A 55994-nucleotide genomic window follows, 5' to 3' on the forward strand; every position below is an offset into this window, starting at 1 on the left:
CATCGCGGAGGTCGCCCGCCGCAATGAGACGGCACTGCGCAGCGAGGAGGAGGTCGCCGCCGGCCTCGATGCGATCTGGGACGCGATGGCGGGCTGCGTGGACGCCGGCCTCCACGCCGAGGGCGTCCTTCCGGGCATGCTGCAGGTGAAGCGCCGCGCCGGCACGATCCGCGCGCAGCTTGAGGCGGTCGAAGCCGACGGGCACCGGGAGCTCCCCGGCGAGTGGCTCGGGGCTTTCGCGCTCGCGGTGAACGAGGAGAACGCGGCGGGTGGCCGCGTCGTGACGGCACCCACCAACGGCGCGGCGGGCATCCTCCCGGCGGTGGCGATGTACTGGTGGCGCTTCCTCGCCGACTCGGGTCTCGGAGCCGGGAACGCGGTGACGCCGTACGGGGAGCTCGTCGGCAGCGCGCTGCTCGGGTTCGACGGAGCTCCGCCGTCGCCTCCCGCGCTCGACGGCGAGGACGCGGAGATCGCGGAGGCCAACCGCCGCCGGGGCATCCGCAGGTTCCTGCTGACGGCCACCGCCCTCGGGTCGTTGTTCAAGGCCAACGCCTCGATCTCCGGCGCCGAAGGCGGGTGTCAGGCCGAGGTCGGCTCCGCGTGCGCGATGGCCGCCGGCGGGCTCACCGCCGTGATGGGCGGCACGAACCGGCAGATCGAGAACGCCGCGGAGATCGCGATGGAGCACCACCTCGGCCTCACGTGCGACCCGATCGGCGGACTCGTGCAGATCCCGTGCATCGAGCGCAACGCCATCGCCGCCTCGACCGCCGTCACCGCCGCCCGCCTCGCGCTCCGCGGCGACGGGAGCCACTACGTCTCGCTGGATGCGGTCGTCGAGACGATGCGCCAGACGGGTCTCGACATGTCGACGAAGTACAAGGAGACCAGCGAGGGTGGTCTGGCGGTGAACGTCATCGAGTGCTGACCTCGCCGAGCCACCCCCTTTCGCGCGCCCCGGCCCGCTGCGTGCGCACGGAGAGGGGTGGCAGGCACACAGGGGGGCGGGTCGACGGAGGAGGGAGAGGCACATGCGGCAGCAGCCGGTCGTCGCGGTGCGGCCGAACGAGGACGCGCCGATCCCGGACGGGACGTGGCCGACGAACATCCCCGCGGTGGCCCAGGTGCTGCGCGAGGGACTGGATCTCGGGCCGGGAGTGACCTTCCTCGTCGGTGAGAACGGCAGCGGGAAGTCCACCCTCGTCGAGGGCATCGCGATCGCGTACGGTCTCTCCCCGGAAGGCGGGTCCCGCCAGGCGCAGCACCGGACGCGGCCGAGCGAGTCGCCGCTGTCGGACTGGCTGCGCCTCCAGCGCGGCGTCGGTGCGCACCACTGGGGGTTCTTCCTCCGGGCGGAGACGATGCACTCGTTCTACACGTATCTCGAGGAGAACCCCTCCCTGCGCGGCGATGTGCCCTTCCATGAGATGAGCCACGGGGAGTCGTTCCTCGCCCTGCTCGACAGCCGCTTCGATGATCCGGGGTTCTACTGCCTGGACGAGCCGGAGGCCGCGCTGTCGTTCCACTCGACTCTCACGCTGATCGCCGTGCTGCAGCGCATCGCCGACGAGGGCGGCCAGGTGCTGTGCGCCACGCACTCGCCGGTCCTCGCGGCGCTTCCGGGTGCGGCCATCCTGGAGGTCGGGGAGTGGGGACTCCGCCCGGCCGCCTGGGAGGACCTCGAGATCGTGAACCACTGGCGCTCGTTCCTCGGGCAGCCGCAGCGGTATCTCCGGCATCTGCTCGGTGAGTGAGGATCCGCGGAGCCGTAGGCTGACGGGCATGACCGAGCAGAAGACGCCGAGACGACGCGGGCGCCCGCGCGGCGGCACCGACTCCCGCGAGCGCATCGTGTCCGCCGCCGTCGACGAGTTCGGTGCGCAGGGGTACGACGGCGCCACGGTGCGATCGATCGCCGCCCGCGCCGGGGTCGACTCCGCGCTCGTCCACCACTACTTCGGCACCAAGGCCGACCTGTTCGCCGAGGCCGCCGGAATACCGCTGCGCCCCGACCTCGACGTCCCCGAGATCCTCGCGGGGCCGAAGGACGAAGCGGGGCCCCGGCTCGTCCGCTATGTGCTCGACGCGTTCGAGAAGCCCGACGTGCGCCGCGGCGGCGTGCTCCTCCTGCGCACGGCGATCGGGAGCAGGCTGACGACGCCCCTGCTCGCCGGCTTCCTCTCCCGCGAACTGCTCTCCCGTGTGGCGCGCCGCCTCGACGTGGAGGACGCCGACCTCCGTGCCGCCCTCGTCGCGTCGCAGATCGCCGGCATGCTCATCGGCCGCTACGTCCTGCAGCTTCCCGCGCTCGCCGGCGCCTCCGTCGACGAGCTCGTGGGCCGCGTCGGCCCCACCGTCCAGCGCTACCTCTTCGACTGACCCGCGCCGCGGCGGACACAGCTTCGGAGATCTCGCCCGCCGCGCCGGACCGCACGGGCCGGCGGCGGCGTGTCGATCCGGCGCTCCGAAGCTGTGCCCACCGAAGCGTTGACGCCCGACGAGGCGAGGCGCATAATTCATCGCATGATGAATAATGCGGCCGTCGAGATCACGCAGCTTCGCGTGCGGCGTGGGGCCGTGTCCGTGTTCGACGGCATCGATCTCGCCGTGCCGCGTGGCCAGATCACGGGTTTGCTGGGCCCCTCGGGGTGCGGCAAGACCACGCTCATGCGGTCGATCGTCGGTGTGCAGCGGATCGCCTCCGGCGACGTCACCGTTCTCGGCGAGCCGGGCGGGTCCCGCCGGCTCCGACTCCGTGTCGCGTACGGCACGCAGGGTGCCTCGGTCTACGGCGATCTCAGCGTGCGGCAGAATCTCGCCTACTTCGCGTCACTCCTGAAGGCGCCGAAGGGGGACGTCGACCGGGTCATCCAGGAGGTCGGTCTCGACGCGCAGGCGACGCAGCTCGTCGATGCGCTGAGCGGCGGCCAGGCGACGCGGGTGTCGCTCGCCGTTGCCCTGATCGGCTCCCCGGAGCTCATCGTGCTGGACGAGCCGACCGTCGGACTCGACCCCGTGCTGCGCGCGGAGCTCTGGACCCTGTTCCGCCGGCTGGCCGACCGGGGCGTCACGCTCATCGTGTCGAGTCACGTGATGGACGAGGCGGTGCGCTGCGACCGGCTGCTGCTGATGCGGGAGGGGAGGATCATCGCCGACACGACGCCGTCCGCACTGCTCGCCGACACCGGCACGACCGACGCCGAGGCCGCGTTCCTGGCGCTGATCGAACGCGACAGGGCCGCCACCGTGACCACCAGGCGCGCACGCCGAGAAGCGCAGGAACGCCAGGAGGAGGACGGGACATGAACAGCCGCCGGCTGTTCGCGACCGCCGGCCGAGTGCTCACGCAGCTCCGACACGACCCGCGGTCCATCGCCCTGATGCTCATCGCCCCGAGCCTGCTCGTCGGTCTCTTCGCCTGGCTGTTCAGCGAGCAGGACGGTGTGTTCGATCAGTTCGGCGGTGCCATCCTGGCGTTGTTCCCGTTCATCGTGATGTTCCTCATCACGTCGATCACCACCCTGCGGGAGCGCCGTTCCGGCACGCTCGAACGTCTGATGACCACGCCGCTCGAGAAGGCCGACTTCATCCTCGGGTACGCGCTCGCGTTCGGGGTGTTGGCTCTGCTGCAGGCGGTGATCACGGTCTCGTTCGCAGTCGGGGTGTGCGGGCTCGACGTGGACGGGCCGCTGTGGCAGCTGGGTCTCGTCGCGGTGGTCGATGCCCTGCTCGGCACGGCGCTGGGGCTCCTGGCGAGTGCGTTCGCCCAGACCGAGTTCCAGGCGGTGCAGTTCATGCCGTTGCTGGTGTTCCCGCAGATCATCCTCGGCGGTCTGTTCATGCCGCGGGACCAGATGCCCGACGTGCTGTACGCCATCTCCGACTGGCTGCCGCTGAGCTACGCGATCGACACCATCAACGCGGTCGCGGCGGGGGACGAGGGTGGGGACGTGTTCGGTCCGCTGCTCATCGTCGTGGCCTTCGCCGTCGGCGCTCTGGTGCTCGCAGCGCTCACACTGCGGCGGCGCACGCGCTGAGCCGAAGTCCTGGCCTGGATCAGCGCGGGGCGCGGTTCTTGGTGTGCTTCGTCGGCACGGCGGCCCACGGGTCCTCGGGCCACGGGTGCCGGGGGTAGCGGCCGCGCATCTCGGCGCGCACCTGGGCATAGGGGCCCGACCAGAACGAGGCGAGGTCGTCGGTGACCGCGAGCGGCCGCCCCGCCGGGGACAGCAGGTGGAAGAGCACGGGGACGCGGCCGTCCACGAGCCGGGGAGTCTCCGCCCAGCCGAAGCACTCCTGCAGCTTCACCGCCACGACGGGCCGTGCGGTCGCGTCGCCGTCGGGCTCCGGGTAGGTGATGCGTACGCGGGAGCCGCTGGGCACCTCGAGCCGCTCCGGGACGAGCGCATCGAGGTGCACGGCCTCGGGCCAGGGCAGCAGACGGCGAAGGGCGGATGACAGATCCAGCCGACTCGCGGGCGTGCCGGAGGCGAGAGCGTCGAGCTCCGGTGCCAGCCACACGTCGAGCGATGCGAGCAGACCCGCGTCCGACACATCGGGCCAGGGGTCTCCGAGCTCACGTCGCAGTAGCGCGAGTCGGCGGCGCAGGGCCTCCGCCCCGTCGGACCACGTGAACATGCCGAGGCCATCGCGTCGGAGTGCTCGGCCCACGGCATCCCGGCCTTCCGAGGCCGACGGGCGCACCGGCACCGATGAGCGCACGATCGCACCGATCCGGCGTTCGCGGCGGGCCTGCACCCGACCTCCGACGAACTCGGCCTCGACGCGGTCGCTCATCAGGGGGCCTGCCGCGCGCTCCACCTGCTCCTCAGTGAGGGCCGCTGCGGAGCGGATGACCGCACCCGAGCCGGCTGCCGCCCGGGACGCGGCTCGGGCGACGTCGGCCACGGCGAGCCATTCCGACGCGGCCAGAGCGCCGCTGACACCGGCCCGCGTGCCGGACGCCAGCAGGAACGTCGCTCCCGATCCCGAGTGCTCGACGCGGTGGGCGACGCGCTCGGGGAAGGCCAGCGCAATCACGAGACCGACGCCGTCGAGACCCGCGCGCGTGTCGGACGTCGTGTCGACGAGGCGTTCCAGACGACGCGTGTCCTCTCGCCAGCGCCGGGCCTCGGCAGTGCCCCCTCCGCGCAACGCGACGAGAGCGTGGGCGACATCGGCGTCCGGGATGCGCTGGTCCCCGCCGAGAAGCGCCACGACCTCGGCGGCGAGCCGGCTCCCCACCGTGGGACTGCCGTCCCGCAGCGCTCTGGCCAACCGTGGATCGGTGGGGATTCGTGCCAGCGCACGGCCCTCTGCCGTGGCGCGCCCGTCGTCGTCGATCGCTCCGAGACCGCGGAGCACCGTGACGGCATCGGCCAGGCTGTCGGCTCGTAGCGGTTCGATCATGCGCAGGCCGGCGCCGCCCGGGGCGCCCCAGCAGGCGAGCAGGAGGGCGGCGTCGGTGAGGTCTGCCGTGGCGACCTCCGGCGACGGCCGCGCAGGAGCGGCAGCATAGGCGCGCTCGTCCACACACCGGATCACCGTGCCGGGGCCCTGTCGGGTGGCGCGTCCGGCTCGCTGCACGCACGAGGAGCGGGAGGCGGCGGTGGTGACCAGACCGGTCATGCCGCGGGCGGCGTCGCGCTGCGGCTGCCGGGCCAGACAGCTGTCCACGACCAGCCGCACACCCGGCACCGTGAGAGACGACTCGGCGAGGGAGGTGGCGACGATGATGCGGGGCCGGGCTTCCGACGCACGACCGCGGATCACGGCGTCCTGCTCGGCTGGGGAGATCTGGCCGTGCAGCTCCCGGACGTCGAAGGCGCTGTTCCGGTCGCGGACTCGTCGCGCGATCTCCGCCACTTCGCGCGCGCCAGGGGCGAACACGAGCACATCCGCTTCGGGGTCATTCCGGACGAGCTCGGCGGCGGCGGTGGCGGTGACACTCGCGACGTGATCGAGGAAGCCCCGAGTGACTCCGCGTTCGTCGAGGCGGGGCGCGGAACCCGGTGCCCAGCGCTCGGTGAGGGGGAAAGCCGGGACGTCGTGGTCGACGATCGGCGCGGGAGACTCCTCGGTGCCGATGACCGCGGCGATCCGGTCGGCGTCGAGGGTCGCGGACATCGCGATGACGACGAGGTCGTCCCGCAGTTCGCGCACCTCGGAGAGCAGGCCGCCGAGGAGGTCGGTCTCGAGGGCACGCTCGTGCACCTCGTCGATGATGACCGCACTCACGCCGTCGAGTCCGGGGTCGTCGAGCATCCGTCGCAGGAGCACGCCAGCGGTGACGAACTCGACCCTCGTGTCCGGCCCGACAGTGCGCTCGCCGCGGACGGTGAAGCCCACCCGGGAGCCGAGGGGTGTGCCGTCGAGCTGTGCGAGTCGGCGAGCGGCCGCGCGCGCGGCGATCCGGCGCGGCTGGGTGACGATCACGCGGCCGGTGCCGCGTGAGGCGAGGAGCGGCGGGACGAGCGTGGTCTTGCCCGTGCCCGGCGGCGCGGTCACGACCACGGATCCGCTCGTGTCGAGGGCGGTGGAGAGTTCGTCGAGGGCGCCCGCGAAAGACAGACCGGCGCCGATGGCGGTGAGGTCGAAGGCGGCGCGGGTCACCCGTCCAGTCTGCCCGGTCATGAGACAGCGGATGCCGCGACCCGATCGGCCGCGGCATCCGCTGTCGTACGCTGCTTACTCCGCAGCGGGAGCGGGCGGCGCGGGCGGCGGTGGAGTGGTCGGTGCGGGCGTACGCGGCGCCGGGGCGGGCGCGGACGCTTCGGCGACTCCCGCCCCGAAGCCGCGGCCGACGGCCTGTCCCTGGATGATGCCGGCGAGGTCGAGGCCGGTCGCGGAGTGCACGCTGTCGAAGACCGAACGCAGGGCTTTCGCGCTGTCGGCACCGACGACGTTGGACGCGCCGTCCTCGCCGGACCCGCCGACGATCGAGACGCTGCCGATCGCGGCGTAGCCCTTCGCGAACTCGGACATGATCGAGGGCAGCACCTCCAGCACGCGCTGCGAGAGGAACGCGTCCTGGTTGGAGGCGATGGCCTTGGCCTCAGCCTCGACGGCGGCGGCACGGGCCTCACCCTCGGCGCGGATCGCCTCGGCTTCGGCGTTGGCGCGCAGGCGACGGGCTTCGGCTTCCGCCTCCGCCTGGGCGCGCAGCGCGTCGGCGTCACCGGTGGCCTTCGCGATCGCGGCCGCCGCCTCACCGTCGGCGCGCGCCTTGTCGGCCTGCGCCTGCTGCTCGGCGATGCGGGTGCGCGCCTCGGCCTGCTTGACCTGCTCGATCGCCGCCGCCTCGGCCGCGCGCTCACGCGTGTACAGCTCGGCCTGCGCGCGGGTCTCCGCCTCGTACCGCTGCGCGTCCGCGACGCGCTTGACGTCGGCGTCGAGCTGCGCCTGCTTGTTCTCGGCCTGCTGCTGCAGCACGGCCTGCTCCGCCTGGGCGCGGGCGAGCTGCTCGGCCTGCTCCGCCTCGGCGCGTGCGCGGCCGATGCCGGCGTTGGCGTTGGCGGTGTTCGTGTCGAGTGCGGTCTGCTCGACGAGGTTCGCCTCCTGGTTCGCAATGTTCTTCTGGTTGATAGCGCGGTCGGCGTTGGTCTGCGAGATCTCCGCGGCCTGGCGCTTCGCCTGGATCTCCGGGGCACCGAGGGACTGGATGTAGCCGACCTTGTCGGTGATGCCCTTGATCTGGAAGGAGTCGAGGATGAGGCCCTGCTCGGCGAGCTCCTGGGAGACGTCGGCGGCGATCTGGTCGGAGAACTTCTTGCGCTCCCGCATGAGCTCCACGACCGAGAGCGTCGCGACGATGCCGCGCAGGGCGCCCTCGAGCTGCTCGGTGGTGAACTGCTCGATGGCCTTGTCCTGGGAGGCGAAGCGCTCGGCGGCCCGGCGCACCAGCAGCGGGTCGGAGCCGATCTTCACGATCGCGACGCCGTCGACGTTGAGCGTCACGTTGTCGAGCGACTGCGCCTCGGCGTTGAGCGACACCTGCCGCGACCGGAGGGAGATGATCTCGTGGCGCTGGGTGATCGGGTTGACGAGCGACTTGCCGTTCACGATGACCGTGACGGGCGATTCCGACATCTCGGAACTGCTGGTGCCGTCGGCGCCGATCACGGCACGCTGCACCTTCTGCTTGCGTCCGGAGATGACGAGCGCTTCGTCGGCGCGAGCCACCTTGATCCAGCTGCGTGCGAACAGCAGCAGGATCAGCAGAACGACGATCGCGGCGACGACCGCGATCCCGATGACGATGAGGATGCCGACGATTCCGGCGATCTCCATGGATGACCTCCCTGGTTCCCCCCGAGGGGGCGGTCCGATATGCCCACGGTCGATGTGGGCGTGCGCAACCCACCCTGCCAGAAAAGCGCCGCCCGCCCCCGTCGCGGGCGCCATGATCCCGTCGTCGGTGGAGAGGTAACCGACCACGACGAGTGTGGAGGAGCGCGCGGGTCAGCGGGTGCGGAGCTTCTCCGCGAGGTCGCGGAGCAGGCGCAGCTCCTCGTCATCGAGCCGCGACATCCGGTCGGCGATGGACCGGCCGTGCACGGTCGCGAGCGCACGGAACGCCCGGGCGCCTTCGTCCGTCGCGCGGATCAGGGCGCCGCGGCCGTCGTCCGGGTCGGCGCATTTCGCGACCAGTCGCCGCGTCACCATCCGGTCGACGAGGCGGGAGACGCTCGGCTGGCTGATGAGCATGTTGGCGGTGATGTCGCGCAGGCGGGCGGTCATCTCCGGCGAGCGCGTGACGGTGAGCAGCACGTCGTACTCGGCCTGCGTGATGTCGCCGGTGTCGAAGTCGGCCGCCATCTCGGTGAACAGTTCGTGCTGCGCGCGGAAGAGGCTTTCCCAGGCCTCCAGCGCGAGCTTCCGATCGGTCATCCTCACAGAGTACCGGGCGCAGTAAAGGGCCGGTCGGAGAGGCTCCCGACCGGCCCTTGTCCCTTGCACCAAGAGTGTCCTGCAATCACATGCGGTGGATGCCACAGCAAACATTCACCGTGCGATCACTGTATAACGGCAAGGTAACGAATGCAACGGTTTGGTCACGGATGTTCCCGCTGGCCCCCGCCGCTGTCCGATCTCACGAAAAGTGTCGGAGTCTCACGAAGGCTGTCGGAGAGTCTCACGAAAGTGTCGGAGTCTCACTAGACGTGTCGGAAGAGCGGCGTGTCGACCAGCCTCGTTGGGTGCCGGACATAGTCTGCCCGTGAGCAGATCCCCAGTCGGGGCATCTTTGTCAGGGCTCAGGACATAGGCCAGTACCGCTCCCCAGGAGAGAGGCTGACTGCCGAATAGGAAGTATCCGTCGATGTCGATTGGATCCCTATGGACCTGACTCAGCAGTGGCCTGTTCCTCCCACCACTAAAGCCAACCGGACGCGAGCTCGCGTTGAGTACCGTCTCGATGGCGTGCAACTAGAGCTCGACGCCGTCGACTGCGACAGCGTGCCCTTCGAACGAGGCGATCCCGTTCGGAACTTTCCCAGTTGGCGGCTCAAGCGTCATTACGACGGCTACCACTGGATGGGTGCGCTTGGCGCGTCTGTCGGATTCGAGTCGCTGACGGAGCGGGGCTGCCTCATCGAATTGGACCGCACCCCGGGCGTGGTTGCGATCGCCAGCCAGCCCATGTGGATCCGATGGACCACACCCGACGGCCCGCGCGAGCACTGCCCGGACTACTTCGTGCGTCTGGACGACGGGCACGCCGTGCTGATGGACGTCAAGCCGGCGACTCAGATCAAGGACGACGTCAGAAGACAGTTCGACATGACAGCGGTGTTCGCCGCTGAGCGCGGCTGGCGGTATGTCGTCTATGACGCGGAATCGGTAGTCCGCGAGGCCAACCTCCGATTCCTGGGCCCGTTTCGAGACTGGGCGAGCAGCGAAGAACTGCCAATGCTCCCAGAAGATGGGCTGCCCCTGGCTGAGGTAGCTGCGCTGCTCGGCGTCGGATCCGAGGGCTTCGCACACTGCTACGCGCACCTCTGGTCAGGGGCGCTCGAGGCAGATCTCGATCAAGCCCTCAACATCAGAACGATCGTGTGGCAAAGGAGCGTGTAGTGCGGGTTGTAGTTGGCGGGTCGCTCACGTGGCGTCAACGCAAGTTCTCGGTCTTGTTCATCGAGAAGGATTTGGCGATGCTCCGAGATGAGGACGGAAGTGAGGTCGAAGTCGCTCTCGACGAGCTTCGACATGATGCAACACCGGTGCCTAGCGACACTTCAGGTCTGCTGAACCTTCCTCTGCAGGTGCAGGACATCACGCCGGACATGGATGCGTGGCTGCAATCCTGCATACGTATCGAGGCGACCCGAGAAGAGATCGGGGTCGGGAAGGCTGTTGAAGCAGAGCGCGAGTGGCTGGAGGTGCGCCTAAGTAGAACTGTCTCCACGCGCGCCGTGGAGCGTCGGCTTAAAGCGTTCCGAGAGCAGGGGACGACCACTGCAGGCAAAGGCTCCCCACGCAAGAGCACATGGGATCCACGCCTCGTCGAGGCCATCAACCACGTACTCGGAGGAAAGAGCCGCGCCTCGACTGTGAGTCGAACTACAGCGATCGAACAAATCATGAGGCGCGTCGAACGTCTCCACGGCGATGCGGTGAAGCTGCCGAGCCGAGCGACGTTCTTCCGACTTCTCGAAGCAGACGAGCACGGGCAATTCACCTTCGGTTCGGCCAAGACTCGCGAGTCGCTTGCGCTTCAACCCGACGGCACATTCGGCACTCGCACCGCACTGCGTCCCGGCGAACTGGTCGAGATGGACTCCACGCGGATTGATGTCATGTTGCGGATCGATGACGAAACCGTCGGCCGGCCCGAACTGACGATTCTCCTTGACGTCGCAACGCGCTCGATTCTTGCCGCGATGCTCCGCCCCGAAGGGACGAAGAGCGTCGACCTGGTGGCTGTCCTTGCACGGGCCCTGGTGCCCTATGGCCGGCGTATGGAAGGGGTTCGCGAGACCCGACAGCTGATTTCGACGGCATGGGCTGACGATCAACTGATCGATCAGGAGCGATTTGAGCGATTGCGTATCGCGCAGCCGTATGTGTTTCCGGACACGATCACCACCGACCGCGGACGAAACTATTTGTCGCGGCATTTCCGCGCTGCGTGTGAAACCTTGAATATCTCGCTGATCACCTCGGCGCCGCACACACCAACGGACAAACCGCACGTAGAGCGAGCGTTCGGGGCAATCAACTCAATGCTGCTGCAGCATGTGAAGGGATATGTCGGCCGCAGCGTCGAACATCGCGGGCGCGACACAGACACGGAATCCGACGAACTACTGACGATCGCACAGGCCCAGGAGCTCCTAGAGGACTGGATCGCGGTCGAGTGGCAGAATCGTCCGCATGACGGACTGCGGGACCCGTTGCATCCGCGCATCAAGTTGTCGCCGAACGAGATGTGTCGCGCGTTCCGCGCTTACGTGCCCGAACTCCACGTACCGCTGACGCGAGACGACTACATCGCGCTGCTACCTGTGGACTACCGAGTTCTGAACCGCTACGGCGTGCGCATCGATAACCGCGTCTACAACTCCGAGCGGCTCAAAGGCCTGTGGAGGCGCAAGTCTCCTGACAAAGCGCGGAACGGCCGATGGCCGATCCGCGTAGACCCCTACAATCTGCACGTCGTCTGGCTCGAGCGGGACGGCGAGTTCATCCCTCTGAGATGGTCCAATCAGGTCCATGAACTCCCGATGCTGGGTGATGTCTGGCGGTACGCTCGCACGTCGCGCTCCGGTGGTGTCGCGGATCTCGATGCTGAACGTCGCGAGCTTGCGATGGCGATCAAGGCGTTCGCCGGTCAAGGGAATCCGGCCCCTCGAAGCAACGGTCAGAAGCGAAGCGGGCGAGAGCGCGCTCGATTGGCAGCGATCGCTGAAGATCCGATGAACTTCACCAGTGTGAAGGGCATCGAGGACGAGAAACGACCTGCTGACGATGACAATTCGTCCATCGAGACCACCTCTACTGAGGAATGGCCTAACACCGGTGGCTTCCCTCTCATCGGAGACAGGCTCGACGAGGTGCGGCGGAGGATCGACGAATGATCGAGATCGCGACCAAGGAAGGCTGGCGCGAGCACGTCGACACCGCGTATGAGCGCCCGGCGCCGGTCACATCCGAGGAGCTTCGGGCCATGAGCTTCGGGGACCGCGCGTTATACAACCAGGGACGAGCTCAATACTCGCAGGCAGGCGCCTTCGTGCGGACACCGCAGTTCGAAGCCTTCCAGCGAGCCGTGCGGGATCGCGTCATGCTCAACGCCTACCGACGAGTCGGGAAGCTAGGCCTGATCCTCTCGGGGGAGCCAGGCCAGGGCAAGACTACTTCGCTAGTCGAGATCGGTAGAGCACACGAACGCAGGCGGCGAGACACCGGCCACCCGGCTGCGGGGCCGGGCATGCTCCCAGTCGTGTATGTCGCGGTACCCGCCCAGTGCTCAGCCAAAGCTCTGATGCATGAGTTCGCCCGATTCCTTGGTCTCCCGGTTCTCAGCAGGATGACCTACGGGGACCTGCTGGAAGCGGTCTCGAACGCCCTGCGCAGATGCTCCACCGAACTTGTCTTGGTCGATGACGTGCATCACCTCGATCTGAAGTACCGGCAGAACGTCGAGGCATCAGACATGCTCAAGCAGCTTTCCGAGCGATGTGGAGGCACGTTCGTCTACGCCGGAATCGCAGTTGAGGGGACCGGACTTCTCGACGGCTCACGTGGTGGGCAGATCGGGAAGCGATTCGAAGTGCACGTGGCCTTACCATTTCCTTTGATCTCGACCGCGGAGAAGGCTCGCTGGGGTGATCTGCTTCTCGCCATGGAGAGCTCACTGTGTCTAGCAGAGCAACGGCCAGGATCGATTCTGTCCGCGGCGCCGACACTGCACGCGCTGACGGGCGGGGAGATCGGACTGCTCAAGGACCTCTTGCAGTTCGCTGCCCTGAGCGCGATGGACGACGGAACCGAGAAGCTCGATTCGGCCGCATTTGAACGCGATCTTGCCCGCCGTCAGACGGCCGCAACGCTCCACACAAGCAAGCCGCGACGATCGCGAACGCCTGTAAGTGCGGCATGACCTCGCGTCCCGGGCTTCCGACTTCCGTTCGCCTGTATCCGGGAGAAACGGCGGCGAGCTACTGGGCGCGGCTTTGCGCCGCAAATGCAATCGGCGAAAAGGACCTCTGGTTGGCGTTGCGACGCGAGGATCGAACCCTCCCAATTCGGGTGACACCGAGAAGCGCCCTCCGGAAGATCGAGGCGTTGGGTGGGCTTCCGGATGGTGCATTGCTCCGCGAAGCCGGCGGTCGCGCCTGTGGACATGGTGGCGCCACGCGTCAAGTCGAATGCCCGAGTTGTCGCATGATTCCGGCAGCTGTGGCTCTCTGCAGACGGTGCGCCCGAGGCGATCAGGTCACAGTCGCGCGTATGCACGGTCCGGTCTGCGTGCGACACCGGAGGTGGCACGGAAGCGGCCGAGATATTCCCCTGCCGGGGAGGCACAAGCACCTGCTCGCGCAACGCCTGCTGAATGGAACTCTCACTCTTCGAGGTGTGCCGTATCGGTCACCCGAAGTTGATGCGGCCGCGGAGTTGCTGCGACTGCGAAATCTCGAAGGTGGGTGCGCAGCTGAACTTCTGGATGACGAGATTCTTCAATTTCCGCGGCGAATCGCGCTCACTGCGCGGCTCACTGACGCTCGTCTCGCGAACGTTCTGATGTCGCAGGGTCTCGGTGGGTACGCACTGGCAATGCTGTTCGATCGCGTAGTCGCCGCGCACTCTCTAGGGCATCGCGCCGTGGACGGCATCTTCGACAGCCTGAGAATTCAGGGACGGGAACTCTGGATCGGCAGGTCCGCGGTCGCGACGCAAGGCGGCTGCGTGCTTACGCCCGCTGCCAGGCGCATGCTTCCGAGGGTCAAGGCGATCAGGGCGCATGTGCTGAACCATCGTGTGGAACTGAGGTCGAGGTAGGCATGCGAACTCTTCCCTGTCGTGTGATTCCGCTGCCCGGGGAGACGCCTGCCGGTTTCCTGGCTAGGTTGGCCGTCGCCAACTCGCTCGATCTCAGCGCGCTCACCCACTATTTGGAGCGGACGGTTGGTGCCAACAGGTCGAGCTCGACCAACGCTCGATTCACATCTGCGACTGAGGCAATCGGTGCGCTGCCTCCCGGGTACTTCGCCAAGGAGCGCGCACGCTTCCGTCTGTATCGGCGCTGCCACCACGTTCGGTGGATGCTTCGACGCTGCGCCACGTGCGAAGTTGTTGATCGCGCTCGCTCCGCGTGCTTGGTATGCAGCGACGGAAACCCGACTGAGGTGTTCAGTAGGGGAGGTGGGTTTTGCATTCGCCACCGTCGATGGCACTTCCTCGGTGAAGATGAACTCCTGTCCACCCCGTCGGCGTGCCATCGCGCCGAACAGTCGATTTCAGGAGTTCTTTGGAGACGTGGAGTGACGATGCACACGGGCGAATACGACCTTGCCCTGCGCTTGATCATCGACAGCTGGCAAGAGCGACCTGACGCGCGCTGGCTCCGAGCCTCGTGCTCGTATGCGCCGGCAGTTGACCTGCTCGTGACGCTAACGCACCCTGACGTCACGCTCAGCTTGTTTGCACTCGCCGAGAGCGACTCCCAGCAGGTCGAAGGGCTTATCGGGCTCGTCGTAGGCATTGGAGGTGGAAGCCGGACGGCGGAACTGGAATCGACCGCAGCCACGGTCGTAGCGGTTCACCGCGCCGCGATGTACACCGCGATCCGAATGCCGAAGTCGAGCGGGGCGACGGTATCGAAAACGCCATTTGAGAAGGGGGTCGCGGAAGCGTCCTACCGTGAGAAAGCGGTTCTCCTGCGCCACATCACGCGCTCCGGCAGAAGAGCGGACATCCTGGAGCGTTCTGTGCGTGCGGCACCTGCATCTCGGGTCGTATCCCGGCGCATCGTTCCCGGCTGGGCCGACGATGCACCGTGGGTCACGCAGGGGCCTGAACAGCGCTCAGCGACTTCGAAGATCGGGAGCGTTCCCCGGGACCAGATCGGTCAAGGTGATGCCGAGCACCTGGGTGAGAGCCAGGAGAGTTCGCAACGTCGGGTTAGCCGGGTGGCCGGGGCGTGATTCGCCCTTCTCGTACTTCTGATACGTGTACCGGGTCAGCCCGGCGCGGTAGGCCACGTCTTCCTGGCTCAGATTGGCTTTGTGGCGAGCAGTGCGAAGGGAAGTGGCGAAGCGCTGCGCGAACGCATCCCAATCTGCTTCCAAGTCGTCGTTCCGCTGGCGCACCTTCCAAGCGTCTAGATCCGGGCTCTCATGCTTGGCCTAATCGGTATGGCATAATTTGGGAGGCCATACGAAACAATCATCATCTTCGTCGGATTGCTCCGCTACTCCCTGCACGTGTGCTGCCCATCCCGGTGACTGGCGGTCGCGCCGCGGGATCGGCCCGTGCATGCGACCGCGAAATGTGATGGTGTGCGTCATGTGTGAGGCGTTCCCGATCTGGTGGCAGGACATCACGAGTCCGCCGCCTACAGAATGGGTGTACATGTTCGAAGAGTTCACCGGCGATGACACCGCGGAGGAATGGGCGCTGGCTGCCGCCATCTTCATCGCGCAGACTCGACGCCGCACGGGCCTCGGTCCGACGTTCGCCGAACTCTTCACCCACCTGCTGCCCGACACCGGTGGATTGCCGGGTCCTTTCCCAGAACTCGAGTTCATGGAGCGCCGACGGGCGGTCACGGGATTTCGAGGTCACGCCGCTATCGAGTGGCGTCGTCGAGGAATGATTAGCTTCGACAGGGCCGTGATGCGCAGTCTGCGCGTAGGGCGCGCGTTCCGTGAGCATTCTCGACGGCGGCAACAGTCCCGAGCGTCCCTAGTTGCCCGTAACGGTTCGAAGCATTCCACACTGGTCCTGCTTGCGGAACCGCTGGAGGTGGCTGACGAAACGAACGAAGGTACGTAGGCTCCCATCGAGCCGATGTACCCGTGAGCCACCACTAGCCCGTTCGAGTCGTCTAGAGCGGAGAACGTCGATCAGGAGGGGACGATATGACTGAGAACGCTCCGCCGGGGCTTCGGCGGATCATTGCTCGCATCGAACCTGGCTGGCCTGAGCTCATCGATGTGAGCTCCGGCTGGTACCCGCTTCTCGACCGGCTTGACAGAAAGCTCGCGGCGATCGCTCCGGGCTACGTCGTTCAGCAGATCAAATCAAAGTTTGGCTCTCTCAGCTTTTACGCTCGTGCATCCGACGACGTCTACGACTACAACGAAGTGTTCAGCGACGCCATCCTTGCTGCTGAGTGGGAGAGCACGAGGACCTGCGAAGAATGCGGGGCACCGGCGAGGACCTACACGATCCGAATGTGGGTGTGGGCACTCTGCGCGTCTCACGCTCGTGCCAAGGCCGGGGAAGCATCCGAATGAGGGCCGCCCTGCCTGGCGGACGTTCAGACTACGAGCTGCTCGTCTAGGAACTGATCAATTTGCCCAACATCGGCAAGGGTGAGGCCCACGAACTTGTCGGGGCGGACGACCAGCGATGGGACCTCCGTCATCGCGGTTAGCCGTTGCTCAGCGTCCTCGGGAGCTCGATCGTCTGCCCACACGACCGCATCTGGGCCCGTCTGCCGGATGTGCGAGATGAGGCTCATCGTCCGCCATCCACTCTTTGGCCAGTTTTGCCAGGGCACGTAAGGGCCATTGAGCTTGCCGCGTAACGGCTCGCGGATCAACCAGCCGACCTGATCGCGCGGCCAAGTCGTCAACCACGCGAACTGCACGTCGGCTCGCAGTGCGAGATCGTCAAGCGCGTCCACGAGGTCATCGTCGACCGTCATCCAGGAGCGCCAGCCTTGTGCGTTCTGGTGCAGCGTGCGCTCTTCCTCGCGGTGGATCCTGGAGATCGTGCCATCGACGTCGAGCACAAGCAGTGCGGAGCGCTGATGCGAGCGTCTATCCATGATCAGGCATCTCCCCGTAAGTGCTCGGGGGTTTGGACGTGCAGCCGCCTTGACGTGTCCGACGAAGGCTCCGAGATCGTCATAGCGCGAGCTTACGACCCCCTTGAGTTTGAGGTGGAAGTGGCTAAGCGTGAGTGGTCAGCGACGCCGGGTGCCGAGTGATGCGCCGGAGTGTCTCCTTCGGGTGGGAGAAGCCGCGTGCGTTGAGAGCCTCGTGCGCTTGGTCGGTGGGGTACATGCCGGATGTAGGGGTGGCTCGTCAATTTATGAAGTGCTCGAGCGTAGCTCGGCTGCCGAGGTACGTGCTGAAGATTGGACGGAACTCGGCTAGTTCGTGACGTACTGCAACCACGCGCGGTACTTTGAGCGTACAGCGATCCATCCCAGCGCTCTGGCACGAGCCACAGGTTGGACACGACGAGGCTTGCAAGGGGGCGGCGATGAGAACAGTCGATGATCAGATCCGTAGCGCCGATCGTGCCATCTGTGACAGCATCGCTGCGCTGAAAGGCGATCGTGCACTTATGTCGCTCGTGGTTTTGTCACACCTTCGAAATCTCGTAGAGGGAGCAGCGGTTCGCCTTCACACGGGCCGTGCTGATGCTGACTACGACTACGACGCGATTCAGGCGGCGCTGGTCGCCATCGGGTCAGCGCCGAAGCGCGTTCAGTTCCTGCACCGTTTCCACAAATTGCTACAGGAGAGCGTGTCGCACTACACGATGGATGGTGACACCTCCGAGCGGCTGATGCTCAAGTACTACGAGTACCTCATCAGGCTACGCCTGCTGCTGCGGGCAGCTTGCAAGATTGAGACGCTCAATAATCTGGAGGATTTTCCGGTCAACCTCGATCCTTCACTTCGCGAGTACCACCGCAAGATCGCCGCCCGGATCGATGCCGTCCGCGCCAATCCGACACCAGGAGGTGTTCGGAACCGGTACTACGTCCATCGAATCCGGCCGATCTTCACGAAGGGGCGGATTCTCTACGAGGTAGTCTTCCGCGCGACGACTGATCACTTGCAGAAGGTCGACCGAATCATTGCCTTCACGGACATCGAGATGACGGACAAGTACGCGGCGAACCTTACCGTGGTTTCCGAAGCCATCGACGTGCTCGGCCAGACGATGCCGATCACCATCATCACGGACTGGGAGGTCTCGATTCGTCCGTGCGAGTTCGACAACTTCGCTCGGTTGTTCGGAGTGGCGTCGAAGGTATCGTCAGGGTCCAGTGAGTACCGCGTGCTTATGGAGTATTTGACTCGAACGGAGACTGGACTCCTCGATGTCGTCGCGCTTCCTGACACTAGGTTTGCGGGGCTACGAGAGGATGCCACGCGGCGCGTCCAGAAGGCGGCGATCTTTCCCGTGCTTGAGAGGGCCCGCGATCTGATTTCCCGCCATCGCCCCGGGCACAACATGATCCGCTACCTCATGCTCAGGATGAATAACCTGATCCTCAAGCAGCAGTACAGCTCTCAAACCTCTAGCCTGCTTTCGAATCTCAACCTGGATCGCGGATGCAAGCCATTCGATTCAATGCCCTTCTGCACCTCGCCGAAAAAGCACAACGTCACGTTCTCCGACCTGGTCGAAAGTCTGGACACTCGTGACCGCGTCCACGAGCTGCTTGCTCGTCGTGTAAAGAACAACGTCGAGCAGCACGGCATGCTCTACACACCCGATGAGGAGCTTGAGCGCTTCGGCGACATTGACGCTTTGATCGCGACCTTCAACAGCAAGCTCTGGCACGGGCACCGCCCGGCGCGGGACCTCGTCCACGACAAGAAGCACGTCTTCGTCCAGGAGTACGAAGACGACTCGGTCGAGATCATCGAAGAACTTCAGGCCCACGCCAAATCTGGGATCGGCGGATATACCGAGGCGGTCGAGCGATGGCTTGAGGAGACGCCGACGGTGAACGTGGATGATCCGGTGAAAGAGGCAGCGCTCAAAGCACTGTTCGCGAGTTCCCAGGTCGCCTTGATCTACGGTGCAGCCGGCACGGGAAAGTCGACGATGATCGACCACATCGCTCACTTTTTCAACGACAAGAGGAAGTTGTTCCTGGCGCACACCAATCCGGCGAAGAACAACCTTGAGCGGCGCGTCAGTGCCCAGAACTCCACGTTTCGAACGATCGCGAGCCACCTCTGGAACGACACCGGCACCGAATTTGACGTGCTGTTCATTGACGAGTGCAGCATCGTCAGCAACGACGATCTCCTCCAGGTGCTACGGCGGACGTCGTTCGAACTACTTGTTCTTGTCGGGGACAGTTACCAGATCGAATCAATAAAATTCGGCAACTGGTTCACGTTGGCTCCGGCGTTCCTGCCGGACTCCTCGGTGTTCGAGCTCACCAGCCCCTACCGCACGAAGAGCGCCCAGCTACTGAAGTTCTGGGATGCCGTGCGCGGCATCGAGCCGAACATCGAAGAGTTGCTGGCTCACTACGGCTACTCAGCCGTGCTCGACGAGACCCTCTTCGCACCGCGCAATGACCAAGAGATCATCCTGTGCCTCAACTACGACGGCCTATACGGCATCAACAACATCAACCGGTTCCTCCAGAGCGGCAATCCTGGCGAAGCGACCGTTTGGGGCGTCTCAACGTACAAGATCGGCGACCCCGTCTTATTCGGGGACACCTCGCGATTCAGAGGAGTCATCTACAACAACCTCAAAGGAACGATTGTTGGAATCGAAACCTTCCCCGGTCAGATCCAGTTTGACATCGAGTTAGATCGGATACTCACGGCATTTGATGTCGCGCGAGTCTCCGGATTGCAGTGGCTCGGCGGCTCGACGGTCCGTTTCTCCGTTTCGGAGCAGGGGAGTACCGACGAGGAGGACGAGTCCAATAGCAAGACGGTTCCGTTCCAAGTCGCCTACGCGGTTTCCATCCACAAGGCGCAAGGTCTCGAGTACGATTCCGTGAAGGTTGTGATCACCGACGCCAACGAGGACCGCTTCTCACACAGCATCTTCTACACGGCGGTTACCCGAGCTCGAGAGCGCCTCACGATCTTTTGGACGCCAGAGACCCAACACGCTGTGTTGAGCCGGCTCGAACGACCGCACCAAGGACGGGACCTCGGTCTACTCCGTGGACGCCGCGGGCTCAAGTCGATTGGGTCGAAGAAGCGTCCCTAGTCTCCGGTCGGTGTCGCCACCGGCTGCTGAGCGGGGTCTGGTCAGGCCCAGCGGCAAGATCGGCACCACGACCCGCGTCGCCGAAGTGGGGAACAGTCCGAAATGGCCGACTTCATCTCCACTCGTCTCCGTGCATGTGTGCGGCGCGCGCGGCGGTTGGGGTTCGCGTGCAGTTTCGTGACGGTCAGTCGAGTTGGTCGGAGACGGGGCGGCGGCCGGCGCCGCGTTCGTAGATGACAGACACCCCGTGCGGGACGCGCCAGCTCTCGAGGGGGAGAGAGGCGATGAGGACTTCGAGGAGTGCGGCGGTGTGTGGGTCGTCGATCAGTTGCGCGGTCGAATTGTCGGTGACGGTGTCGTTGTGCACGAGGGTCACGCCGACCTCGCCGCTGCCGAACGGTGGTGCGTGGTAGAAGTTCAAAGCATCGAGGAGGGGTCTGAGGGCCACGACCGCGTCGCCGGGTTCTGGCAGCGACGAGATGTGGTCTTCGAGGACGGTGCCGAGGCAGTCGAAGGTCTCGGAGGTTCTCGACAAGATCGGTTCTGTGGCGTCCCGGAGCGCTGCCTGACTGATCCCTGCGTCGAGCTTGGTCATCGCGAGGAGGAACCGGGCGGTGTGACTTGCTCGTGGAGTCCCGGATAGGGCCTGGATGAGTGTGTTGCGAATGAGGCTTCGTGTGGTGGAATCGGCGCTGGCTGCTGCGGTGAGGCCGTCCGCGAACGCCTGCATGTTGCGTGGTGCCGGGCCGGTCAATGCTCGGAGGGCGACTTGGACGAGTCGGCGCAGCCATTTAGGTGTCTGGGTGGCGAGGCCATCGTCGAGGAGGGCAGCGGCGAGTTCGGGGCCGATCGGGCTCAACCAGCCGGGCCACGTCTCGCCGATGTCGACGTTCTCCACGATGTGGACGATCATTTCTCGTTGTTCGTCGGTGCCGTTGGAGAATACGTATCCGGCCATGAACACCCAGGTTGCGCGCCAGTGCGGGCTGGGGGCGAGGGCGATGAGCCGCGTGCGAAGGTTGGCGTCGTTGGTTTTCACGAGTGACCGAGCAGCCATGAGTTCTTGAAGGCTGCGGACTTCGAAGGCGAACCCGTCGTCTTCGGCGGGCACGAGGAGGACGAGCCGTTCGGTTGCGGCTTGCATGATCCGGTCCCCGATCTGGGTTCGGAGGCGGTCTGTGTCGTGTTCGAGTTCGGTGAGTCGGGCGTCGAGAAGCTCGCGCATCTGCCCGCGGGGCATCACCGATTTTTCGCCTCCGGAAGTTTCCGCCTTGATGTGGAGGACCCGGCCGACCGTTTCGTGCAGATAGATGATGGCGTGATTCTGTGACGCGAGGAGGGGTGCCAGGGTGGTGGGTTTTCCTGCTTCGCGCGTGTACATCGTGTCGAAGTACTGGGAGTAGAGCTGGTAGCGGTCCGAGGGCAGTGTTCCGACTCGCTCCAGGATGATCGTCATGATCAGTACCTGGAGCGGAGTCTTCATGAGGCGTTGCATCGTGCTCAGTGAGAACTGACGTTCCAGGGACGCGAGGAGTGGGTCTCGGCGGTCCGGATCGTCGGCGAGGCGCCGTTGAGTGACCATGCGCCCGTAGCGTTCTGCTGTTTCCCGATCGAGGGAGGTGAGGTTAAGTTGACGGAATCGTTCGGGCATGAATCGTTCCGCGTCGCTGGAGGGGCGGGTGGTGACGATGCAGAGGAGGTCGGCGTTGCTGTTCTCGAGGTCTTCCACAAAGTAGGTGATCGCGTCGAGCACTCGTGGGCGGACCTCGAGCGCGGTCACTTCATCGAGCCCGTCGAGGATGATGATCGACGGCCAGGAGGTGAGCCACCGTTTGAGGACGTTCGGTTTGATGTCGATGTCGGCCCGGCGCGAGATCGTGTCGGCGAGGAATCGGAGCAGCATGAGGTCGCCGCTCGGCCCGATGGCCGCAGCGAAATCCGTGAGCCTGATGAGCACGGGCCATCGCCGCCCGGTAGGACCATCCGTCCCGAGGCCGCGGAATGCTGCCTCGGTTGCTTCGCGGACGTGCCGAGCGGTGGGTGGCAGAGACTCTTCTGCCGCAAATTGTGAGCGAAATGCCTGCGTGACGAATTTCGTGATGGTGCTCTTGCCGCTTCCTGCTCGTCCGGTTATGACGACGTGGGGGCGCTCCACCCGATCGGCCATCATGGGTTTCAGCACAGCGCTTGACCGGGTGAAGATCTCGGAGAGGACCGTAGACTCCGTTGCGTCTTCGTCGGTAGTTTTCAGGTCGATGACGATCTGCTCGACGGACTCGCGGTCGCTGCCGCCAGCTTCTTGAAAATGGACCCAGCGTTCGGCGGACAGCGCCGCTCCCGCGTGGGTGTGTAAGAAGGGATGCAGCTCGTCGGGCCTCAAGGTGTCGGAAATCTGAGTGAGGCGTTCGAGCAGGTCACCCACGGTGAGGAGAGCCCTGAACCCGTTGCGCACGGATCCGTGCGCGGTGAGAAGAGAGTTGACTTTGTCTCGGTGCCACACCCGGATCTGTCGAAGGCCGCGCTTTCGCAGGGTGACTCTCGGGTCGCCGGACGCGGGGTTGTCCAACCATTTGGCAAGGTGCGCGGTGAGGCGGTCGATGCCGGCGCCCGGCGCACTCGAGATGCGGGCGTTCGTGACGAAAAGGAGGTGGTCCGGGACTGAAGCCCGGGTGCTGGACATGTCCAGCCATTTCTCGAGTTCCGCGTCGATCTGCTTGAGAAGCCAAGAGAGGTTGTTAGCGGGATCGACGGAGTGATGCTCGCGCTGTTTCGCTTGGATCACCGTGTACCCATCCCACACGTTCGGATCGTCAGGCTCGGTGCCCCACCGAATGAGCCCACGGAAGGTGGCCTCGCGCCCCCCGTCCGGCCCCGCCCCGAAGGCTTCAAGCCCTGGACCGAACACCTCCTCACACACGGCGATCGTCATCTGTTCGAAAGCGCGCGGACTGAGTTCCTCGAGCGGGTAGTCCTGGGCCATGGGGGCTCCATTCGTGGTCTTTCGAGGCGAGATGATTCAATACGTGACAGATCCAGTCGGTCGCATCAATGTACCGAACAGGGCCACTGTTTCACGGCAGGGTGCTCGCCGAGGCTGCTCGAGCAGGAGCGTTGAAGATTGTGCGAAGCGCCCTCCCTTACGAGTGACCCGTGCCGAACATGTCCGGAGAAGCGCAGAGCGTCGGCCTCGGTAAGATCACGTGACCGCCAGGAGGCCACGTGATCTGTCTAGCCGCCCTCGCCTGCGTCGCGCCGGCCCCTAATCCTCTTGCCGACCTGGTGCAGGTGGGGATCCTGGTCGTCGCGGCTGTGGCACTCTTCTGGGCTGTCCGGGAGTGGGTATGGGGCGGCAGCATCCTGAAGGTGCAGCTCGAGCTCGGCCAAACCGATGGCCTCCGGATGGTACGTGCCTCTCCGGCAGATATGGAGAACCCCGATGCCATCGACTGGCGGATGCCATACAGACTGGACGGTCCCGCACTCGATGTCGCTGTCATCACAGTGATCAACAAGGGCCGAACCCCGGTGACGGTACTCAGCCCGGCGCTGCTCTTCAGCTCGAAGGGTGCGGAGGACTTGCGAGTGTCGGGTCAGCTGGTAGGCGGCAGCTGGGGAGAGGACGAAAGCCGGATCCGGCTCGAGGTCCATGACTCCTGCGTCTTTACCCTGATGCTGCAGCCGATGGCCGTCATCGCGCGCAGCGACATGACCTTCCAGAAGCCTCAAGGAGCGGGGGGAAATATCTGGGCTCGCGCAGCCGTGACGTCGGGGAAAGGTGGCGTCAAACTATCGCCGAGCTCCGTCCGGTCGAGAGCGAAGTGGTACTCGCTGAACCGCCTGGATGCTCGATGGAAGGTGAGCACTCCGTTGCGCGGGAAACCCCTCACTCCCACCGAAGAGCTGATGGCGCAGTTCCTAGCCCCCGGCGGAGATGTCTACGATCAATCGGTGCTGCTCGGCAGCGTGCTCGGTGCCGCGGAAGCAGGAGAATCCGTGAACGAGCTCGCCGCGCGGGTCGAAGACCGATACGGGATCATGAATGCCGGCAAGATCGCGATGCGCGCGATGGTCCTCGCTGGGAAGCTCTAGGGGCTTCGCGGCCTTCGAGAGTGCAGGCTGACCGCTACGCCAATGGCTGCGCACGGGCACCTCGCCCCGGGCGCTTCTGATTGGGGAGGGTAGTGCGGGGTGCAGCTGTGTACGTGAGCGTGAGGATCTCGCCAGCTGCAGGGGTCTTCACGGCGAGTGGTCGATAGGTGCGTTCCCACTCGGCGGGCACCGCGAACTCCGCAGGCGGCTCCAGGTGAGACAGGCGCGTTTCGCGTCGATCGCCATCTGCAGCCCGCCACTATGGCGTAGTTGGTGAAGCCCGCGTGCAGGAAAGTTCTGGTGAGGATCGCGCCTGCCTTGCTGGCCGAGACGGAACTGATGGGCTGCCGGTGCTCTGTCCGTGCTCGGCGCGTCGACTGCGTTGTGCCGAACTCGTCGGTGCTACGGGAACGACTTTTCATCGATTCCGGTGAGATCCCACGGCGACGCGAGCACTGGCTCGGTTTCAGAGCGGACTAACCGTGAGGGGGCCCACGCTACAAGGTGCTCGCCTTGCGGCGGACTCATGATGTAGTCGCGCGGGTGCCCGGGGCTGTCGGTCGCCGTGGTGGGATGCACCTCGAGCTGCTGATGCCAGAGGTGCGTCGCGGGCGTTGGGATCTGTTGCCCGGCGAACGCGATCGATCCCTCCTTGATGGTGATGACCTGCGGTGGATTTCCCGATGGTGAGGTGACGGTCGCGCTCTTTAGGCGGGCATGGACGACTTTGCCTTCCCAGATCAGACGTGTCTGCCGCAGTCTGACGCGTTCCAGGTTAGTGAAGCGTCCGTTGCAGACTCCGATCTCATTTCCCGTGATCCTCTCGATCTCGATCACATCACTGAGCGCCTCCTCGATAACGCGCATCTGGAGTTCCTCTTCGGCGCTGAGGTCCTCCATCGAGATGGTGATGTTTCCGCCGGGGACGTCGAACACCGCGCGATCTGCTGAGTGCAGGCGCCGTGCGAGCTGTGTGGAGCGAAGCTTTTGCGCGTTTGTGAGTTCGAGGTACTTTTCCTCAGCGAGGGTGCATGCGACTGCCCGATCGTTCTCGAATGTGAACGCGAAGGTGAGGATGAGGCACCCATCGACGAAAATGTCCCATTCGACGCCGCCTTCTTCAGGGCGACGGTGCATGACTGCGGCTTCGAGGTTCGTATGCTCGTCGCCAGTCTGAAGGGTGAGGGACACCTGATTGGCGGGGTCCTGCAGGAACACATCAGAGACGGTGAAGCGCGACCATTCGGTCGGCAGGTCGCTGCCTTCCGCTAGATCAGGGACCGCGGTGCCGGTGTCGGCGTAAAACACGCGCACATCGATCGGTGACTCCGACTCGTGAACGCTTACCGCGGACGTCCATGCATCATCAGGCAACATGATCAGCGATCGTTCTTGCAGGTCGCGAACAAGGTCCAATGTGTCGAGTGTGAGCATTGCGATGCGCGAGAACACGCGAACCGCCGCGGTGTAGCGCTCCTTGAGATCATGCTCGAGCGCCGCCACCTTCGCTCCGCGGGGGTCCGCGTGGACGAGATCTGCGTAGAGCCAGCCTGCCGCAAGTTGCGTATCCGAGACGATGCTGGTCGGTGCATGATCGGGTCCGACCGCCTGAACGGTGTATCCCTGGACTTGTGTTCCCTGGATTTCCGTAGACCCCCAGGCTGCTCGTAGGGCCGTGATTCGCTGCCTATCGGAAGCTGATGCCGCCCCGGCAGTCAATGCGGTGATCGCGTCGAGGACCCGGTTGTAAAAGATCGGCTCCGACTCGACCGTGAGCGGGCGCAGGCGAGCGACGAGAGACTCGAAGGTCTCCTCATCGGGCAGGTCCTCTACGACGGTAAAGCGGCCCGCGAGATCGATGTTGCCGCGGATCATGGTGTTGGCGAACGCCTGGAGGCGGTCCCTCGACTGCGAGAGTGAGTGCGCGGCAACCCGTCGCGCACGCAGAACAAAGCGTTCCACGATCTTTGCGGGCTCGATCGTCGGTGCCACCTTCTTCTGGCCGCGACGATCGTTCTGAGCCGCCATCAGTCCACACGCCTTGTGAATCCCGTGATCGGGTCGAACGGCCAATCGACGGCGAAGACGCGATTGAAGCTGATCACCATTGCCGATTCCGTTAGTTCATCCGAGGCTGCCATCAAGATGATCTCGCCAGGGCTCGGTTCGTGTGCGGAACGCGCGACCTTGATGGACCTCGCTACGTCGCCGAGCTCAGCCTTCTGGTCACGGGGCACGTCTCGGGCAACGAGGAGCTCAGCTCTCAACGCATCAGCGCGTGGCGTCCGCGGGATCGCGTGCAGCGCAACGCATCCGGCCAAATATGCAGTCTTGACCGCTGCGATGTGCGAACGGGTTGCGTCGACAATCTCGTAGCTCATCTCGAACTCCTGTTCTCCCAAGATCTGAGAGACCGCCGGGTCGTGTTTGCCGTGTTGGAAGAGAACAAACCCGCCGGATGCGTTCTCGCGTAGTAGGTACTCGCCAACGCTGCGGCGGCCGGGAACGGTCTTGCCCGAGAGTCGTACCTTCCCGATCGCGTTCTCATACCAATTGCGCAGGTGCGGCTCGTACTTGCTGCCGAACTCGTTGTTGCAATTTTCACAGGTCATCGTGATCACGCTCCCGCCAACTGAGTGGGGCGGCACATGCTCTCGGCTTCGCGGCTCCGGCGCGAAGCAGATCGGGCAAACACCAAAGTCGACAAAATCGAACGCGACAGGGAGCGCCTGAAAATACCGCTCTGTTCCCAATGGCCGCGGCATACGCACCTCGAGCGTCGACCCATCCTCCAGACGAAGAACGGCCTGGCTGAGCTCAGGGATGCCGCGACCATTCGCACGCCCATTGACGCTTTCAATCACACCGCGTACACGAGGCTGGCCAGACGAATCGCTCACGGGTCAGACTGTACTCGTCGTCCTCGACGTTGCGGGAATGTCCGCTAGCTCTCTAAATCGAGGAAGTAGCGCGACTGCGTCGCCTCTATCGGTGAATTCGCTCAGGCTTCATGACGGATCGCGCTTGTGAGCCGGATGTAAATTCCGGGGCATGCAGAGTCGTTTCTCTCTGGGGTGAACGGAAAGAGTCGTAGCCTGCGCGGGACTTCGTCCCCAACGTTCCGGCCGAGCTACGCCCATTGGTTCGCCTTCGAAACGGGCCGTGTCGGTGTCCGCCGCTAGCATGCACTTGCGGCGGACTGTCGCCGTGGGCTGGGGGAAAGATGCATCGACGAGAGACAGAACCGTCAGAGGCGGGTCGTGACTTGCTTCTCAACCAGGTGAGAGAGCTATATGGGCGCATCGCGTACACGCAGAAGACCCATGAGAAGCAAGCTGACATCTGCGCGATGTCCTCGCGGAGGCAAAGAGTCTGGAAGTTCGTTCTCACGGCGGTCGGATCGGGGACGTTCCTAGCGTCACTCTTCGGGCTGCTGCTGGACCCGCAGTGGGCATCGCTAGCTACCTCCTTCATCGCCGTGCTAGTCACGGCGGCAAGCCTGGGTGACCGGACATTCCGATACGGCGAGGAGATGCAGCAGCACCGCGACACCGCGGCTTTGCTATGGAACTTGCGGGAGTCGTATCTGTCGCTGATTGTGGACCTGAAGTCCGAGTCTCTGCCGCTCGACCAGGCGCGGCAGAAACGAGACGAGCTGCAGAAGGCGGCTCAGGCCGTGCTGAAGGACGCCCCGCGAACGACACCGCAGGCGTATGCCATGGCTCAATCCGGCCTGAAGGACAAGGAAGATCTCACTCTCAGCACGCAGGAGATCGATTTGATGCTGCCGGAGGCGCTTCGAGAGGATTGGGAGCACTGATGTCGCAAACCGGTGACATCTTCGATGGTCTCCTCACCAATCTCAGGGTCAACACTGCTGAGAGCATCGCCGACCGGCGGGACGAAGTAACGAAAGCTCTGAACAGCGAGTTCCGCAGCTTGACCGGCTCCACGGCGAACAAGCTGATGGTCGGTTCCTACGGTCGTTGGACAGCGATCAAAGGTATATCGGACCTTGACCTCCTGTACATATTGCCGTCCAGTCTGCGCGCCTCATACGAGGAGGAAGGCGGGCCGCTCAAAGCGCTGCGGCGCGCCCGTGCTGCGATCCAGAAGCGGTATCCGACGACGACTGTCGGGGTCGACAGGCTGGTCGTCGTAGTGGAGTTCTCGAACTTCACTTTCGAGGTGCAGCCCGTGTTCGAAAACGAGGACGGGTCCTTCGACTACCCGGACACTTACAGCGACTCGTGGAAGATGACGAAGCCTCGCGATGAGATCTCCGCAATCAGCGAGGAAGACTCAGCTACTAGTGGCAATCTGCGACGCTTGTGCAAGCTCGCTCGAGCATGGCGCAACAAGCAAGGAGTCGTGATGGGCGGGCTGCTCGTAGACACCCTTGCGTACAATTTCCTAACGTCTACGACGGAACATCGCTCTGGCACGTCCGAATCCTACGGCGAGATGATGCGCGACTTCCTTCTGTACCTCGCGGACCAGGTGGACCACGATTTCTATCTGGCGCTTGGAAGCCGTCAGCGCGTTCGAGTCAAGAAGCGCTTCCAGAAGAAGGCTGCGTCCGGCGCTGAGCTTTGCACCGAGGCGGTCGACGCTGCTGGTCAGAAGAACGAGTACAAGAAGTGGAGAGCAGTATTCGGAAAGTCCGTCCCAGCAGTAGTGGCTGGAGGGGAGAATGCGCTTGCAGCCAGATCGTTCAACGACACGGAGGAGTTCATCGAGGACACCCATCCCGTGGACATCCGTTTTTCGGTCGAGATCAGCTGTACCGTGACCCAGGACGGATTCCGTCCTACCTCGCTGAACTCATTTCTCAACCTGTTCTCGCTACTGCCCGCAAAGAAACAACTTACGTTCGCGATCGACAACATCGACGTGCCGGGATCATATGAGGTGCGTTGGAAGGTACTGAACCGAGGAGCCGAAGCTGAGCGGCGGGATCACGTACGCGGTGAGATCATCCGTCCGACCCACGGCACCGAGCGCCGCGAAGTGACCTCCTTCCGAGGGAATCATTACGTGGAGTGCTACGTCATCCAGCGCAACGTCGTCGTGGCTCGCGGGCATATCGACATCCCGATCGCAGCAGAGTCTTCCTAGACCGCGCCCCTGGTGCAGTGGGTGCCCATGCCCGCGGCCCTGCGGCGATCCACCCTGCCACAGGTGACTGGCTCCAACGCCTCTCGAGCAAGTCAGCTTGGTCGATCATTCTCGTCGTCGGAATTTTGATAAGCGTCATGAGGCAAGTCGCTCCATGTGCCGGCTACAGCTGTCCCGGAAACTCGCGGGATCGCGATCCGATCTCACGACAACTCTCGTGAGATCGGACATCAAGCAGATTTCGACAGGCCTGTCGTTTCTCACGAAAGTCGTCACTTTCTCACGAATGTTGTCGCAGTTCTCATGGAAGGTGGCGGATTCTCATGAAACCTGTCGCAGCACCGATCGGCGGCGAAGCTACCGACCCCGCCGAGAATGATCGTGTACGGCGGGATGACTCGTACAGCCGCTGAATGGGGTCCAGAAACGTGAGCCGTCAGAGGGTTTTGGCAGGCGTATTCGCTGACCTCTGGCGCTCCGCTCCAGTCAGCTCAACGGTTGAGAAGTGAGCTCTGGATCTTCTCGGATACGGCTTGGCGCAGCGGGCGCACTGCTTCGGCGTCCCAGGACGCCGGGTTGGGGAACGACCATTCCAGGAGTTCCCCGCGAGGCGTCGCCGGCAGGGTGAGTCCGGGCTTCATCAGGACCACGATGTCGGCGGCGTCCAGGTCGTCGACGGTGACGGCGCGCGGCACACGATCGGTGATGTTCATTCCGAGTTCTGCGACGGTGGCGGCCACGGCCGGGTTTACTTCGTCGGCGGGAGAGAGGCCCGCCGACGTCGCGGTGAACCGGTCGCCGGCCAGGTGCTCTAGGAGCGCTGCGCCGAGCTGTGAGCGGCCGGCGTTGTGCTGGCAGATGAAAAGGACGGTTGGGGGAGCGTCAGTCACGGGGTCTCTTCCGGGTTGGGTTCAGCTGGCGGCGAGACGGGGAGCGAGTTCCGCGATGCGGCGCTCCAGCTCGTCAAAGGCGGTATCGAAAGCGTCATCGGTCCCGATCCGCACCGGGTCGGGAATCGACCAGTGCAGGTGCCCGGAGACGCCGAGTTCTTCGTGAGCGTTATCGCACACCGTCACCACGAAATCCGAATCGGTCAGGACCGAAGTCAGGGCGCGCGGTGATTCCGTTGGCAGCGCGAGGGCGTGGCGCTCGGCTGTGGCAACCGCTCCCGGATCTATCCGCTCGGCCGGGTGCGTTCCTCCCGATGACGCCGGGATGCTGCTGCGGGTAGACCACAATGCCGCAGCAAGCTGCGACCGGGCGGAGTTCGCCGTACAGACGAACACGACGCGATCCGCGCGCTCCACTCGGCCGGGAGTGAGCCCGCGAAGTGCGGTTTCGGTTAGGTGAACGTAGCTGCGCCGTTTGTCGGCCTCCGAGCGGGAACGCGAGACCATCCCCACGGACTCCAGCACATTCAGATGATGTGTGACGAGGTTGGAGGGAAGGCCCAACGCCACCCCGATTTCGGTGGGGGAGAGGTCGCCCAGCGTGAGACGGTCGACGATCCGTAGGCGAGATGGGTCACCCAGCGCGGCGTGCTTTGCCGCGCGCGCCTCCACCTGATCAGTTCGTTCAGTGTTCATTGTTTCAATCTTGACTGAACTACCCCTCTCGGGTCAAGATAAGCCGACATGAACATTGCTACCCGCTCCCAGTCCGAGCCCGCGCGACCTCACATGCTGCGCCGAACTGCTGCCGAGTTCCTTGGAACGGGCCTGCTCGTCACGATCGTTGTGGGTTCCGGCATCGCTGCGCAGCGCCTCTCGCCGGATGACGTCGGCCTCCAACTGCTGGAGAACAGCCTGACCACCGCGCTCGGCCTGACGGTCCTGATCCTCATGCTGGGCCCCGTGTCTGGCGCGCACTTCAACCCCGTGGTGTCGATCGCAGATTGGCTGCTCGGACGCCGCGCCGGGACGGGACTCCCGCTGCGCGACCTCACCCCGTACCTGCTCGCGCAAGTTCTCGGCGGGATCGCCGGAACGTTCTTGGCGGGAGTGATGTTCGACGCCGCCCCCGCGCTCTCATCGAACGACCGCGCGACCGATGGCCACCTGGTCGGGGAGGTGGTCGCCACCGCGGGACTTGTGCTGTTGATCTTCGCGCTCGCGCGCACGGGCAAGGGATCGACCACGGCGGCCGCGGTCGGCGCGTACATCGGCGCGGCGTACTGGTTCACAAGCTCTACGTCGTTCGCGAATCCCGCGGTGACGATCGCCCGCATGTTCACCGACACCTTTGCCGGCATTGCGCCCGCCTCTGTCGCGCCGTTCATCGCTGCACAGCTCGTCGGGGCTGCGATCGGCCTCGGCCTGCTGCTCGCCCTCTACCCGACCGCCGCCCGCACGGCCGGCGACGTCGTGCTCCCTCAACAACTCGAAACCCAGCCCTGAAAGGCACCCTCATGCATCTTGTAGCGATCGGCGGAAGCGACGCCGGAATCTCCACCGCCCTACGGGCCCGCGAACTCGACCCGTCCGTCGATGTCACCGTTGTCGTGGCCGACGCGTACCCGAACTTCTCGATCTGCGGCATCCCGTACTACTTCTCCCGCGAGGTGCAGCCCTGGCAGTCGCTCGCCCACCGCACCCACGCGGATCTCGAAGCCACCGGCATGAACCTCCGTCTGGACACCCTCGCCACCGGCATCGACGTCAACAGCCGCCGACTCACGGTCCGCGACGCGAACGGCAGCGAATCAACGATCGCGTACGACGAACTCATGGTCGGCACCGGAGCATCCCCGTCAACCGCCGGCATCGCAGGCCTCGACCAGCTCGGCCCCGACGACGGCGTGCACCTGCTGCACTCGATGGGCGACACCTTCGCGCTAGAGAAGTACCTCGACGACCATCAGCCCGAGACGGCAATCATCGTCGGAGCCGGCTACGTCGGCCTCGAAATGGCCGAAGCCCTGACCGTGCGGGGCCTCCAAGTCACCCAGCTCCAGCGCGGCCCCGAAGTCCTCTCCACCCTCGATCCCGAACTCGGCTCCCTCGTCCACGACGAACTCACCAGACACGGCGTCGACGTCCTCACCGGCACGCGCGTCGAAGCCGTCACCCGTGAAGCCGCATGGATCACCGTCACAGGAACCCACGACGGAGAAGCACTCTCTCGCACCGCTGACGTGGTGCTCGTCGTCGTCGGCGTGCGACCTAACACCAGCCTTCTCACCGCAGCCGGCGCAACCACGGGCGCGGGCGGCGCTGTCGTCGTCGACGAACAGATGCGTACCGGCCTGCCGAACGTGTGGGCGGCCGGCGATGGGGTGGTCACCCACCACCGCCTGCTCGGCGTCACATACCTTCCTCTCGGCACCACGGCGCATAAGCAAGGACGCGTCGCAGGGGAGAACGCGATCGGTGGCGATACGCGATTCGCTGGGAGCCTGGGCACGCAGGTCGTGAAGGTGTTCGATGTCGTGGCCGCACGCACGGGGCTTCGTGACCACGAAGCGACAGCCGCCGGTTTTGCCCCGCACAGTCACACCGCGATCGCGGACGACCACAAGCGGTACTACCCGGGCGCGTCGCCCATCAGCATTCGCATCACCGGAGACACCAACGACGGCCGTCTGCTCGGCGCGCAGCTCGTGGGCACTCGCGGTGCCGAAATCTCCAAGCGCGTCGACACCTACGCCACGGCTCTGCACCACGGCATGACTGTCGCGGCGATGAGTGACCTCGACCTGTCGTACACGCCCCCGCTCGGCTCACCGTGGGACGCCGTGCAGGTCGCAACCCAGGCGTGGGAGCGGGAAACGCGCCGGTCGGCATCTGCGCTGCGACAGCCTGCTGCTTAGGATCGCTCTGACGTGGGGATACTCCGGGCCCACCAACGACGCTGGAAGCCTTACTCGAGTCCTCTTTCGACGATCGCGATTGGTCACCGATGGCTGTATAGTTCAGTACGTGCTGACTATTGCTTCCCGTATCGATGTAATGAACCGGCTTGGCCGGGCGATGGCCGATCCGACGCGCTCCCGGATCCTGATGACCCTGCTCCAGGGGCCCAGCTATCCGGCCGTCCTCTCGCGCGATCTGGTACTCACTCGTTCGAACGTGTCGAACCACCTGACGTGCCTGCGCGATTGCGGAATCGTCGTCGCGGAACCAGAAGGCCGCCAGACTCGCTATGAGATCGCCGATTCGCACCTCGCTGCTGCCCTCATTGCGCTGGTGGATGTGACGCTGGCTGTGGATGAGCACGCGCCGTGCGTGGACTCAGCGTGTACGGTGGCCGGTTGCTGTGCGACGGGGGTGGACGCGTGAGCGCGGCGTGTGGCTGCGAGCACGAGCCTGCCAGCGCGGTGGACGAGGAAATCGAAGAGGCCGAGCGCCCCTGGTGGAAAGACCGCGGAGTTCTGGTGCCGGTTTTCTCCGGGGTCGCGTTCCTGGCCGGCCTGATCTTGGAGTGGTCTGGCCAGGAGATCCCCGCGCTGGTGCTGTTCTGGGTCGGTCTGCTGCTGGGTGCCTCGACGTTTACGCCGGGAGCGGTTCGAAAGCTGTTCAAGGGCAAGCTGGGCATCGGTCTGCTGATGACGATCAGCGCCATCGGTGCAGTCATCCTCGGCTACGTGGAGGAGGCCGCAGCTCTCGCGTTCCTGTACTCGATCGCTGAGGCGCTCGAGGACAAGGCGATGGACCGTGCCCGCGGCGGCCTGCGCGCACTGCTCAAGCTCGTACCGGAAACAGCCACGATCCTGCAGGGCGACACTACTGTGCAGGTGCAGGCGAGAGAGCTGACGGTCGGCCAGGTCATGGTGGTCCGGCCGGGCGAGCGGATCGCGACCGATGGGGTCGTGCGTTCTGGTCGCTCGAGCCTGGATACCTCGGCGATCACCGGCGAATCGATCCCGGTAGAGGTGGAGCCCGGCGATGCGGTGTCGGCGGGTGCGATCAACAGTGCCGGTGCGCTGGAGGTCGAGACGACGGCTGCTGGCACCGACAACTCGCTCACTACGATCGTGGAGCTGGTAGAGAAAGCGCAGACAGAGAAGGGCGAGCGTGCTCGTCTCGCGGACAGGATCGCCCGCCCGCTGGTGCCCGGTGTTCTGATCCTCGCGGCGCTCGTCGCGATCATCGGGTCGCTGCTGGGCGATCCAGAGGTGTGGATCACCCGCGCGCTTGTCGTGCTGGTCGCGGCTTCTCCGTGTGCACTCGCAATCTCGGTGCCACTCACGGTCGTCGCCGCGATCGGCGCCGCAAGCAAGTTCGGCGTGATCATCAAGTCCGGTGCCGTCTTCGAGCGCTTCGGCACCGTCCGGCACGTTGCCCTCGACAAGACCGGCACCCTCACCCGCAACGAGTCCATCGTTACCGCTGTCCTCACCGCAGATGGCGTGTCGGAGGCTCAGGCGCTGGCGTGGGCGGCAGCGCTGGAGCAGCACAGCACGCATCCTCTCGCTGCCGCGATCACGGCGGCCGCTCCGGGTGTCACAGCCGCTGCGGACGTGACCGAGCGGGCTGGTCACGGCATTGACGGCACGGTCGACGACTCGAGAATCACTGTGGGAAGCCCCCGCTGGCTGGACGCCGGCGCGCTCGGGGATCGGGTCGCGGAGCTCGAAGAGCAGGGCATGACCGTCGTGATCGTGCATCGTGACGGGACGCCGGTCGCCGCGATCGGCGTCCGTGACGAGCTGCGCCCAGAAGTCCCCGAGGTGGTCCGAACGCTCACCGGCCAGGGCGTCGGCGTGACGATGCTCACCGGCGACAACGCCCGGACTGCCCGTGCGCTTGGTGCGCAGGCCGGGATCAGTGACGTGCGAGCCGAGTTGCGTCCGGAGGACAAGGCGACCGCGATCGCGGAGTTGTCGAAGGTAGGGCCGGTCGCGATGATCGGTGACGGAATCAATGATGCCCCGGCTCTCGCCGGCGCAGACATCGGCATCGCGATGGGCGCGACCGGCTCCGACGCAGCGATCGAATCCGCCGACGTCGCGTTCACCGGTCACGATCTGCGTCTGATCCCGCGCGCGTTTGACCACGCCCGACGGGGACGACGGATCATCAACCAGAACATCATCCTGTCGCTGCTGATCATCACCGCACTGCTCCCGCTCGCGCTCTTCGGTGTCCTCGGGCTCGCGGCGGTCGTCCTGGTCCACGAGGTCGCCGAGGTCATCGTTATTCTCAACGGCCTGCGCGCCGCCCGCACTCCGCGAGTGAAGAGCTGATGCTCGCGACCATCGGATCAGCGATCGGCCTGTTCGCTGCGACCAACATCGATGACATTGTCGTGCTCACCGTGCTGTTCCTCGCTTCCAGCCGAGGAAAGCCGCGACCGTGGCAGATCGTCGCAGGCCAGTACTTCGGGTTCATCACCCTCGTCGTGATCAGCGTGATCGCCGCGCTCGGCCTCACGATCGTCCCGGACGAGTGGGTGGGCTTCCTCGGGCTGATCCCGCTCGGCATCGGCATCTGGACGCTCGTACGTGGCTTGCGTCGAAACGGTGATGACGATGATGATGACGCCAAGATCACCGCGGTCGGGTTGTGGGGCGTCGCCGGGATCACGATCGCCAACGGGGCCGACAACATCTCCCTTTACACGCCGATCTTCCGCACCAGCGCGCCCGGCGACGTCGTCGTCATGATCGTCGTGTTCCTCATCCTCGTCGCCGTCTGGTGCGCTGCCGGACGGCTGATCGGCACCAACAAGGCCGTCACCGAGGGGCTGGAACGAGTCGAGCACTGGCTCGTACCGGCCGTATTCATCGGTCTCGGGCTGTTCATACTGATCGAATCCGGCGTCATCGTTCGCCTGATTGAGGTCCTCGGATGATGTCGTCCGAGGCCGAAGCTCGCCCGTCTATTGCGCGAAAAGTGCCGTCGGCGCCGCGCTGGCAACTCACGGTTGGAGCGCTCCTGATCGCCGTGTTCGTCGTCCTGATCGATCAGGGAACGAAAGTGTGGGCGGTAGCGACTCTCACGGAGCGCGAGCGCATCCCGCTGGCGGGCGACCTGCTGGGCCTGCAGCTTGCGTACAACCCTGGTGCCGCCTTCTCCTTCGGCGAAGACTTCACCTGGGTGTTCGCGCTGCTCGCTGTCGCCGCCACCGTTACAGCGATCGTGTTCGCGTTTCGAGTTCAACGCCTGGGATGGGCGATCATCATCGGCGCGCTCGGAGGAGCCGCAGCATCACACGCAGGCGACCGTCTCTTCCGAGATCCCGGGTTCGCCCGCGGACACGTCGTGGACTTCCTCGCCTACGGGAACTGGTTCATCGGAAATGTCGCGGACATTGTGATCTTCGCTGCTGCGATCGCCGGAGCGTTCCTTATGATCCGCGGCGGCGATGAGACCCAAGAATGAGACGTCTAGGGCAGCCGCTAATGCGCGGATGCGGTAGGAGGGCTGATTGCGGCGGCAGGACGCGAGAGGGTTCGAACACTCGAGGTCAACGGTTGGTCGCCTCGTCGAGTGCGTTAGTCAGGTCGCTGAGCTGAGTGAGTTCAAGCTTCTCGCCATCCAGGAAAAATGATGGCGTGCCGCTGACCCCAAGATACTGTCCATCGTTGAAGTCAGCTTCGACTCTCTCCCTAGTCGCCGGGGCGGCTACAGCCGCGTCATAGGCACCCAAATCCAACCCGAGGTCCTCCGCGAAGGTACGGAACAGGTCCGCTCGCGAGGTCTGCTGTTCGCCCCACTGAGTCTGCGTTTCGAACAGGCGCTGATACATCTCCTCGAACTTCCCCTGCTCGGACGCGGCTTCCGCAGCCAGGGCGGCGTTCATCGAATTGAAGTGTCCGGGGAGGGGGTAGTAGCGAACGACGTAGTTGATTCCACCCTCGTACTGTTCGCGGATCTGCTCGACGACCGGATAGAACGCACCGCACGCTTCGCACTCGAAGTCGAGGAACTCAACCAGCGTCGGAGCGTCTGGCCCGGACGCGTCGAGCACATGCGAATCCGCACGGGTACCAGGCAGTGCACCTTCTGTGCGGGATTCCGGAGCTGCGGGGCGGGTCATCAGGACGACCACGAGCGCCATAATGGCGAGCACGGTGAGGGTGGAGCCGGTGACGAGGGCGACCTTGACGGGGGGTTTCAAGACGGATGCTCCAGATCGGTGGCGGGCGTCGCCAAGGTAGGGAGGTTTAGAAGAGGGCGAGTAGGGGCGTCTCGTTCATTGCATCGAGACGAAAGCAAAAGTCAGCACACGCTGACTGTACAGGGACTGCTGACTAACTCTCCTGGTGATCCGGTGGATGGTCGCGTCGCAGACGAAGCGCAACCCACCAGCCGCACCGGCGACAGATGAACACCCCGCGCTTCCCAAGGGCATGCAATTTCCTTCGGGGCAACGATCGCCCGCAACACGTACATGTCTCGTCTGACTCAGCGGCCACGAGTGATGATCGCCTCCCGGATCTGATCAACCGTCGGCGTACCTGCCACGCCCGCGGGTGTCGCGTAGACGCGACACGCTAAGGCGACGCTGTGATCCGCGCCGGGGAACAGATCCTTCCCGTTCAGTGTGATCGTGGGAGACCCGGCAAAGGGAACCGCAGCGGCATCCTCCTCCGTGCGGATGAGTCGATAGCGCAACGGCGTGGCCCCATGGCCTGTCTCCCGAAGCGCCTCGGCAACATTGTGGCCCGCGGCGATCCAGCTGGGACAGCCCGCGATATGCAATAACTCAATCTCCATGATCACAAGGATCCTCCCATCTGCTGCTGACCGCGCAGCATCGCCGGGGGCCTACGCTTCAATCTTTTGTAACGATCGGCTATGGCAAGGCAGCGGTCGTCGTCAACCAGGTGCGCGACCAGCCGAAAACGATCGTTTCCGGCGCGGTATCACTTGGTTGCCGGGGCGGTCGCCGCTAGCGGGAGCCGGAACCCCGTTCTGGCATGGGCCTTCGGTTGGTGCCGCGACCGGACTTGCTAGCGGTCGAGCTGCGGAGCGCGCGTTTGTGGCGGGTGTACTCTTGTCCGATGACTCGACCTCTCACGAAGTGGCATTCCGCGCACGCAGAGCTCGACCTACGTCGGGATGTGCCTTCCATAGCCGCGCCGGGAGAAAGAACGGGGCGATGATGTTGGCGACGCATCCGGGTGAACCCCACCGCGGCGATCTCGCTGGGCGGCTCAACTGGCTCAGAGCCGGAGTGCTCGGCGCGAACGACGGCATCGTGTCGGTCGCGTCGCTCGTCGTCGGTGTCGCGGGGGCGACGACCGATTCCGCGACGCTGCTCGCCGCGGGTGTCGCCGGTCTCGTCGGCGGTGCGATCTCGATGGCGCTCGGGGAGTACGTGTCGGTGAGCAGCCAGCGAGACAGCCAACGGGCTCTGATCGAGAAGGAACGAGGCGAGCTGGCCGATGATCCGGCTACCGAGCTCGAGGAGCTGGCGAGCATCTATCAGGCGAAAGGACTTAGCCCGGCGACCGCACGCCTCGTTGCGGAGGAGCTCACCGCGCACGACCCGCTGACCGCGCACCTCGAAGCGGAACTAGGCATCACGGAGAACCAGGTGGTCAGTCCGTGGGCGGCGGCGGGGGCCTCCGCACTTGCCTTCGCACTCGGAGCGCTGCTTCCGCTCTTGGCGATACTGCTCCCGCCTCCCGAGATCCGGGTGCCGGTCGCTTTCGCGGTGGTGCTGCTGGCGCTCGCGCTGACCGGATTCGTCAGCGCGAGGATCGGCGGGAACCCCGCGCTGAGGCCCACGATCAGGGTGGTGCTCGGTGGGGCGATCGCGCTGGTGGTCACGTTCGCGATCGGCACGCTGCTCGGGACGAGTGGCGTTGCCTGAGAGACAGCTATGAGTTGCCTATCGGGAGCCGTTCCTTAGACCTGTCTCAGAGTCGGCGCAGCACGATTCCCCTATGACCACTCTGACGACGAGACCGCGTGCTTCCGTCCCCGCCGCTTCCCCTGAGCCACGGCGGGCAGCCCATGGCCGCGCGCAGCTCTGGCGTGCAGCGGCGATCACGGTGATCTGGGCGACCAGCCTGTTCGTCGTGGCTCTGTGGGTCGCCAGTGGTGGAGTGACCGCAGTCCTGGGGGTCAACGCCGAGACCATCACGTCGCTCGGACGCCTCACCGGGCTGGTCGCGGCGAACCTGTTGCTCTATCAAGTGCTGCTGATGGCACGCGTCCCGCTGTTCGAGCGCGGATTCGGTCGCGACGGGATCACGCGGCTGCATCGCTTCGTCGGATTCTGGTCGTTCTGGTTGATGGGCGCGCACATCGCGCTGCTCGCGGTGGGCTACGCGATGGCGGCCGGCATCAACCCGCTCGTCCAGCTGTGGAGCTTCATCTGGGACTACCCGGGCATGCTCCTAGCCACGGCCGGCACGCTGCTGATCCTGCTCGTGGTCGTCACCTCCATCCGGCGTGCTCGTCGTCGCCTGCGGTACGAGTCCTGGCATCTCCTGCACCTCTACGCCTACCTGGGCGTCGGGCTCGCGCTGCCGCACCAGCTGTGGACGGGCGCCGACTTCCTGTCCTCGCCGATCGCGACCGTCTACTGGTGGGCGATCTGGGCCCTCGCCGCGGGATCGGTGCTGCTGTTCCGCATCGGGATGCCGCTGCTGCGGTCCACACGTCGTGCGCTGCGTGTGGCAGGGGTCGAGGCGGACGGTGCTCGGGGCGTCACCGTCCGGGTCACCGGTCGCGACCTTCCAACGCTCGGTGCCAGGGCCGGTCAGTTCTTCGTCTGGCGGTTCCTCGACGGGCCCGGCTGGACCCGCGGACACCCGTTCTCGCTCTCCGCTGCGCCGGGAAGCGAGCTGACGTTGACCGCCCGTGTGGTGGGGGACGGCACACGCCGGCTTACCGCGCTGCGCTCCGGCACCCGGGTCATCGTGGAAGGACCATACGGGGAGATGACCGGCGAGCGGCGGACCGGGACGAAGCTGCTCATGATCGGCGCCGGCGCCGGGGTCGCACCGCTCGTCTCGCTGCTCGAGACGGAAGGCTACGGACCAGGAGACGCGATGCTCATCACCCGGGAGTCCGCCGCAGAGGACGCACTTCGACAGGAGGCCATCGCTCACCTCATCAGCACCCGGGGCCTGAGGTACCTGCCGTTCGTCGGCCCGCGTTCGTCGGGCGCGTCGAGCTGGATCCCTGCCACTCACGAGGCGTGGTCGGGCGCAGATCTCCTCCACCATCTCGTGCCGGAGCCGAAGGACCACGACGTCTTCATCTGTGGCGCTGAGGCCTGGATGAAAGACCTCCGGCGCGACCTGGTTGACGCCGGGTTCCCCGCCCATCGCATCCATTCCGAATCGTTCACGATCTGAGCAGGGAGACGGCCATGAAGAAGATCCTCTACACACTGCTCGCGACCGTCAGCGGCCTCGTGCTGCTGTTCAGCTACCGAACGTCTCTGGAGGCGGTCACCCCGACCGACGCCAGCGCGGCGACCGCGACAAGCGGCAGTGCGGCGACGACCACCGACACCGGCGCGAACGGCTCGGGAACCAGCTCGAGCACGACGGCCTCTGGCTCCGGTCTCGCCGACGGAACCTACACCGGCGCATCGTCGCAGACCCGTTACGGGCCGGTGCAGGTGCAGATCACCGTCTCCGGCGGACAGATCACAGATGCGCAGGCGGTCGACTACCCGAACAGCAACGGTCGAGACCGGCAGATCAACGGGACCGCGGTCCCGAGGCTCGTCTCGGAGACGATCCAGGCGCAGAGCTCCAAAATCCAGATGGTGTCCGGCGCCACCTACACGAGCGATGGCTACCTCTCGTCGCTGCAGAGCGCGATCGACCAGGCGCACGGCTGATGCATACCGCGAATGAGAAGACGCGGGTCTGGGTCGAGGAGATCATGGGCATCCCGATGAGCATCCATCTGATCGGCCCGGAGGAGACGACTAATGCTGGCGCCGACCGGGCGGTGCGAGCATGCTTCGACGAACTGCGCGAGATCGATCGGGTGTTCTCGACGTATCGCGCCGATTCCGATATCAGTCGCATCCGTCGCGGTGAGCTTGCTATCGCGGATGCCGACGGCAGGGTGGCGCTGGTCGCGGATGCCTGCGATCTCGCCGAACAGGAGACCGGCGGCTTGTTCTCGGCCCGGTGGCGGGGATGGTTCGACCCGACGGGGTATGTGAAGGGCTGGGCGGTGGAAGCTGCGGCACGTCGGCACCTCGAGCCGCTGCTGGGTGTGGCGACCGCGGTCGGGATCAACGCCGGAGGAGACCTGCAGCTGTTCACTGCCGAGGGAGCCGACTGGCGATGGCCGGTGGGAATCGCCGACCCGCACCACCGCGGCGAGATGATCGCGGTGGTCGACGTGTCGAACGGTGCGGTGGCGACCTCGGGCACGGCGGAGCGGGGGCTTCACATCCTCGATCCCCGCACCGGCCGGCCCGCGACAGGCACCGCCTCGGCCACAATCGTGGCCGATGGTCTCACCCATGCGGACGTCTGGGCGACCGCTGCCGTGGTGGCCGGTCCAGCGGACCGTTCATGGATCGCGGCTGCGGGGTCGCGCACCGGCATCATCGTCGACGACGATCGTCGCGTGACCCGCTGGCTCGGCTCGACGATGGTGGACGTGCAGACGACGACGGCCGGTTCGCCGCCGATCGGAGGATACGCACCCGTTCACGCATGAGCCGGCAATGTGAGCAGGAAAGTCGTGCCGGATGCCGTCGACCGTTCGACCTCGATGGAACCCCCGGCGCGACGGGCGACATCCCGCACGAGTGAGAGCCCGAGACCGAAGCTACGGGGGCGTCCACTCTCGCGCGGACGCGCGAACCGCTCGAAGACCTGGTCCGGGGAGATGCCCTCGATCCCGGAGCCCTCGTCGATCACGCGCACCGTCACGTTCTGTCGGTCTCTCCCGATGTGGATCGAGACGGTGCCGCGGGCGGGGGAGTGCTGCACTGCGTTGTCGAGCAGCGCGACCAGGATGCGGACGAGCGTGACTTCCGGCAACTGGGCTTCCGCGTCCTGTTCCACCGTGATCGCGAGGGAGACCTCGGACTCCTTCGCGCTCGTCGTCATCGTCGCGACGGCTGCGGCTGCCGCTGTCGCGACGTCCGCGTTCCCGTCGGCAAGCGATTCCCCCTCCGCAGCAATGAGCAGATCATTGAGTACGTCTGCCATCATGTCCGCATCGTGCCGCAGGTCGGTGAGACCCGCTCCGAGCTCCTCGCCCCGGTCATGACGGCGTTGCAGAACCTGGATACGGCTTGTCAGTGTCGTCAGTGGGGTGCGGAGCTCGTGACTCGCGTCGGCCACGAAGTTCCGCTGCCGACGCAGCGCCTCCCCGAGCGGGCGGACCGACCGTCGCGCGGCGACCGCGGCGACCACCCCGAGCAGCACCACGCCGATCAACCCGAGGATGATCACGGTCGGCACGACCACGTCGATGTCGACGATGAAGTCGTCTCTGACACCGTCACCACCGCCGAACCAGCCGCCGCCGTGCTCCTCGCCTTCGCGGCGCGACGTAGAGAGCACCACCGCGATCAGCACCCCGATGCCGATCGCGACGATCACACCAGACGAGATCCCGACCCAGAGCCCGATGGACAGCGCTGCGCGTCGCACGCGCCTGGTATCAGCGTCGCTCATGACGGTGTTCCCGCGCGGTAGCCGCGCGCGCGGACGGTCTCGATCATGTCGGGAGTCGTCTTGCGCCGCACATAGTGCACATACGTATCCACGGAACTCGTCGTGTCTCCTTCATGGAACACGGCGCGGAGGATCTCGTCCCGACTGAACACGTGCTCGGGGCTGGTGCTCAACAGCTCCAGGAGCGCGCTCTCCGTCGCCGTCAGCGCCACTCGGATTCCCGATGGATCGTACGCGGCCTGGGCGTCCGGCGTGAACACCCACTCCCCGAGTCGCCGACGCTTCCCATCAGCCCGGAACGCGCGCCGCAGCGCACGGAGACGCGCCAGTAGCTCGTCGTAATCGAAGGGCTTCACCAGGTAGTCGTTCGCTCCGCCGTCGAGACCGGTGACACGATCGTCCACGGTGCCGAGCGCGGTCAGCATCAGGATGGGGGTCGTGATGTGGGCCGTGCGCACGGCACGGATGAAATCCACACCGTCCATGCCGGGGAGTCGTCGATCGACCACCATGACGTCATACCGCCGGCTCAGCGCGAACCGGAGCGCGGTCTCGCCGTCTGAGGCATGCTCGACGTCGTACACGTCTTCCAGCACTTCGACGGTCAGCGCAGCGATGTCGGCGTCATCCTCCACGTAGAGCAGCGAACTGCGCGGCCTCTGTGCCGAGTCACCCATGGTCGCCGTCCTGTCGTCTGCGATCGAGATCATCAGCGTACGCCCGACCCAAACCCGGTCGGGTATCGCAGACTGATCTCCGCATGCCGTCGCCGTCCGGCCAGAAACGATCGTTTACGGCAGACGCACGGAGGTCGCCGGCCGATCGCACGACACGCCGATCGCGCACCCGCCGAAACCCCCTGCCGAAACCAGATGCGCCGAAACTGGCCGTTCGACGTTTTAGGCAGCGTGAGAGTGGAAGGTGATTTACGACATCTTTCGTGAGACAGCCGGCAGCCTCGACCGTGCATCACTCACCCGTCTTCCCGGGAATGTTCTGTCTCACCGACCGACAGCTTTCGTGAGATCGGACAGCCGCAGTGCGGCCGGTGGGCGCGCGACCGACGGGTTCAGACGAGGAAGGCTGCGGTCACCAGCAGATACGTCGGCGCCGTCCGTCTGTTCCCCCACGCGTAGATGCAGCCGTACAGGACGGCGGCCGCCATCGCGTAGACGCCCGTCGCGGGGCCTTGGAGGAAGATGTGCACGGCGCCCCAGGTGAGCGCCAGGACGAGCCCGCCCCAGGGGAGAGCCGGGCGTCCGAAGGCGATCTCTCCCGCACGCTGTCCTAGCGCGATGACGAGGAGAATCACGCAGGCTTCACAGAGGTAGTAGACGAGCAGCAGGGCGAAGGCGAGCGGCGTAGCCTCGCCCTGGGCTGCGGACAGTCGCTCGTATTCCCCGACGAGTTTCCACTCCTGCAGGACGACGACGCGGACGCCGATGGCCACGGCGCCCGCGACGAGCACACCGAGAGCACGGAGCGCCGTGTGTCCGCGAAGTGGGGCGAGCTCGGCGGCGGACGCGCCGGCTGCACGGCGCGCCGCGCGGAAGACGAGGAGCGCCCCGATCAACCACCCAGCCGCGGTGACCGCCCAATGCAGGAGGGCACCGGCCGCAGCGCCCACCGAAGCCCACAGCGGATCGAGCAGCATCGTCACGACGAGCTCCCAGCCGAAGACGGCGAAGGCGTACAGGGCCAGGACGAGCGAGTGACCCGCAGTCGACGTCAGGCGCGGGTCGTCTCGGCGTTCCGTCACCGGACGAGCATATCGACGAGCGCCAGCGCCCGTCGCCCGCGGGGACGTGAGAAAGACGCTCACGCGAACCGGGCCGCGCAGGCCGGGCGGATACTGGAACGGACGGTTTCGAGCCCCCGCCTCCGCACCGCGCGGCAGACCTCTCGAACGCCAGGAAGAAGGTGCTCATGAAAGCTCTCCGCTACGTCGAGATCGGCAAGCCCCCGGTGGTGGTCGACATCCCGATTCCGAAGCCCGGCCCCGGACAGGTCCTGCTCAAGATCACCGCGGGTGGCGTCTGCCACTCCGACGACTACGTCATGGGGCTCCCCGAGAAGGACTACCACGAGCAGGGCTACCCGCTGCCGTTGACGCTCGGGCATGAAGGCGCCGGCGTCGTGCACGAGATCGGCGAGGGCGTGGACTCGTCGCTCAAGGTCGGGGACGCCGTGGCCGTCTACGGGCCCTGGGGCTGTGGCCGCTGCCACAACTGGTCGATGGGCAAGGAGAACTACTGTACGAACGCCGCCGCCGAGGGCATCCGTCCTCCGGGCCTGGGCAGCCAGGGGTCGATGGCCGAGTGCATGATCGTCGACGACGCGCGCCACCTCGTGCCGCTCGGGGACCTCGACCCCGTGCAGAACGTCTCGCTGACCGACGCGGGCCTCACTCCGTACCACGCGATCAAGAACTCGCTTCCGAAGCTCGGCGCCGGCACGGTCGCGGTCGTGATCGGCACCGGCGGGCTCGGCCACGTCGGCATCCAGATCCTCAAGGCCATCTCGGGTGCCACGGTCATCGCGCTGGACGTGAACGACGAGAAGCTGAAGCTCGCCACCGAGGTCGGCGCGGATCACGTGCTGATCAGCGATGCATCGGCCGCCGAGAAGATCCGCGAAATCACCGGCGGTCTCGGCGCGAACGCGGTGTTCGACTTCGTGGGCGCGAACCCGACGATCGCCCTGGCCCAGAACGTGGCCGCGCTCGAAGCCGATATCACGATCGTGGGCATCGGCGGGGGCAGCATGACGCTCGGCTTCGGCTCGATCGCCTACGACGCGGCCGTGCGCATCCCCTACTGGGGTTCCCGCGCCGAGCTGATCGAGGTGCTGGACCTCGCCCGCGCCGGCAAGATCCACGTCCAGACCGAGAGCTACACGCTCGACGACGGCCCGAAGGCGTACGAAGACCTCGCGTCGAACAGCATCCGCGGACGCGCCGTCATCGTCCCCTGACGTCGGCCTCGAACGCCCGGGAGGGATCGCCCTCCCGGGCGTTCGTCGCGTCCGTACGCCTCAGCAGACCATTCCCCGCACCTCTTTCGATGCTCGGCGCGTCGCGTGGTCAATACTCAATTGACTTGAATATCATGTCGACATGACTGCGAGAGAGATGCGTGAGCCGACGTTCCTGATTTTGACGGCACTCGCCGGAGGGCGGAAGCACGGTTACGCGCTCATCGCCGAAGCGGGCGAGCTCTCGGCGCACCGCGTTCAGCTCAAGGTGGGCACTCTCTACGCAGCGTTGGATCGTCTGGGAGCTGAAGGGCTGGTGAGGGCGGCGGGGGACGAGGTGATCGATGGTCGTGTCCGTCGCTACTACGAGCTGACGGACGAGGGGGCGGCGGCGTTGGCTGCCGCTGCCGAGCGATCCGCCCGGATTGCGGCCGAGGCTCAAACGAGATTGAAACGAACCCGTCCGGCGTTCGGCATGACCGTGGGCGTCGCATGACCGCGCTCGATCCCCAGCGATTCCGCCGCGCTTTCCTGCTTCATCCGCGAGCTTGGCGCGAACAGAATGAAGCGGCGGCGGTAGGCGTGCTCATGGATGCCGCGGAGTCCTCGGGTGAGGCGCGACTGCCGTTCGCAGAGCGACTGAGCATTTACTTCCATGCGGTGTCTGCGTGGCTTGAGTATGCCCTTGGCCCCGCCCGCAACGCGACCGCCTCGCTCGGACTGGGCACCGGCATCGCCGTAGCTGCTGTCTACCTGGTGGCCTTCGTGGTGGCCCCCGTGGCGGCGCAGGAGTTCGTCCCCGCGAGCATGGCGCTCGTCGGCGTAGCACTCGTCGTCCCGTGGGTCGCTGCGGGGCTCCTGGCGATGTCCGGATATGGGCGCGCAAGTCGGTGGGCTGTTGTGTCCGCAGTGCTCGCATGTCTCGCGGTCGGCATGGCGCGTCTCTGGCTGCCGGGTTTGCCTCTTCCATCAACGATGACCCTGTTGTTCTTCGCCCTGTCGGCTGTCGTCGCTCTGCTGGGCCGTTCCCGAGCGTCGGTGACCTGGGGGGCACTGATTGGGGTCGGGCTCTTCGTCGCGGCGATCGCGCTGGCGTCCGGGTTGTTCGGGAGTTTCACCGATTGGCGCCTGTGGGTGCAGTCGTCCTACTTCTTGATCTTCGTCCTGAGCGTCTGGTTCGTCGGTCTTCTCACGGCTGCCGCTTGCGGGCGCGAATCTGCTGCGCTGGCGGGCATGGTTTACGCCGCTCCCTGGGCGATCCTGATGGTCGCTGGGGCAGGGAGGGGTGGCGCCCCCGCGTGGGCCTTGTTCCTGATCGTTCTCATCTGGCTGTGTGCATCCGTCGCAGTAGCCGCTACCGTGCGTGTTCGGGGTTCGCGTCGGCGACGTCGCACGTACGTCCGTTGATCTGAGCTGCGGCACGTCGGGAGTCAGAGAGCAGCCGCCCTGCGAGGCCAGTCCGGAGTAGCGGCGAATCGCCCTCAGCCGCGGCGTCGCCGGTCGGCGAGGAGGGTGAGCGCCGCATCGATCGCGCTCGCCGCCGCGTCGGGGGCCACGCGCACGAGGGCGAAGGCGGAGACCACGAGCCCCGTACAGGCGTCCGCCAGGGTGTCGACCTCCGTTCCCGCAAGCTCGGGGAGGGCGGCCCGGACGCCGCGGGCGAACGCCTCTCGGAGCTCCGCGCGATAGGACGCCACGACCCGGGCGACCGCGTTGTCGGCGCCGATGGGGGCGGCGGCGGTGTTCACCAGCAGGCAGCCGCTCGTCGCCGGGAGGCTGCCGGTCGTCAGCAGGGCCGCACGCAGTCCGCCGAGATAGGTCTCCAGGGCCTCCGGCGCCACGGTCTCGCCCGTCAACGGGGCGAGGCGCGGGCGGATGACCTCGTCCAGGTAGCTCTCGACGGCGGCGTCGAAGAGTCCGCGTTTGGAACCGAAGGCGTGATAGATGCTCGAGCGGCTGAGGCCGGTCGCGCGCTCGAGCTCCGGCAGCGGCGCGCTCTCGAAGCCGCGCTCCCAGAAGACGCCGCGTGCCGCGCGGACCGCCTCTGCGGTGTCGAAGGTCTGTGTGCGCCCCATCCGCCCTGCTCCTGCTCTTTTGTGAATCGCACGATCCAGTATATATTGGAACGACCGATACAGAATGCGCGGCCCCGCCGCGTCGAAGGGGGACTGCCATGGTCATCGCCGGACTCGTGCTCGCAGGCATCGCGGCGCTCGTGCACGTCTATATCTTCTGGCTCGAGTCATTCGCCTGGACCAGTGCGCGCGCTCGCCGCACGTTCGGCACCGGCACGGCGGAGGAGGCCGCACGACAGAAGGAGCTCGCCTTCAACCAGGGCTTCTACAACCTGTTCCTCGCGATCGCCGTCCTCCTCGGCATCGTCTTCTTCGCCACGGGAGCGACGGCCGTCGGCGCGACCCTCGTCTTCACCGGCACCGGATCGATGGTCGCCGCGAGCCTCGTGCTGCTGCTGTCGAGCCCCGACAAGGCGTCCGCCGCCCTGAAGCAGGGTGTCATCCCGGCGCTCGGCGTCATCGCGCTGGCCATCGGCCTCCTCGTCTGAGTCCGGCCGCAGCACCCCCAGATCCTCACGAAGGAGAGAAATGTCCCACGCCATCAGCACCCAGATCCAGCTCGCCCGCCGCCCCGAGGGGTGGCCGACCCACGACGACTTCCGCACCGTCGAGGTCGAGCTGAGCGATCCGGCGCCGGGGGAGGTGCGCGTGGCGAACGAGTTCGTCTCGGTCGACCCCTATATGCGCGGGCGGATGAACGACGTCCGCAGCTATGTCGCCCCCTACGCCCTCGACGAGGTCATCGCGGGTGGCGCCATCGGCCGGGTCGTCGCCTCTGCGGCGGACGACCTCCCCGTCGGCACCGTCGTGCTGCACCAGCACGGCTGGAGCGATGTCGTGCAGGCGGACGCGTCGACCTTCCGGGCCGTGCCCGAGGTGCCCGGCATGCCGCTGTCGCTGCGTCTGCACATCCTCGGCATGACCGGCCTCACCGCGTACGTCGGCCTCACCGCGATCGCCGGACTCGCCCCGGGCGACACCGTCTTCGTCTCCGGCGCCGCCGGTGCCGTCGGCACGGCTGTCGGTCAGATCGCCAAGCTCCTCGGCGCGGGCCGCGTCATCGGCTCGGCGGGCTCGCCCGAGAAGGTCGCCCTGCTGACCGAGAAGTACGGCTACGACGCGGCGTTCAACTACAAGGACGGCCCGGTGCGCGAGCAGCTCGCCGCCCTCGCGCCCGAGGGCGTGGACGTGTTCTTCGACAACGTCGGCGGCGACCACCTCGAAGCCGCGCTCGACGTGATGAACGACGGTGGCCGGATCGCGCTGTGCGGCGCGATCACGAGCTACAACACCACCGAGCGCGTGCCCGGGCCGGACAACATGGCGAACATCATCACGCGCGGGCTCCGTCTCCAGGGCTTCACCCTGGCGAACTACCTGCACCTGTCGCCGGAGTTCAGCGAGAAGATGACCCGCTGGTTCGCGGAAGGACGGATCGCCTACGACGAGACCATCGTCGACGGCATCGAGAACACGGTCGATGCGTTCCTCGACATGATGCGCGGAGCCAACACGGGGAAGATGCTCGTGCGCGTCACGCCCTCCGCCTGACGTCCGGGGCGGGCCGCCAGCGCATTTGAGATATATTGCTTGAGACGTAGAACTTCACTCTCCATGACCCCCACTGGAGGCAGTGTGACACTCTCTGGCGGCCCCCTCGAACGCCGGTCGATGAGCGACGAGGCTTTCGTGCGCCTGCAGGATGCCATCATCAGCGGCGAGCTCCAGCCCGGCGAGCGCCTGCGCGACTACGAGCTCGCCGAACGCCTCGGCACCTCGAAGACGCCGATCCGTCATGCCCTCGACCGCCTGGCCGACAACGGCCTCGTCGAGATGCAGCGCAATCGCTACACCCGCGTGGCCCCGATCGATCTGGAACGGGTGCGCAACGCCGTCGATCTGTTCGGCGACATCTGGATCGGCTCGGTCCGCCACGTCATGCCGGTGATCCAGGACGACGATGTGGCCTATCTCGTTGAGCTGGCCGACGACATGGCGGCGTCGGTGCAGGAGCGGGACATCATCGCGTTCGGTGCGGCGCTCCGCAGCGCGGCGACGGGTTTCGCCCGGATCGAGGGCAACGCCACGCGCGCCAACTCCATCGAGCGCCTCGGCCCGCAGATCCGTCGGTTCACCCAGCACGCGAAGGACGCCGTGGACTGGTCCGCCGTCGAGGAGTTCGTCGGTGCGATCCGCGAGGCGACGTCGGAGCGCGACGCGGTCAAGACCCGTGCCGTGCTGGTGACCTTCTTCGACGAGACGCTCCCGGCGATCATCGATCGGGCCGAGCAGTCGGGACTGGCCGAGATCTCGGAGTGATCCTGCGCTGACGAACGAGGGCGACCGCACACCGCGGTCGCCCTCGTCGCGTCCCGGGGCTACGGCGTGAGGCGATGGACGTCGCGCGGGAACAGCGTCACCTCGCGGACGTTGGCCGCCTCGACCAGGCGGCCCACCCAACGCTCCAGCCCGATGGCGAAGCCGCCGTGCGGAGGCATCCCGTGCGCGAACGCCTCCAGGTAGCCGGCGTACGCCGAGGGCGATTCTCCGCGAGCCTCGATCGCAGCGACGACCTCGCTGTGCCGATGCAGCCGCTGTCCGCCGGTCACGAGCTCCAGACCGCGGAACAGGAGGTCGAAGCTGTTGCTCCCCTCCGCGTCGTCGGGCTGCGGATGCGTGTAGAACGGGCGTTTGCGCATCGGGTAGCCCTCGACGGCCAGCACGTCGCTGCCGAACTCCTCCTTCGCCCACGCCCCGAGCGCCCGCTCGTGCGCCGGGGAGACGTCGGGCTCGTCGGCCGGAGCACCGACCCGACGCAGCGCGTCGCGGAAGTGCACGACGGGGATGTCCTCGGGGATGACGGGGAGCGTCACGTCGAGCAGCGCGAGCTCTTCCGCGGCGTCGGTGCGGATGCCGTCGAGCATGCCGCGCAGCACGTCGCCGAGGAGGTGCAGGACGTCGCGGTGGTCGCGGATGAACCCGAGCTCGACGTCCAGCGACACGTACTCGGACAGATGCCGCACGGTGTCGTGGGGCTCGGCCCGGAAGACCGGCCCCACCTCGTAGACGCGCTCGAACACGCCGACGAGCTGCTGCTTGTAGAACTGCGGGCTCTGCGCGAGGTACCCGGTCCGGCCGAAGTAGTCGACGGGGAACACGTTCGCCCCCGACTCGGTCACGGTGTCGACGATCTTCGGGGTCTGCACCTCGGTGAAGTCCGCAGCGTCGAGCACCCGGCGGAACGCGCGCACGCTCGCCGCGGCGATCTGCCAGGTCGCGCGGCGTGCGGGATGACGCCAGGTCACCGCCGCGTGGTCGAGCAGAGTCGGCAGGCTCGTCTCGAGCGTCGGGCGCCACAGCTCCACGACCGGCGGTGCGGCCGGCTCCGACAGGCTCTCGATCTGCGGGTCGACGATCTCGACGCCGCCGGGGGCCTGCGGGTTCGCGGCGACGGTCCCCGTCGCGCGGACCACTGTCTCCTCCGGAGGGAGGCCATCCGCTGGATGCTCGGCGGAACGGACCACGACCTGTGCGAGGCCCGAACGGTCGCGGATGATCAGGAAGGCGACGGTGGCGAGTTCCCTCCGGCGATGGACGTGACCGAGCAGAGTGACGCGGCGGCCGGGGACGATGTGCACGAGCTCCGCGGCGAGAGTGCGGGCGGGGTCGGGTGATCTCATTTCTCCTCCAGGTTGTGGGAGCCCTGGAGGTGTGGGCGGGGGCCAGATCGCGGTGCCACCACACCTTCGCCGGTGAGAAGCCGGCCTCTCGTCGGTACGCCGGACGCGCGGGGACCGCCTGCCCGGAGGCCGGGGGTCGTCACGCCCCGGCGGTCGCCGCGTCCAGTCTAGGGGCGTTCTCGGCAGATCCACAGAATCGCTCGGGTGCCGTCTCGTACCCTGGATTATCCAAGGGGAGTACTCCGACACGGTCGGGTCGTCATTACGGATGCGTCTGCATCCCGGCCTACCGGTCCCGCTCGGGATGGGGAAGACTTTGGCGCTGTTCCGTCACGCCCGAGTCTGGAGTACCCGTTGGAAATCACCCCCTTGATCTGGGTCATCACGATCGCGGTCACCATCGCGTTCTTCGTGTACGAGTTCTTCGCGCACGTCCGCAAGCCGCACGAGCCGAGCATCGGCGAGTCCGCACGCTGGTCGATCTTCTACATCAGCCTCGCGCTGCTCTTCGGCGTGGGCATCGGCATGGTGTCCGGCTGGACCTACGGCGGCGAGTACTTCGCCGGCTACCTCACCGAGAAGGCGCTGTCGATCGACAACCTCTTCGTGTTCCTCATCGTGATGACGGGCTTCGCGGTGCCGAAGATCTATCAGCAGAAGGTGCTGATGATCGGCATCGTGATCGCGCTGATCCTCCGCGGCATCTTCATCGCCGTCGGTGCGACCCTCATCGAGAACTTCTCCTGGATCTTCTACGTCTTCGGCGCGCTGCTGCTCTTCCTCGCGTACCGCCAGGCCTTCAGCAGCCACGAGAGCAACCCCGCGAACGGCCGCTTCATGACGTTCGTCCGTCGCCACCTCCCCGTCAGCGAAGAGTACAACGGCGACAAGCTCACGGTCGTCCAGAAGGGCAAGCGCTACGTCACGCCGATGCTGCTGACGATCATCGCGATCGGCTTCATCGACCTCGTCTTCGCCGTCGACTCAATCCCCGCCATCTACGGCCTCACCGACCAGGCGTACATCGTCTTCACCGCGAACGCGTTCGCGCTGATGGGTCTGCGTCAGCTGTACTTCCTCATCGGCGGTCTGCTGGAGCGCCTGGTGTACCTGGCTCAGGGCCTCGCCGTCATCCTCGCGTTCATCGGCGTGAAGCTCGTGCTGCATGCCCTGCACGTCAACGAGGTGCCGTTCATCAACGGCGGCGAGCCGATGCTGTGGGCGCCCGAGATCCCGATCTGGTTCTCGCTGCTCTTCATCGCCGCGACCATCGCGGTCGCCACCGTCGCGAGCCTGATGAAAACGCGCCGGCACCGCAACGCCGGCTCTTCCTCGACCGATTCCACCCCCACCATCGACAAGGAGCACTCTTGAGCGCGCAGCGCTGTTCTGACTCTTCGGACTCTGACAGTACGAGCACCCGGTTCATCCCGGGTGCTCACCCCGCCACCGAGGAGGTCGCCCGCTGATGGGCGATCTGCTCTGGAACATCGCCCTCGTCCTGCTCTTCGTGCTGATCGGCGGTGTCTTCGCTGCGACGGAGATGGCCCTGGTCACGCTGCGTGAGAGCCAGCTCAACGCGATCGCCGCTCGCGGCCGCCGCGGAGCGAAGGTCGCCGCCCTGGCCCGCAACCCCAACACCTTCCTCTCTGCGGTGCAGATCGGCGTGACCGTGGCGGGCTTCGCGTCCGCCGCCTACGGCGCGACCTCGATCGCGCCGTCCGTCGCGCCGCTGCTGGAGGGCTGGGGTGTCGCGCCTCCGCTCGCGATGACGCTCGCCACGATCGTGCTGACGCTGATCATCGCGTACCTGTCGCTCGTGCTCGGCGAGCTCGTGCCGAAGCGGCTCGCGATCCAGCGCAACGCGCAGTTCGCGTACGCCGTGGCGCCCGCCCTGAACGGCTTCGCGACCGTCATGCGCCCGGTGATCTGGCTGCTGTCGGTCTCGACGAACGCCCTCGTCCGCGTGCTCGGCGGCGACCCGCACAAGACGAGCGACGAGCTCACCGACGAGGAGGTGCGCGACATCGTGGCGACCCACCAGGGCCTGCCCGACGACGAGCGCCGCATCCTCGACGACGTGCTCTCCCTGCGCGGACGTCAGGTGAGCGAGGTCATGCGCCCGCGTCCCGAGGTCGTGGCGCTCGACGAAGCGGCGACCGTGGGGGCGGCGATGGATCAGGTCCGCGAGCTGCCCTTCTCCCGGTACCCCGTGTCCCAGACGTCGATCGACGACATCACCGGCTTCGTGCACGTGCGCGACCTCTTCGAGACTGCGGCCGACGATCCGGAGCGTCCGCTGCAGGGGCTCGTCCGCGACATCCCCTACATCCCGTCCACCGCGCGGGTGCTGCCCACTCTGACGCGCATGCGGGCGGAGGGGCACCACATCGCGGTCGTCGTGGACGAGTACGGCGGCACCGATGGTCTCGTCACGCTGGAGGACCTCGTGGAGGAGGTCGTCGGCGAGATCTTCGACGAGTACGACGCCGAGGTCTTCATCTCCGCCGACGACGGCTTGGACGGGCGCCTCAACCTGCAGGACTTCGAGGAGGCGACGGGGCTCGCGATGCCCCGGGGGTCTTCCGACACGATCGCGGGATTCGTCACCGAGCAGCTCGGCCGGCTCGCCGTGGTCGGCGACACCGTCGAGGTGCCGGGCGCGACCATCCAGGTGGCCGAGGTCGATCGGCGGCGCGTCGCGCGGGTCCGCGTCTCGATGCACACCGATCCGGGTGCCGAGCGGGGCACCGAGGACTGATGCTCGACCGGGTGGCGGGGCGCGTCAGTCGCGCGCTCCGCTGCCCAGCTCGCGCAGTCCGTCGCCGAGGACCTCGGTCAGGAGTCGGGCGTAGCGGCCGTCCGGATCGAGGTCCGGGTCGAACACGGTGATGCTCGCCCCGATCGCCTGCGGGGCGAGGACGCGCAGGAGGGCGGTGAGCTCCGCGGCACCGAGACCGCCCGGGTCTGGGCTGTCGACGGCGGGCATCACCGACGGGTCGAGCACGTCGACGTCGAGCTGCAGCCAGTAGCGACCGCCGGCGGACGCGGCGGTCTCAGCGGCGACCGCGTCGGCTCCGCGCGCCAGCACGTCGGCCGCCGGCGTGACGCGCGCGAGGAGGCCGCGGACCTCCGCCTGCTCCTCGTCGTCGTCGCGGTGCCCGATGTGGGCCGTGCGTGCGGGGGAGAAGTACGACGCGAGTCCGTCGATGTCGGCGATCGCCGGCCAGTGCTCGCCGACCGCGGCCGCCAGCGCTTCGCCGGCCACGCTCGCGCACTCGTCGCTGTTGCCCGGGTGGCGGAAGTCGGTGTGCCCGTCGATGTGCACGAGGCCCGCGCCTCCACGGCGCTTCACGGCGATCCCGGCACCGACGAGGATGCCGCAGTCGCCCCCGATCACGAGCGGGGCGCGGCCCTCGTCGAGGACCTCGCCGATGCGCGAAGCCAGGCGGAGGGAGTGGTCGACGAAGGCGGCCTCGTTCCGCACCCGGCCGGCGGGCCGCGTGGCGTCGTCGTCCACGTAGCGTCCGGCGAGCACGATGCCGCCGTCGCTCGCGCCCTGATCGGTGAAGCGCCGGAACAGCCCCGCCTCCCGGAACGCCTCCGGCGCCTTCGCGGAGCCGGGCACGCTGCCGGGCTCTGGTGGGCGCAGGCCGAGGTTGCTGGGGGCCGACAGCAGAGTGATCATGCGCTCATCCTGCCCCGGGCGTACGACATCTCGACGCTTACCGGATGGCGTAGACGGCGCTCCCGACGATCACCGCGATGACGGTCGTCCAGCCGATGATCGCGACGGCCTGCCACACGAGGATGCGTCCCTTGCCGATGCCGGACGCGGCGAGCATGGTGGCGGTGAAGTGCGTCGGCAGCAGCAGCGGTCCCAGCAGGCTCACCCCGGGGACGCCGTAGCGCTCGAACGCGCGCTGGAACTTCTCGCGGCGGGCGGACCCGCGTCCGGTCTCCGCCGGGACGCCGTCGGCCTCCAGGCTCGTCCCGCCGCCCACCGTCACCGGCTGCTTCGCCCGCGAGCGGTCCACGATGGCTCGGCGGGCGCCCGCGCTGGCGAGCACCAGGATCGCGACGCAGAGGAAGTTGCCGACTATCGCGGCGATGGCCGCGACCACGGGCGGGATGCCGCCGAGGATGCCGATGCTCGCGGCACCCTCGCCTTCGACGAACGGCACCGCTCCGGCGAGGGCGACGATGAGGGGCTGGACGAGGTCGGGGACCTGGGCGACGAGGTTCTGGAAGGTCTCGATGAGGTTCATGGGGGAAGCTCCGGGTGTCGGTGCAGACGGTCTCTCCGTCGCGATGACCCCAGTCCAGTCGATGGCGGCCCGA

Annotated in this window: 53 protein-coding genes; 34 read left to right on the forward strand and 19 right to left on the reverse strand. The window is 66.1% G+C overall.

Annotated elements, in window-relative coordinates; translation table 11 throughout:
• The 5 genes from AUV07_RS17995 to AUV07_RS09250 form a co-directional block, all read left to right on the forward strand.
• A partial coding sequence (locus AUV07_RS17995; RefSeq protein WP_231868232.1) for an L-serine ammonia-lyase, iron-sulfur-dependent, subunit alpha occupies window positions 1–931 on the forward strand: 931 nt, incomplete at its 5' end.
• A 103-nt stretch (window positions 932–1034) separates the two neighbouring features.
• Window positions 1035–1757 carry an AAA family ATPase gene (locus AUV07_RS09235; protein WP_062635581.1) on the forward strand — a complete coding sequence of 241 codons (723 nt, stop codon included), beginning with the start codon at window positions 1035–1037 and terminating at the stop codon, window positions 1755–1757.
• Between the two features lie 28 nt (window positions 1758–1785).
• Window positions 1786–2382: a TetR/AcrR family transcriptional regulator gene (locus AUV07_RS09240; protein WP_062635582.1), complete on the forward strand. Its 597-nt coding sequence runs from the start codon at window positions 1786–1788 to the stop codon at window positions 2380–2382.
• Between the two features lie 144 nt (window positions 2383–2526).
• Window positions 2527–3309 carry an ABC transporter ATP-binding protein gene (locus AUV07_RS09245; protein ID WP_062635584.1) on the forward strand — a complete coding sequence of 261 codons (783 nt, stop codon included), beginning with the start codon at window positions 2527–2529 and terminating at the stop codon, window positions 3307–3309.
• Complete coding sequence (locus tag AUV07_RS09250; protein ID WP_062635586.1) at window positions 3306–4040, forward strand: ABC transporter permease; 735 nt, start codon at window positions 3306–3308, stop codon at window positions 4038–4040. Before AUV07_RS09245 ends, AUV07_RS09250 begins: the two co-directional genes overlap by 4 nt.
• A 19-nt stretch (window positions 4041–4059) precedes the next feature.
• Here AUV07_RS09250 and hrpB read toward each other — a convergent pair whose 3' ends face one another.
• The 3 genes from hrpB to AUV07_RS09265 form a co-directional block, all read right to left on the reverse strand.
• The gene (gene hrpB, locus AUV07_RS09255) at window positions 4060–6636 is read right to left on the reverse strand and encodes an ATP-dependent helicase HrpB (protein WP_062635588.1); all 2577 of its coding nucleotides are present in this window, start codon (window positions 6634–6636) and stop codon (window positions 4060–4062) included.
• 54 nt (window positions 6637–6690) lie between these two features.
• A complete protein-coding gene (locus tag AUV07_RS09260; protein ID WP_062635589.1) occupies window positions 6691–8292 on the reverse strand; it encodes an SPFH domain-containing protein in 1602 nt (533 codons plus the stop codon).
• Between the two features lie 171 nt (window positions 8293–8463).
• On the reverse strand, window positions 8464–8892 hold the full coding sequence (locus tag AUV07_RS09265; protein WP_062635591.1) for a MarR family winged helix-turn-helix transcriptional regulator: 429 nt from the start codon (window positions 8890–8892) through the stop codon (window positions 8464–8466).
• Window positions 8893–9339: 447 nt separating this feature from the next.
• Here AUV07_RS09265 and AUV07_RS09270 point away from each other — a divergent pair, with 447 nt between their 5' ends.
• The 5 genes from AUV07_RS09270 (at window position 9340) to AUV07_RS18170 (ending at window position 15149) form a co-directional block, all read left to right on the forward strand.
• Complete coding sequence (locus tag AUV07_RS09270) at window positions 9340–10077, forward strand: TnsA-like heteromeric transposase endonuclease subunit (RefSeq protein WP_082066568.1); 738 nt, start codon at window positions 9340–9342, stop codon at window positions 10075–10077.
• A gap of 53 nt (window positions 10078–10130) precedes the next feature.
• A complete protein-coding gene (locus AUV07_RS09275) occupies window positions 10131–12080 on the forward strand; it encodes a Mu transposase C-terminal domain-containing protein (protein ID WP_157523994.1) in 1950 nt (649 codons plus the stop codon).
• The gene (locus tag AUV07_RS09280; protein ID WP_045264203.1) at window positions 12077–13105 is read left to right on the forward strand and encodes an ATP-binding protein; all 1029 of its coding nucleotides are present in this window, start codon (window positions 12077–12079) and stop codon (window positions 13103–13105) included. Before AUV07_RS09275 ends, AUV07_RS09280 begins: the two co-directional genes overlap by 4 nt.
• Window positions 13102–14004: a TniQ family protein gene (locus AUV07_RS18220; protein ID WP_153243565.1), complete on the forward strand. Its 903-nt coding sequence runs from the start codon at window positions 13102–13104 to the stop codon at window positions 14002–14004. The genes AUV07_RS09280 and AUV07_RS18220 overlap by 4 nt, the downstream gene beginning before the upstream one ends.
• Before the next feature lie 482 nt (window positions 14005–14486).
• Window positions 14487–15149 carry a hypothetical protein gene (locus tag AUV07_RS18170; protein WP_045264201.1) on the forward strand — a complete coding sequence of 221 codons (663 nt, stop codon included), beginning with the start codon at window positions 14487–14489 and terminating at the stop codon, window positions 15147–15149.
• Here AUV07_RS18170 and AUV07_RS18175 read toward each other — a convergent pair.
• A complete protein-coding gene (locus AUV07_RS18175; RefSeq protein ID WP_197073245.1) occupies window positions 15030–15314 on the reverse strand; it encodes a helix-turn-helix domain-containing protein in 285 nt (94 codons plus the stop codon). The two genes, AUV07_RS18170 and AUV07_RS18175, sit on opposite strands and share 120 nt — an antisense overlap.
• A gap of 262 nt (window positions 15315–15576) precedes the next feature.
• On the opposite strand from AUV07_RS18175, the gene AUV07_RS09295 reads away from it, so the two are divergent.
• On the forward strand, window positions 15577–15999 hold the full coding sequence (locus AUV07_RS09295; RefSeq protein ID WP_156149170.1) for a hypothetical protein: 423 nt from the start codon (window positions 15577–15579) through the stop codon (window positions 15997–15999).
• An 86-nt stretch (window positions 16000–16085) separates the two neighbouring features.
• Complete coding sequence (locus AUV07_RS09300; RefSeq protein ID WP_045264199.1) at window positions 16086–16463, forward strand: hypothetical protein; 378 nt, start codon at window positions 16086–16088, stop codon at window positions 16461–16463.
• A gap of 23 nt (window positions 16464–16486) precedes the next feature.
• Here AUV07_RS09300 and AUV07_RS09305 read toward each other — a convergent pair whose 3' ends face one another.
• On the reverse strand, window positions 16487–16999 hold the full coding sequence (locus AUV07_RS09305; RefSeq protein ID WP_156149169.1) for an HAD domain-containing protein: 513 nt from the start codon (window positions 16997–16999) through the stop codon (window positions 16487–16489).
• A 440-nt stretch (window positions 17000–17439) separates the two neighbouring features.
• On the opposite strand from AUV07_RS09305, the gene AUV07_RS09310 reads away from it, so the two are divergent.
• Complete coding sequence (locus AUV07_RS09310) at window positions 17440–20160, forward strand: ATP-dependent DNA helicase (RefSeq protein ID WP_062635597.1); 2721 nt, start codon at window positions 17440–17442, stop codon at window positions 20158–20160.
• Window positions 20161–20344: 184 nt separating this feature from the next.
• Here the strand turns inward: AUV07_RS09310 and AUV07_RS09315 are convergent, their stop codons facing one another.
• Window positions 20345–23140: an NACHT domain-containing protein gene (locus AUV07_RS09315; RefSeq protein ID WP_046746359.1), complete on the reverse strand. Its 2796-nt coding sequence runs from the start codon at window positions 23138–23140 to the stop codon at window positions 20345–20347.
• 239 nt (window positions 23141–23379) lie between these two features.
• On the opposite strand from AUV07_RS09315, the gene AUV07_RS09320 reads away from it, so the two are divergent.
• Window positions 23380–24249, forward strand: a complete 870-nt coding sequence (locus tag AUV07_RS09320; protein ID WP_062635599.1) for a hypothetical protein — start codon at window positions 23380–23382, stop codon at window positions 24247–24249.
• A 402-nt stretch (window positions 24250–24651) separates the two neighbouring features.
• Here the strand turns inward: AUV07_RS09320 and AUV07_RS09325 are convergent, their stop codons facing one another.
• Window positions 24652–26277 carry a hypothetical protein gene (locus tag AUV07_RS09325; RefSeq protein WP_062635601.1) on the reverse strand — a complete coding sequence of 542 codons (1626 nt, stop codon included), beginning with the start codon at window positions 26275–26277 and terminating at the stop codon, window positions 24652–24654.
• Window positions 26277–27149, reverse strand: coding sequence for an HNH endonuclease (locus AUV07_RS09330; protein ID WP_153243569.1), 873 nt, complete (start codon window positions 27147–27149; stop codon window positions 26277–26279). Before AUV07_RS09330 ends, AUV07_RS09325 begins: the two co-directional genes overlap by 1 nt.
• Before the next feature lie 365 nt (window positions 27150–27514).
• On the opposite strand from AUV07_RS09330, the gene AUV07_RS09335 reads away from it, so the two are divergent.
• Window positions 27515–28069, forward strand: coding sequence for an SLATT domain-containing protein (locus AUV07_RS09335; protein WP_197073244.1), 555 nt, complete (start codon window positions 27515–27517; stop codon window positions 28067–28069).
• Entirely contained in the window at window positions 28069–29367 is a 1299-nt protein-coding gene (locus AUV07_RS09340) for a nucleotide-binding domain-containing protein (protein ID WP_045264191.1), read from the forward strand. The genes AUV07_RS09335 and AUV07_RS09340 overlap by 1 nt, the downstream gene beginning before the upstream one ends.
• 491 nt (window positions 29368–29858) lie before the next feature.
• On the opposite strand, the gene AUV07_RS09345 is transcribed toward AUV07_RS09340, so the two are convergent.
• Both AUV07_RS09345 and AUV07_RS09350 read right to left on the reverse strand, forming a co-directional pair.
• Window positions 29859–30257 carry an arsenate-mycothiol transferase ArsC gene (locus AUV07_RS09345; RefSeq protein WP_062635603.1) on the reverse strand — a complete coding sequence of 133 codons (399 nt, stop codon included), beginning with the start codon at window positions 30255–30257 and terminating at the stop codon, window positions 29859–29861.
• Window positions 30258–30278: 21 nt separating this feature from the next.
• On the reverse strand, window positions 30279–30953 hold the full coding sequence (locus AUV07_RS09350; protein ID WP_046747248.1) for an arsenate reductase/protein-tyrosine-phosphatase family protein: 675 nt from the start codon (window positions 30951–30953) through the stop codon (window positions 30279–30281).
• A gap of 48 nt (window positions 30954–31001) precedes the next feature.
• Here AUV07_RS09350 and AUV07_RS09355 point away from each other — a divergent pair, with 48 nt between their 5' ends.
• The 6 genes from AUV07_RS09355 (at window position 31002) to AUV07_RS09380 (ending at window position 36689) form a co-directional block, all read left to right on the forward strand.
• Window positions 31002–31763 carry an MIP/aquaporin family protein gene (locus AUV07_RS09355; protein ID WP_046747249.1) on the forward strand — a complete coding sequence of 254 codons (762 nt, stop codon included), beginning with the start codon at window positions 31002–31004 and terminating at the stop codon, window positions 31761–31763.
• Between the two features lie 11 nt (window positions 31764–31774).
• Window positions 31775–33175, forward strand: coding sequence for an FAD-dependent oxidoreductase (locus AUV07_RS09360; protein ID WP_046747250.1), 1401 nt, complete (start codon window positions 31775–31777; stop codon window positions 33173–33175).
• 109 nt (window positions 33176–33284) lie between these two features.
• The gene (gene cmtR, locus AUV07_RS09365) at window positions 33285–33644 is read left to right on the forward strand and encodes a Cd(II)/Pb(II)-sensing metalloregulatory transcriptional regulator CmtR (RefSeq protein ID WP_062636047.1); all 360 of its coding nucleotides are present in this window, start codon (window positions 33285–33287) and stop codon (window positions 33642–33644) included.
• Window positions 33602–35551, forward strand: a complete 1950-nt coding sequence (locus AUV07_RS09370; RefSeq protein ID WP_062635605.1) for a heavy metal translocating P-type ATPase — start codon at window positions 33602–33604, stop codon at window positions 35549–35551. The genes cmtR and AUV07_RS09370 overlap by 43 nt, the downstream gene beginning before the upstream one ends.
• The gene (locus AUV07_RS09375) at window positions 35551–36159 is read left to right on the forward strand and encodes a cadmium resistance transporter (protein ID WP_045264185.1); all 609 of its coding nucleotides are present in this window, start codon (window positions 35551–35553) and stop codon (window positions 36157–36159) included. The genes AUV07_RS09370 and AUV07_RS09375 overlap by 1 nt, the downstream gene beginning before the upstream one ends.
• Window positions 36156–36689, forward strand: coding sequence for a signal peptidase II (locus tag AUV07_RS09380; RefSeq protein ID WP_227991975.1), 534 nt, complete (start codon window positions 36156–36158; stop codon window positions 36687–36689). Before AUV07_RS09375 ends, AUV07_RS09380 begins: the two co-directional genes overlap by 4 nt.
• 85 nt (window positions 36690–36774) lie before the next feature.
• On the opposite strand, the gene AUV07_RS09385 is transcribed toward AUV07_RS09380, so the two are convergent.
• Window positions 36775–37428, reverse strand: a complete 654-nt coding sequence (locus AUV07_RS09385) for a DsbA family protein (RefSeq protein WP_046747252.1) — start codon at window positions 37426–37428, stop codon at window positions 36775–36777.
• 287 nt (window positions 37429–37715) lie between these two features.
• A complete protein-coding gene (locus tag AUV07_RS09390; protein ID WP_045264357.1) occupies window positions 37716–38027 on the reverse strand; it encodes a hypothetical protein in 312 nt (103 codons plus the stop codon).
• 385 nt (window positions 38028–38412) lie between these two features.
• On the opposite strand from AUV07_RS09390, the gene AUV07_RS09395 reads away from it, so the two are divergent.
• From AUV07_RS09395 to AUV07_RS09410, 4 genes are all read left to right on the forward strand, one after another.
• Window positions 38413–39129 (forward strand): VIT1/CCC1 transporter family protein, encoded by a 717-nt coding sequence (locus AUV07_RS09395; RefSeq protein WP_157523996.1) that lies wholly within the window; start codon window positions 38413–38415, stop codon window positions 39127–39129.
• Window positions 39130–39202: 73 nt separating this feature from the next.
• The gene (locus AUV07_RS09400; RefSeq protein ID WP_062635607.1) at window positions 39203–40624 is read left to right on the forward strand and encodes a ferredoxin reductase family protein; all 1422 of its coding nucleotides are present in this window, start codon (window positions 39203–39205) and stop codon (window positions 40622–40624) included.
• A gap of 14 nt (window positions 40625–40638) precedes the next feature.
• Window positions 40639–41118 (forward strand): FMN-binding protein, encoded by a 480-nt coding sequence (locus AUV07_RS09405; protein WP_062635609.1) that lies wholly within the window; start codon window positions 40639–40641, stop codon window positions 41116–41118.
• Window positions 41118–41957, forward strand: coding sequence for an FAD:protein FMN transferase (locus AUV07_RS09410; protein WP_062635611.1), 840 nt, complete (start codon window positions 41118–41120; stop codon window positions 41955–41957). The genes AUV07_RS09405 and AUV07_RS09410 overlap by 1 nt, the downstream gene beginning before the upstream one ends.
• Here the strand turns inward: AUV07_RS09410 and AUV07_RS09415 are convergent.
• From AUV07_RS09415 to AUV07_RS09425, 3 genes are all read right to left on the reverse strand, one after another.
• The gene (locus AUV07_RS09415) at window positions 41948–42925 is read right to left on the reverse strand and encodes a sensor histidine kinase (RefSeq protein WP_062635612.1); all 978 of its coding nucleotides are present in this window, start codon (window positions 42923–42925) and stop codon (window positions 41948–41950) included. The genes AUV07_RS09410 and AUV07_RS09415 overlap by 10 nt on opposite strands.
• A complete protein-coding gene (locus tag AUV07_RS09420; RefSeq protein ID WP_062636051.1) occupies window positions 42922–43602 on the reverse strand; it encodes a response regulator transcription factor in 681 nt (226 codons plus the stop codon). The genes AUV07_RS09415 and AUV07_RS09420 overlap by 4 nt, the downstream gene beginning before the upstream one ends.
• A 392-nt stretch (window positions 43603–43994) precedes the next feature.
• Window positions 43995–44684: a hypothetical protein gene (locus AUV07_RS09425; protein WP_062635614.1), complete on the reverse strand. Its 690-nt coding sequence runs from the start codon at window positions 44682–44684 to the stop codon at window positions 43995–43997.
• 167 nt (window positions 44685–44851) lie between these two features.
• Here AUV07_RS09425 and AUV07_RS09430 point away from each other — a divergent pair, with 167 nt between their 5' ends.
• From AUV07_RS09430 to AUV07_RS09440, 3 genes are all read left to right on the forward strand, one after another.
• Entirely contained in the window at window positions 44852–45898 is a 1047-nt protein-coding gene (locus AUV07_RS09430) for an NAD(P)-dependent alcohol dehydrogenase (protein ID WP_062635616.1), read from the forward strand.
• 142 nt (window positions 45899–46040) lie between these two features.
• The gene (locus tag AUV07_RS09435) at window positions 46041–46394 is read left to right on the forward strand and encodes a PadR family transcriptional regulator (RefSeq protein ID WP_062635618.1); all 354 of its coding nucleotides are present in this window, start codon (window positions 46041–46043) and stop codon (window positions 46392–46394) included.
• Window positions 46391–47305 (forward strand): hypothetical protein, encoded by a 915-nt coding sequence (locus tag AUV07_RS09440; RefSeq protein ID WP_157523998.1) that lies wholly within the window; start codon window positions 46391–46393, stop codon window positions 47303–47305. The genes AUV07_RS09435 and AUV07_RS09440 overlap by 4 nt, the downstream gene beginning before the upstream one ends.
• A 74-nt stretch (window positions 47306–47379) precedes the next feature.
• Here AUV07_RS09440 and AUV07_RS09445 read toward each other — a convergent pair whose 3' ends face one another.
• Window positions 47380–47973 carry a TetR/AcrR family transcriptional regulator gene (locus AUV07_RS09445; RefSeq protein ID WP_062635621.1) on the reverse strand — a complete coding sequence of 198 codons (594 nt, stop codon included), beginning with the start codon at window positions 47971–47973 and terminating at the stop codon, window positions 47380–47382.
• 98 nt (window positions 47974–48071) lie between these two features.
• On the opposite strand from AUV07_RS09445, the gene AUV07_RS09450 reads away from it, so the two are divergent.
• The 3 genes from AUV07_RS09450 (at window position 48072) to AUV07_RS09460 (ending at window position 50292) form a co-directional block, all read left to right on the forward strand.
• On the forward strand, window positions 48072–48461 hold the full coding sequence (locus tag AUV07_RS09450) for a DUF1304 domain-containing protein (protein WP_062635623.1): 390 nt from the start codon (window positions 48072–48074) through the stop codon (window positions 48459–48461).
• 40 nt (window positions 48462–48501) lie between these two features.
• Window positions 48502–49524 carry an NADP-dependent oxidoreductase gene (locus tag AUV07_RS09455; RefSeq protein ID WP_062635625.1) on the forward strand — a complete coding sequence of 341 codons (1023 nt, stop codon included), beginning with the start codon at window positions 48502–48504 and terminating at the stop codon, window positions 49522–49524.
• A gap of 120 nt (window positions 49525–49644) precedes the next feature.
• Entirely contained in the window at window positions 49645–50292 is a 648-nt protein-coding gene (locus tag AUV07_RS09460) for a GntR family transcriptional regulator (protein WP_062635627.1), read from the forward strand.
• Between the two features lie 59 nt (window positions 50293–50351).
• Here AUV07_RS09460 and aspS read toward each other — a convergent pair whose 3' ends face one another.
• On the reverse strand, window positions 50352–51653 hold the full coding sequence (gene aspS / locus AUV07_RS09465; protein ID WP_062635629.1) for an aspartate--tRNA(Asn) ligase: 1302 nt from the start codon (window positions 51651–51653) through the stop codon (window positions 50352–50354).
• A gap of 354 nt (window positions 51654–52007) precedes the next feature.
• Between aspS and AUV07_RS09470 the strand changes: the two genes are divergently transcribed.
• On the forward strand, window positions 52008–53027 hold the full coding sequence (locus AUV07_RS09470) for a TerC family protein (protein ID WP_062635631.1): 1020 nt from the start codon (window positions 52008–52010) through the stop codon (window positions 53025–53027).
• 94 nt (window positions 53028–53121) lie between these two features.
• Window positions 53122–54414, forward strand: a complete 1293-nt coding sequence (locus AUV07_RS09475) for a hemolysin family protein (protein WP_062635633.1) — start codon at window positions 53122–53124, stop codon at window positions 54412–54414.
• 24 nt (window positions 54415–54438) lie between these two features.
• Here AUV07_RS09475 and AUV07_RS09480 read toward each other — a convergent pair whose 3' ends face one another.
• Window positions 54439–55341: an arginase family protein gene (locus tag AUV07_RS09480; protein WP_082802903.1), complete on the reverse strand. Its 903-nt coding sequence runs from the start codon at window positions 55339–55341 to the stop codon at window positions 54439–54441.
• Between the two features lie 37 nt (window positions 55342–55378).
• A complete protein-coding gene (locus tag AUV07_RS09485; RefSeq protein ID WP_062635635.1) occupies window positions 55379–55921 on the reverse strand; it encodes a hypothetical protein in 543 nt (180 codons plus the stop codon).
• Between the last annotated feature and the right edge of the window lie 73 nt (window positions 55922–55994).

Origin of the sequence: Microbacterium sp. CH1, assembly GCF_001595495.1 — a bacterium.
Lineage (GTDB): Bacteria > Actinomycetota > Actinomycetes > Actinomycetales > Microbacteriaceae > Microbacterium.

What these genes read in the sequence shown, in the direction of transcription:
- AUV07_RS09410 (WP_062635611.1), top strand. Translation starts at nt 41,118, where the DNA reads ATGCATACCGCGAATGAGAAGACGCGGGTCTGGGTCGAGGAGATCATG.
- AUV07_RS09375 (WP_045264185.1), top strand. Translation starts at nt 35,551, where the DNA reads ATGCTCGCGACCATCGGATCAGCGATCGGCCTGTTCGCTGCGACCAAC.
- AUV07_RS09260 (WP_062635589.1), bottom strand. Translation starts at nt 8,292, where the DNA reads ATGGAGATCGCCGGAATCGTCGGCATCCTCATCGTCATCGGGATCGCG.
- AUV07_RS09435 (WP_062635618.1), top strand. Translation starts at nt 46,041, where the DNA reads ATGACTGCGAGAGAGATGCGTGAGCCGACGTTCCTGATTTTGACGGCA.
- AUV07_RS09405 (WP_062635609.1), top strand. Translation starts at nt 40,639, where the DNA reads ATGAAGAAGATCCTCTACACACTGCTCGCGACCGTCAGCGGCCTCGTG.
- AUV07_RS09305 (WP_156149169.1), bottom strand. Translation starts at nt 16,999, where the DNA reads ATGGATAGACGCTCGCATCAGCGCTCCGCACTGCTTGTGCTCGACGTC.
- AUV07_RS09250 (WP_062635586.1), top strand. Translation starts at nt 3,306, where the DNA reads ATGAACAGCCGCCGGCTGTTCGCGACCGCCGGCCGAGTGCTCACGCAG.
- hrpB (WP_062635588.1), bottom strand. Translation starts at nt 6,636, where the DNA reads ATGACCGGGCAGACTGGACGGGTGACCCGCGCCGCCTTCGACCTCACC.
- AUV07_RS09325 (WP_062635601.1), bottom strand. Translation starts at nt 26,277, where the DNA reads ATGGCGGCTCAGAACGATCGTCGCGGCCAGAAGAAGGTGGCACCGACG.
- AUV07_RS09485 (WP_062635635.1), bottom strand. Translation starts at nt 55,921, where the DNA reads ATGAACCTCATCGAGACCTTCCAGAACCTCGTCGCCCAGGTCCCCGAC.
- AUV07_RS09440 (WP_157523998.1), top strand. Translation starts at nt 46,391, where the DNA reads ATGACCGCGCTCGATCCCCAGCGATTCCGCCGCGCTTTCCTGCTTCAT.
- AUV07_RS09390 (WP_045264357.1), bottom strand. Translation starts at nt 38,027, where the DNA reads ATGGAGATTGAGTTATTGCATATCGCGGGCTGTCCCAGCTGGATCGCC.
- AUV07_RS09235 (WP_062635581.1), top strand. Translation starts at nt 1,035, where the DNA reads ATGCGGCAGCAGCCGGTCGTCGCGGTGCGGCCGAACGAGGACGCGCCG.
- AUV07_RS09340 (WP_045264191.1), top strand. Translation starts at nt 28,069, where the DNA reads ATGTCGCAAACCGGTGACATCTTCGATGGTCTCCTCACCAATCTCAGG.
- AUV07_RS09240 (WP_062635582.1), top strand. Translation starts at nt 1,786, where the DNA reads ATGACCGAGCAGAAGACGCCGAGACGACGCGGGCGCCCGCGCGGCGGC.
- AUV07_RS09315 (WP_046746359.1), bottom strand. Translation starts at nt 23,140, where the DNA reads ATGGCCCAGGACTACCCGCTCGAGGAACTCAGTCCGCGCGCTTTCGAA.
- AUV07_RS09270 (WP_082066568.1), top strand. Translation starts at nt 9,340, where the DNA reads ATGGACCTGACTCAGCAGTGGCCTGTTCCTCCCACCACTAAAGCCAAC.
- AUV07_RS09360 (WP_046747250.1), top strand. Translation starts at nt 31,775, where the DNA reads ATGCATCTTGTAGCGATCGGCGGAAGCGACGCCGGAATCTCCACCGCC.
- AUV07_RS09355 (WP_046747249.1), top strand. Translation starts at nt 31,002, where the DNA reads ATGAACATTGCTACCCGCTCCCAGTCCGAGCCCGCGCGACCTCACATG.
- AUV07_RS09380 (WP_227991975.1), top strand. Translation starts at nt 36,156, where the DNA reads ATGATGTCGTCCGAGGCCGAAGCTCGCCCGTCTATTGCGCGAAAAGTG.
- AUV07_RS09480 (WP_082802903.1), bottom strand. Translation starts at nt 55,341, where the DNA reads ATGATCACTCTGCTGTCGGCCCCCAGCAACCTCGGCCTGCGCCCACCA.
- AUV07_RS09395 (WP_157523996.1), top strand. Translation starts at nt 38,413, where the DNA reads ATGATGTTGGCGACGCATCCGGGTGAACCCCACCGCGGCGATCTCGCT.
- AUV07_RS09420 (WP_062636051.1), bottom strand. Translation starts at nt 43,602, where the DNA reads ATGGGTGACTCGGCACAGAGGCCGCGCAGTTCGCTGCTCTACGTGGAG.
- AUV07_RS09460 (WP_062635627.1), top strand. Translation starts at nt 49,645, where the DNA reads ATGAGCGACGAGGCTTTCGTGCGCCTGCAGGATGCCATCATCAGCGGC.
- AUV07_RS09450 (WP_062635623.1), top strand. Translation starts at nt 48,072, where the DNA reads ATGGTCATCGCCGGACTCGTGCTCGCAGGCATCGCGGCGCTCGTGCAC.
- aspS (WP_062635629.1), bottom strand. Translation starts at nt 51,653, where the DNA reads ATGAGATCACCCGACCCCGCCCGCACTCTCGCCGCGGAGCTCGTGCAC.
- AUV07_RS09455 (WP_062635625.1), top strand. Translation starts at nt 48,502, where the DNA reads ATGTCCCACGCCATCAGCACCCAGATCCAGCTCGCCCGCCGCCCCGAG.
- AUV07_RS09445 (WP_062635621.1), bottom strand. Translation starts at nt 47,973, where the DNA reads ATGGGGCGCACACAGACCTTCGACACCGCAGAGGCGGTCCGCGCGGCA.
- AUV07_RS18220 (WP_153243565.1), top strand. Translation starts at nt 13,102, where the DNA reads ATGACCTCGCGTCCCGGGCTTCCGACTTCCGTTCGCCTGTATCCGGGA.
- AUV07_RS09280 (WP_045264203.1), top strand. Translation starts at nt 12,077, where the DNA reads ATGATCGAGATCGCGACCAAGGAAGGCTGGCGCGAGCACGTCGACACC.
- AUV07_RS09475 (WP_062635633.1), top strand. Translation starts at nt 53,122, where the DNA reads ATGGGCGATCTGCTCTGGAACATCGCCCTCGTCCTGCTCTTCGTGCTG.
- AUV07_RS09310 (WP_062635597.1), top strand. Translation starts at nt 17,440, where the DNA reads ATGAGAACAGTCGATGATCAGATCCGTAGCGCCGATCGTGCCATCTGT.
- AUV07_RS09430 (WP_062635616.1), top strand. Translation starts at nt 44,852, where the DNA reads ATGAAAGCTCTCCGCTACGTCGAGATCGGCAAGCCCCCGGTGGTGGTC.
- AUV07_RS09415 (WP_062635612.1), bottom strand. Translation starts at nt 42,925, where the DNA reads ATGAGCGACGCTGATACCAGGCGCGTGCGACGCGCAGCGCTGTCCATC.
- AUV07_RS09350 (WP_046747248.1), bottom strand. Translation starts at nt 30,953, where the DNA reads ATGAACACTGAACGAACTGATCAGGTGGAGGCGCGCGCGGCAAAGCAC.
- AUV07_RS09245 (WP_062635584.1), top strand. Translation starts at nt 2,527, where the DNA reads ATGATGAATAATGCGGCCGTCGAGATCACGCAGCTTCGCGTGCGGCGT.
- AUV07_RS09300 (WP_045264199.1), top strand. Translation starts at nt 16,086, where the DNA reads ATGACTGAGAACGCTCCGCCGGGGCTTCGGCGGATCATTGCTCGCATC.
- AUV07_RS09400 (WP_062635607.1), top strand. Translation starts at nt 39,203, where the DNA reads ATGACCACTCTGACGACGAGACCGCGTGCTTCCGTCCCCGCCGCTTCC.
- AUV07_RS09265 (WP_062635591.1), bottom strand. Translation starts at nt 8,892, where the DNA reads ATGACCGATCGGAAGCTCGCGCTGGAGGCCTGGGAAAGCCTCTTCCGC.
- AUV07_RS09295 (WP_156149170.1), top strand. Translation starts at nt 15,577, where the DNA reads ATGTTCGAAGAGTTCACCGGCGATGACACCGCGGAGGAATGGGCGCTG.